The sequence below is a fragment of the Streptomyces albipurpureus genome, from assembly GCF_023701525.1.
Taxonomy (GTDB): domain Bacteria; phylum Actinomycetota; class Actinomycetes; order Streptomycetales; family Streptomycetaceae; genus Streptomyces; species Streptomyces albipurpureus.
The window spans coordinates 195107-250063 of record NZ_JAMQAW010000008.1; the positions used below are offsets into that span (position 1 = coordinate 195107).

General features: G+C 68.9%; 49 protein-coding genes. 17 read left to right on the forward strand and 32 right to left on the reverse strand.

Going from position 1 to position 54957, the window contains the following annotated elements:
- Window positions 1-144 precede the first annotated feature (144 nt).
- A complete protein-coding gene (locus NBG84_RS09935; protein ID WP_250918962.1) occupies window positions 145-789 on the reverse strand; it encodes a dihydrofolate reductase family protein in 645 nt (214 codons plus the stop codon).
- A gap of 175 nt (window positions 790-964) precedes the next feature.
- Window positions 965-1756, reverse strand: coding sequence for a VOC family protein (locus NBG84_RS09940; RefSeq protein WP_250918963.1), 792 nt, complete (start codon window positions 1754-1756; stop codon window positions 965-967).
- A 445-nt stretch (window positions 1757-2201) separates the two neighbouring features.
- Here NBG84_RS09940 and NBG84_RS09945 point away from each other — a divergent pair, with 445 nt between their 5' ends.
- Complete coding sequence (locus NBG84_RS09945) at window positions 2202-2867, forward strand: beta-glucanase (RefSeq protein WP_250919156.1); 666 nt, start codon at window positions 2202-2204, stop codon at window positions 2865-2867.
- A gap of 222 nt (window positions 2868-3089) precedes the next feature.
- Here NBG84_RS09945 and NBG84_RS09950 read toward each other — a convergent pair whose 3' ends face one another.
- Together NBG84_RS09950 and NBG84_RS09955 are read right to left on the reverse strand one after the other, a co-directional pair.
- A complete protein-coding gene (locus tag NBG84_RS09950; RefSeq protein WP_250918964.1) occupies window positions 3090-4571 on the reverse strand; it encodes an acyl-CoA synthetase in 1482 nt (493 codons plus the stop codon).
- 342 nt (window positions 4572-4913) lie between these two features.
- Window positions 4914-5606, reverse strand: a complete 693-nt coding sequence (locus NBG84_RS09955) for a LysE family transporter (protein WP_285366544.1) — start codon at window positions 5604-5606, stop codon at window positions 4914-4916.
- 71 nt (window positions 5607-5677) lie between these two features.
- Between NBG84_RS09955 and NBG84_RS09965 the strand changes: the two genes are divergently transcribed.
- Window positions 5678-6118 carry an Lrp/AsnC family transcriptional regulator gene (locus NBG84_RS09965; protein WP_250919158.1) on the forward strand — a complete coding sequence of 147 codons (441 nt, stop codon included), beginning with the start codon at window positions 5678-5680 and terminating at the stop codon, window positions 6116-6118.
- A gap of 17 nt (window positions 6119-6135) precedes the next feature.
- On the opposite strand, the gene NBG84_RS09970 is transcribed toward NBG84_RS09965, so the two are convergent.
- The 5 genes from NBG84_RS09970 to NBG84_RS09990 form a co-directional block, all read right to left on the reverse strand.
- Window positions 6136-7740 (reverse strand): sensor histidine kinase, encoded by a 1605-nt coding sequence (locus NBG84_RS09970; RefSeq protein ID WP_425608601.1) that lies wholly within the window; start codon window positions 7738-7740, stop codon window positions 6136-6138.
- A 19-nt stretch (window positions 7741-7759) separates the two neighbouring features.
- Window positions 7760-8803, reverse strand: a complete 1044-nt coding sequence (locus NBG84_RS09975) for a rod shape-determining protein (protein ID WP_250918965.1) — start codon at window positions 8801-8803, stop codon at window positions 7760-7762.
- Between the two features lie 167 nt (window positions 8804-8970).
- Window positions 8971-9912: a quinone oxidoreductase family protein gene (locus NBG84_RS09980; RefSeq protein WP_250918966.1), complete on the reverse strand. Its 942-nt coding sequence runs from the start codon at window positions 9910-9912 to the stop codon at window positions 8971-8973.
- A gap of 227 nt (window positions 9913-10139) precedes the next feature.
- Entirely contained in the window at window positions 10140-11504 is a 1365-nt protein-coding gene (locus tag NBG84_RS09985) for an amidohydrolase family protein (protein ID WP_250918967.1), read from the reverse strand.
- Window positions 11505-12097: 593 nt separating this feature from the next.
- The gene (locus NBG84_RS09990) at window positions 12098-12658 is read right to left on the reverse strand and encodes a hypothetical protein (RefSeq protein ID WP_250918968.1); all 561 of its coding nucleotides are present in this window, start codon (window positions 12656-12658) and stop codon (window positions 12098-12100) included.
- Between the two features lie 141 nt (window positions 12659-12799).
- Here NBG84_RS09990 and NBG84_RS09995 point away from each other — a divergent pair, with 141 nt between their 5' ends.
- Window positions 12800-13519 (forward strand): SCO2400 family protein, encoded by a 720-nt coding sequence (locus NBG84_RS09995; RefSeq protein WP_250918969.1) that lies wholly within the window; start codon window positions 12800-12802, stop codon window positions 13517-13519.
- 110 nt (window positions 13520-13629) lie between these two features.
- On the opposite strand, the gene NBG84_RS10000 is transcribed toward NBG84_RS09995, so the two are convergent.
- Window positions 13630-14067 carry a MarR family winged helix-turn-helix transcriptional regulator gene (locus tag NBG84_RS10000; protein ID WP_250918970.1) on the reverse strand — a complete coding sequence of 146 codons (438 nt, stop codon included), beginning with the start codon at window positions 14065-14067 and terminating at the stop codon, window positions 13630-13632.
- 91 nt (window positions 14068-14158) lie between these two features.
- On the opposite strand from NBG84_RS10000, the gene NBG84_RS10005 reads away from it, so the two are divergent.
- Complete coding sequence (locus NBG84_RS10005; protein ID WP_250918971.1) at window positions 14159-15175, forward strand: NADP-dependent oxidoreductase; 1017 nt, start codon at window positions 14159-14161, stop codon at window positions 15173-15175.
- Window positions 15176-15399: 224 nt separating this feature from the next.
- Here NBG84_RS10005 and NBG84_RS10010 read toward each other — a convergent pair whose 3' ends face one another.
- Window positions 15400-17955 carry a M14 family zinc carboxypeptidase gene (locus NBG84_RS10010; protein WP_250918972.1) on the reverse strand — a complete coding sequence of 852 codons (2556 nt, stop codon included), beginning with the start codon at window positions 17953-17955 and terminating at the stop codon, window positions 15400-15402.
- Window positions 17956-18135: 180 nt separating this feature from the next.
- Between NBG84_RS10010 and NBG84_RS10015 the strand changes: the two genes are divergently transcribed.
- On the forward strand, window positions 18136-19005 hold the full coding sequence (locus tag NBG84_RS10015; RefSeq protein ID WP_250918973.1) for an EI24 domain-containing protein: 870 nt from the start codon (window positions 18136-18138) through the stop codon (window positions 19003-19005).
- Window positions 19006-19138: 133 nt separating this feature from the next.
- On the opposite strand, the gene NBG84_RS10020 is transcribed toward NBG84_RS10015, so the two are convergent.
- The 3 genes from NBG84_RS10020 to NBG84_RS10030 all read right to left on the reverse strand — a co-directional run bounded on the left by NBG84_RS10020 (window position 19139) and on the right by NBG84_RS10030 (window position 22522).
- Window positions 19139-20380 carry a pyroglutamyl-peptidase I gene (locus tag NBG84_RS10020; RefSeq protein ID WP_250918974.1) on the reverse strand — a complete coding sequence of 414 codons (1242 nt, stop codon included), beginning with the start codon at window positions 20378-20380 and terminating at the stop codon, window positions 19139-19141.
- Window positions 20381-20857: 477 nt separating this feature from the next.
- Window positions 20858-21088 carry a hypothetical protein gene (locus tag NBG84_RS10025; RefSeq protein ID WP_250918975.1) on the reverse strand — a complete coding sequence of 77 codons (231 nt, stop codon included), beginning with the start codon at window positions 21086-21088 and terminating at the stop codon, window positions 20858-20860.
- Window positions 21089-21589: 501 nt separating this feature from the next.
- A complete protein-coding gene (locus NBG84_RS10030) occupies window positions 21590-22522 on the reverse strand; it encodes an SGNH/GDSL hydrolase family protein (RefSeq protein ID WP_425608612.1) in 933 nt (310 codons plus the stop codon).
- Between the two features lie 301 nt (window positions 22523-22823).
- On the opposite strand from NBG84_RS10030, the gene NBG84_RS10035 reads away from it, so the two are divergent.
- Window positions 22824-23318 carry a DUF3145 domain-containing protein gene (locus tag NBG84_RS10035; protein WP_250918977.1) on the forward strand — a complete coding sequence of 165 codons (495 nt, stop codon included), beginning with the start codon at window positions 22824-22826 and terminating at the stop codon, window positions 23316-23318.
- A gap of 471 nt (window positions 23319-23789) precedes the next feature.
- Here the strand turns inward: NBG84_RS10035 and fabF are convergent, their stop codons facing one another.
- The 5 genes from fabF to NBG84_RS10060 all read right to left on the reverse strand — a co-directional run bounded on the left by fabF (window position 23790) and on the right by NBG84_RS10060 (window position 28733).
- Window positions 23790-25052: a beta-ketoacyl-ACP synthase II gene (gene fabF / locus NBG84_RS10040; protein ID WP_250918978.1), complete on the reverse strand. Its 1263-nt coding sequence runs from the start codon at window positions 25050-25052 to the stop codon at window positions 23790-23792.
- A gap of 113 nt (window positions 25053-25165) precedes the next feature.
- A complete protein-coding gene (locus NBG84_RS10045) occupies window positions 25166-25420 on the reverse strand; it encodes an acyl carrier protein (protein ID WP_250918979.1) in 255 nt (84 codons plus the stop codon).
- A gap of 56 nt (window positions 25421-25476) precedes the next feature.
- Window positions 25477-26478 carry a ketoacyl-ACP synthase III gene (locus NBG84_RS10050; RefSeq protein WP_250918980.1) on the reverse strand — a complete coding sequence of 334 codons (1002 nt, stop codon included), beginning with the start codon at window positions 26476-26478 and terminating at the stop codon, window positions 25477-25479.
- A gap of 36 nt (window positions 26479-26514) precedes the next feature.
- A complete protein-coding gene (locus tag NBG84_RS10055) occupies window positions 26515-27459 on the reverse strand; it encodes an ACP S-malonyltransferase (RefSeq protein WP_250919160.1) in 945 nt (314 codons plus the stop codon).
- 89 nt (window positions 27460-27548) lie between these two features.
- A complete protein-coding gene (locus NBG84_RS10060) occupies window positions 27549-28733 on the reverse strand; it encodes a PucR family transcriptional regulator (RefSeq protein ID WP_250918981.1) in 1185 nt (394 codons plus the stop codon).
- Between the two features lie 103 nt (window positions 28734-28836).
- Here NBG84_RS10060 and NBG84_RS10065 point away from each other — a divergent pair, with 103 nt between their 5' ends.
- Window positions 28837-29493 (forward strand): pirin family protein, encoded by a 657-nt coding sequence (locus NBG84_RS10065; RefSeq protein ID WP_250919161.1) that lies wholly within the window; start codon window positions 28837-28839, stop codon window positions 29491-29493.
- A 25-nt stretch (window positions 29494-29518) separates the two neighbouring features.
- Here NBG84_RS10065 and NBG84_RS10070 read toward each other — a convergent pair whose 3' ends face one another.
- Window positions 29519-30352: a serine hydrolase domain-containing protein gene (locus tag NBG84_RS10070; protein ID WP_250918982.1), complete on the reverse strand. Its 834-nt coding sequence runs from the start codon at window positions 30350-30352 to the stop codon at window positions 29519-29521.
- Window positions 30353-30356: 4 nt separating this feature from the next.
- A complete protein-coding gene (locus NBG84_RS10075; RefSeq protein WP_250918983.1) occupies window positions 30357-30824 on the reverse strand; it encodes a GNAT family N-acetyltransferase in 468 nt (155 codons plus the stop codon).
- Window positions 30825-30910: 86 nt separating this feature from the next.
- Between NBG84_RS10075 and NBG84_RS10080 the strand changes: the two genes are divergently transcribed.
- A complete protein-coding gene (locus tag NBG84_RS10080) occupies window positions 30911-31414 on the forward strand; it encodes a MerR family transcriptional regulator (RefSeq protein ID WP_250918984.1) in 504 nt (167 codons plus the stop codon).
- A 22-nt stretch (window positions 31415-31436) separates the two neighbouring features.
- Window positions 31437-32459: an aldo/keto reductase gene (locus tag NBG84_RS10085; protein ID WP_250918985.1), complete on the forward strand. Its 1023-nt coding sequence runs from the start codon at window positions 31437-31439 to the stop codon at window positions 32457-32459.
- 18 nt (window positions 32460-32477) lie between these two features.
- Here NBG84_RS10085 and NBG84_RS10090 read toward each other — a convergent pair whose 3' ends face one another.
- The 4 genes from NBG84_RS10090 to NBG84_RS10105 all read right to left on the reverse strand — a co-directional run bounded on the left by NBG84_RS10090 (window position 32478) and on the right by NBG84_RS10105 (window position 37893).
- On the reverse strand, window positions 32478-33668 hold the full coding sequence (locus NBG84_RS10090; RefSeq protein WP_250918986.1) for an acyltransferase family protein: 1191 nt from the start codon (window positions 33666-33668) through the stop codon (window positions 32478-32480).
- Between the two features lie 11 nt (window positions 33669-33679).
- Window positions 33680-34738 carry an alpha/beta hydrolase gene (locus NBG84_RS10095; RefSeq protein WP_250918987.1) on the reverse strand — a complete coding sequence of 353 codons (1059 nt, stop codon included), beginning with the start codon at window positions 34736-34738 and terminating at the stop codon, window positions 33680-33682.
- Window positions 34739-35998: 1260 nt separating this feature from the next.
- Complete coding sequence (locus tag NBG84_RS10100; protein WP_250918988.1) at window positions 35999-36646, reverse strand: DUF6518 family protein; 648 nt, start codon at window positions 36644-36646, stop codon at window positions 35999-36001.
- Between the two features lie 272 nt (window positions 36647-36918).
- Window positions 36919-37893 (reverse strand): helix-turn-helix transcriptional regulator, encoded by a 975-nt coding sequence (locus NBG84_RS10105; protein ID WP_250918989.1) that lies wholly within the window; start codon window positions 37891-37893, stop codon window positions 36919-36921.
- A 79-nt stretch (window positions 37894-37972) separates the two neighbouring features.
- On the opposite strand from NBG84_RS10105, the gene NBG84_RS10110 reads away from it, so the two are divergent.
- A complete protein-coding gene (locus NBG84_RS10110; RefSeq protein ID WP_250918990.1) occupies window positions 37973-38707 on the forward strand; it encodes an alpha/beta fold hydrolase in 735 nt (244 codons plus the stop codon).
- A 26-nt stretch (window positions 38708-38733) separates the two neighbouring features.
- Window positions 38734-39810: a winged helix DNA-binding domain-containing protein gene (locus tag NBG84_RS10115; RefSeq protein WP_250918991.1), complete on the forward strand. Its 1077-nt coding sequence runs from the start codon at window positions 38734-38736 to the stop codon at window positions 39808-39810.
- Window positions 39811-39926: 116 nt separating this feature from the next.
- Here the strand turns inward: NBG84_RS10115 and NBG84_RS10120 are convergent, their stop codons facing one another.
- The 3 genes from NBG84_RS10120 to NBG84_RS10130 all read right to left on the reverse strand — a co-directional run bounded on the left by NBG84_RS10120 (window position 39927) and on the right by NBG84_RS10130 (window position 42805).
- Entirely contained in the window at window positions 39927-40568 is a 642-nt protein-coding gene (locus NBG84_RS10120; RefSeq protein WP_250918992.1) for a hypothetical protein, read from the reverse strand.
- A gap of 168 nt (window positions 40569-40736) precedes the next feature.
- Window positions 40737-41414 carry a response regulator gene (locus NBG84_RS10125; protein WP_250918993.1) on the reverse strand — a complete coding sequence of 226 codons (678 nt, stop codon included), beginning with the start codon at window positions 41412-41414 and terminating at the stop codon, window positions 40737-40739.
- Window positions 41411-42805, reverse strand: coding sequence for a sensor histidine kinase (locus NBG84_RS10130; RefSeq protein ID WP_425608602.1), 1395 nt, complete (start codon window positions 42803-42805; stop codon window positions 41411-41413). The genes NBG84_RS10125 and NBG84_RS10130 overlap by 4 nt, the downstream gene beginning before the upstream one ends.
- 372 nt (window positions 42806-43177) lie before the next feature.
- Between NBG84_RS10130 and NBG84_RS10135 the strand changes: the two genes are divergently transcribed.
- Window positions 43178-43786, forward strand: a complete 609-nt coding sequence (locus NBG84_RS10135; RefSeq protein WP_250918995.1) for a GNAT family N-acetyltransferase — start codon at window positions 43178-43180, stop codon at window positions 43784-43786.
- A gap of 230 nt (window positions 43787-44016) precedes the next feature.
- Here the strand turns inward: NBG84_RS10135 and NBG84_RS10140 are convergent, their stop codons facing one another.
- From NBG84_RS10140 to NBG84_RS10150, 3 genes are all read right to left on the reverse strand, one after another.
- The gene (locus NBG84_RS10140; RefSeq protein ID WP_250918996.1) at window positions 44017-44889 is read right to left on the reverse strand and encodes a DUF4429 domain-containing protein; all 873 of its coding nucleotides are present in this window, start codon (window positions 44887-44889) and stop codon (window positions 44017-44019) included.
- Between the two features lie 75 nt (window positions 44890-44964).
- On the reverse strand, window positions 44965-46176 hold the full coding sequence (locus NBG84_RS10145) for an alpha/beta hydrolase (protein ID WP_425608603.1): 1212 nt from the start codon (window positions 46174-46176) through the stop codon (window positions 44965-44967).
- A gap of 319 nt (window positions 46177-46495) precedes the next feature.
- Window positions 46496-47173 carry a TetR family transcriptional regulator gene (locus NBG84_RS10150; protein WP_250918997.1) on the reverse strand — a complete coding sequence of 226 codons (678 nt, stop codon included), beginning with the start codon at window positions 47171-47173 and terminating at the stop codon, window positions 46496-46498.
- Between the two features lie 165 nt (window positions 47174-47338).
- Between NBG84_RS10150 and NBG84_RS10155 the strand changes: the two genes are divergently transcribed.
- A complete protein-coding gene (locus NBG84_RS10155) occupies window positions 47339-48940 on the forward strand; it encodes an MFS transporter (protein ID WP_425608613.1) in 1602 nt (533 codons plus the stop codon).
- A 197-nt stretch (window positions 48941-49137) separates the two neighbouring features.
- Window positions 49138-49503 (forward strand): peptidase inhibitor family I36 protein, encoded by a 366-nt coding sequence (locus NBG84_RS10160; RefSeq protein WP_250918999.1) that lies wholly within the window; start codon window positions 49138-49140, stop codon window positions 49501-49503.
- Between the two features lie 127 nt (window positions 49504-49630).
- On the opposite strand, the gene aceE is transcribed toward NBG84_RS10160, so the two are convergent.
- Window positions 49631-52372 (reverse strand): pyruvate dehydrogenase (acetyl-transferring), homodimeric type, encoded by a 2742-nt coding sequence (gene aceE, locus NBG84_RS10165; protein ID WP_250919000.1) that lies wholly within the window; start codon window positions 52370-52372, stop codon window positions 49631-49633.
- Window positions 52373-52853: 481 nt separating this feature from the next.
- Here aceE and NBG84_RS10170 point away from each other — a divergent pair, with 481 nt between their 5' ends.
- The 3 genes from NBG84_RS10170 to NBG84_RS10180 all read left to right on the forward strand — a co-directional run bounded on the left by NBG84_RS10170 (window position 52854) and on the right by NBG84_RS10180 (window position 54956).
- On the forward strand, window positions 52854-53282 hold the full coding sequence (locus NBG84_RS10170) for a DUF3052 domain-containing protein (protein ID WP_250919001.1): 429 nt from the start codon (window positions 52854-52856) through the stop codon (window positions 53280-53282).
- Between the two features lie 195 nt (window positions 53283-53477).
- Window positions 53478-53936: a peroxiredoxin gene (locus tag NBG84_RS10175; RefSeq protein ID WP_250919002.1), complete on the forward strand. Its 459-nt coding sequence runs from the start codon at window positions 53478-53480 to the stop codon at window positions 53934-53936.
- 444 nt (window positions 53937-54380) lie between these two features.
- The gene (locus tag NBG84_RS10180; RefSeq protein ID WP_250919003.1) at window positions 54381-54956 is read left to right on the forward strand and encodes a TerD family protein; all 576 of its coding nucleotides are present in this window, start codon (window positions 54381-54383) and stop codon (window positions 54954-54956) included.
- Window position 54957 lies beyond the last annotated feature (1 nt).

The following is a 54957-nucleotide window of genomic DNA, read 5'->3' on the forward strand; positions in this document are numbered from 1 at the left end:
CCGCTCGCTCTGCCTCAGGCCGCAGCCGTGGAGGCGCTCCGGCTGGCGACTGGCCGGTACCCGGTGTCAGAAGCAGGCCGGCAGATCGGACGGATCCAGTCGGAACGGGCGACTGCGGAGACCGCGATCGGGTCGCCCCTGAAATCACCTTCGCCAGAACAGATGGTGTATCACTCCGCTCGGACTGGGCACGACCTCCAGATGGAACCGGTCGGCCAGTTCGTCGGGCGACTCCCAGAGCCGTAGGCCGGACCCCAGCTTCACCGGGGAGACGGCCACGTGCAGGGTGTCGACGAGGTCGGCGTCGAGGAACTGCCGGATGGTGGTGACTCCGCCGCCGAGCCGGATGTCCTTACCCCGCGCTGCTTCCCGTGCCTGGTCGAGGACCGTGGCGGGGTCGCCGTCGACGAAGTGGAAGGTGGTGTCGGAGAGCGTGAACGAAGGGCGCTCGTGGTGGGTCATGACGAACACCGGGGTATGGAACGGGGGCTCGTCACCCCACCAGCCCTGCCACTCGTGGTCCTGCCAGGGCCCGCGCTGGGGACCGAACTTGTTGCGGCCCATGATCTCGGCGCCGATATTGCGGGCGAAGTCCCGCGTGAAGTAGTCATCCAGGCCCCGGCTGCCTCCGGAGTCAGTGCGCATGGGCCAGCTCGCCGTGGCTCCGGCCCAGGCGAACAGCCGCTCGGGCGCGACATGGCCGAACGGCCTCTCAAGGGTCTGGTCCTCACCGGCACCGACGCCGTCACTCGAAACGCTGAAGTTCTGGACCCTCAGTAGCTGAGCCACGTGTTCCTCCTGTGCTGTCGACAACGGTGGTAGGACTCGCCGGGCGAACAGAACTCATCGGTTCGTCCGGGTCGGGTCGGGGACTGGGGCGACCGGAGACCTGGCCCGGGGGTTCGGCCGCAGGTGCGCGGGGTGCTCGCCCACGGCCCGTGCCGCGCCGTCAGATGAGGCGGGGCTAGATGAAGCGGGGTGGTTCACCCGTCTGCTTGTCCAGATCGAAGACCGTGAACACCGCGCCCTGTTGGTCCGTCACGGTGGCGAACCGGCCGAACGGGCTGTCCATCGGTCCCCACAGGACCTTCCCACCGAGCTGGGTCGTCTTCGCGGCGGCGGCATCGGCGTCCGGTACGGAGAAGTGCACATTGATGAAGGGCGGGGCATCCGGCGGAAACTCGTTCTCGATCTTCATCCGGCCGGCCACCGGGTCCGCGCCGACACTCCACAGCCGGAAATCGACGCCCTCCTCATCCATGCGCTGGACGTGGAAGGGGAAGACGGCGGGAAAGAAGGCATCGGTCCGTGCCACCTCCCTGGAGCACACGTCCGACCATGCATAGGCGCCGTGCTCGCCGTTCTTCTTCTCAAATCCCTGGTGCTTGCCCGCCTGCCAGGCACCGAAGGAGACACCGGATGGGTCTGCCCCCAGGACCATGGTCCCGAGGTCCCCGACCGCCATCGGCTCCACCGCCACCGTGCCGCCGTTCTGGCGGATCTTCGCGGTGGTGGCGGCGGCGTCCGATGCCGCGAAGTAGAGGGTCCAGGCGGCGGGGGCGTCCATACCGGGCATTCGCTGCACGATCGCACCCACGGCTTTGCCATCGGAGTAGGCCGTGGTGTAGCCGCCGAATTCGTTTGCCGGGTCGCCGAAGGTCCACCCGAGGAGTTCGCCGTAGAAACTCTTCGCCCCCTCGATGTCGGGGAACATCGCATCGACCCAGCACGGAGTGCCATCTGGTTGTACGGCCATGGGGCACCACCCCTCAGTGGAACGTGTTTTCGACTCTTCTTCACGCTAGGGGGCCATGGGGAGTGGCGCGCGTCGAAACCAGATAATCGAACGCTATTCGTACGATGGGCGGTCGGATTTGCCTCGTCGGGCGCCCGCGGGTGTTTTTGGTGGGTCTTGTCCATGCATTCGCCAGGCGCGTTGTGGCGTTTCGGGTTCCTGGGGAGTGGGAGCCGAACCCTCGTTCGTGGCTTTATGTGATAGGTGAATTACTTTCGGTGAGCGTGTCGGCATATGCCGCTCCGCTGCGGGCAGAACCGCTCCAGGGATTCCCTGCACTGGGAGGAGTCACGTGCTCACTGACCTTCTCGCCTGGTTCAAACGACTCTGGGGACGGCTCGGCGGTGCGGCCGCCGATACCGCCGGCGATACGACCGTCGACGCCGACAGCGGTAGGGCCGGGAACATCGACACCCCGGACCCGCCCACCCCGGTCTTCACCGCCGACTTCGCCTCCACCACCCAATGGGTCGCCGGGCATTCCTGGGCGTATCCCAATGGCGGCCCCACCAACCCCGGCGACAACAAACTCGACTACCTGGTAGAGGACCCCTCCTACAGCCGCACCGGTGTCTTCAGGGCCACTCGCCGTCCGGACGGCAAATGGGATGCCGGCCTGCTGACCACCGAAGGCAGCGACGAGGGATTCATGGTCCGCGCGGGCGACGCGCTCGAAGCCCGGGTGCGACTACCGGAGCAGATGGGTGCCTGGCCGGCGATCTGGACCTGGCTCGACGGCGACCAGGAGATCGATGTCTTTGAATACCACCCGGACAACCCAGACCTACTGGAACTGTCCAACCGGGTGAGGGGCAGCCACCGCTACTACCGTGACCCCGCGATCAGACCCGGCGGCTGGGTGGTCCTACGGGTCGACTTCGGCGTTCGCTCGGTCCAGTGGTGGATCAACGGCGTACAGGTCTTCGCAGACCGCCGTGGAGTGGGACGGCGTTGGCGCGCCTATCTCATCGTCAACCTCTCGGTCTGCGCCGGCCGCTACCACCCGGCACCCAGCCTGGACACCACGGAGATGTCCTACGAGGTGGAGTATCTGCACGTCTACCGCCCGTGACCCACCCCGCTACGGGCGCGAGGTCCTGGAGGGCCCATCCCACGGCGGCGTAGCGGGATCGGTCCCGGTCGTGCCCAGGAGGATCCGGTCCCAGCGTTGCCCCCGGAGATCCGGTCGCCGCCGGGTCGGTGACCGGGGGGAAGCGGCGGATATCGAGGTGAGCGGCTGAAGGGCGGCGTTCCGGCCGCGGCAGCCGCTCACCCGAGCGGAGAGGCCCAGGAATCAGGCCGGCGGCCCGGCTCCCAGGGCGCGTTTCATGATCTTTCCCATGTCGTTGCGCGGTAGCGCATCGAGGAACCGAACCGTACGCGGGCGCTTGTGGGGGGCGAGCTGAAGGGCCACATGAGCCATCAGCTCCTCCTCCGGCGGTGGGGCGTGCGGCTCCGCGGCCACGATCCACGCCACCACCCGCTCACCGAGATCCGCGTCCGGCTCCCCGGTCACCGCCACCTCACGGACACCCGGATGATCCAGCAACGCGTTCTCGATCTCGCCCGCGCCGATCTTGTAGCCACCGCTCTTGATCAGGTCGGTGGCCCGCCGCCCCACGATCCTGACCGAACCGTCCGGGTCCAGTACCGCCATGTCGCCGGTACGGAACCACGCGCCGTCGAAGGCGGCCGCGGTGGCCTCCGGGCGGTTGAGGTACTCGGTGAAGAGGCTCTCGCCGCGCACCTGGATCTCGCCGATGCTCTGGCCGTCACGCGCGGTGATCGCCGAGCCGTCATCATCGGTCAGCCGTAGCCGCACCCCCTTGACCGGGATCCCCACCGAACCAGGCCGTGGCTCACCGTCGGCGCGCACACTGGTATTGATCAGCGTCTCGGTCATCCCGTACCGCTCCACCACCCTGCGGCCGGTCGCCGCCTCAATGCGCTCATGGTCATGGAGGGGCAGCGCCGCAGACCCGGACACCAACAGCCGTGCGCCCGCCAGGGCCTTGGCCACCGCCCGGCCCGACTCCTCGCCCTCGACGCCCGGCGCGCCCGTACCGCCGAGTACCTCCGCCAGCCGGTGGTACATCGTGGGCACCCCGAAGAGCATGGTGCCGCCGTCCCCCAACTCCTCGGCGACGCCATCCACCGAGAACCGTCCCAGGTGCCGCACCTCACCGCCTCGGCGCAACGGCCCGAGGATGCCCAGAATCAGACCGTGCACATGGAACAGCGGCAGCCCGTGCACCAGCACATCGTCGGCGGTCCAGTCCCAGGCGTCCGCCAGCGCGTCGAGGTTGGTGGCGATGGCCCGTCGCGGCAGTACGGCGCCCTTCGGCGGACCCGTCGTACCGGAGGTGTAGACGATCAGTGCGGGGGTGAGCGGGTCGGGGTCTTCCGGTAGCGGCCCGACCGTCCCGGCGACGGGGATGTCAACGCGCTCCAGCAGTCCAAGGGCCCCCGGTAGGTTGACCTCGGGTCCCGCCAGTACCGCCGCCGGGGCGCTGTCGGCGACGATATGCGCCAACTCCCGCTCGCCGGTCTTCGGATTCAGCGGAACCACCGGCACCCCGGCGAGAAGCCCGGCCACCACACCCACCGCGGTCTCCAGCGTCGGTGTCGCCCAGAGAGCGAGCCGCGAGGCGCCACCCACCCGAAGGGCCAGCGAGCCCGCCGCGCCGGCCAGTTCGCCATAGGTCAGTCGGCGCTCACCGAACCGGAGCGCGGGCCGGTCCGATCCGGATTCGAGCGCGGGGAAGAGGTCACTCACTCGTCGTTCCTCCATCGTGGGCGGGGTCAAGACGGCACGGCTTGTCCCATTCTCCCCGCCTGCTCCCCGCTCGGGCGAGGCGCTGACCGGCATGGTCGGGAGTTTTTGGCTGCCATCACCTGCCACCTGTCAGCCATGCCGGTCAGATGGAGGCGAATGGCCTCTCGGTTCAGCGGACGCTACGCCGGTGACCGCCACGACGATGTCACCGGTGGACATGGCGTGCATCGGGCTAGCCCTGGCGCCAGGGCCGTACGGGAGCCGAGTCAGGCCAGCGACCGGCCTCCCGGCGAGCGGAACCACCCCGACCGGCGCACCGGAGCCGGTTCGCCCGCAAGGTATTCACAGCGCCGGCAGGGGGAGCGCCACCTTCAGCGCGTACACCGCCACCAGCATGAAACCCAGCCGGAACGTCCACACCCGAGCCGTGTTCGTCAGCCGTGCCCCGGCGTAGGCACTCACCCCCACCAGCGCTTGCTGCCACACCAGCGAGGCCGCGAAGACCGCGGCCACGAACACCACCCCCATTCCGCCCGCGCCGAGCGCGGCCCCCTGAGCGGTGGTCAGCGCTACGAAGTAGAGCGCGGTGGTGGGGTTGATCAAGGTGAGCGCGGCGAACCGTAGGAAGACCCGAGCGGGTGAGCCGCCGCCCCGCTGTGCCGCGGTGTGCCCAGGCGACCGTCCGGGCGCGTCGGTTGCCACAGGTGGTGGGGGAGCGATGGGCGCCTCGTCGGGCTGAGCCGATGCCCGTGCGGCCAGCAGCCCCCGGACCGCGATCACACCCAACACCACCGCGGACACCAGCCGCACCCATGCCTCGATGTCCGCGAGCGCCGACGCCACCAGCGGCCCCAGCGCCGTCGCCGCCCCGGCGTACACCATGTCCACCAGCGCGACCGCCGCCGCGCCCGCCACCGCGCCCCGGTAGTCGCGTAGGGCCTGTTGGACCAGGAGAACCCCGACCGCCCCCATCGGCAGTGCCACTCCCAGACCCGCCACCGCGCCCGCCACCGCTGTCTCCGCTATATCGCCCATGCCACGGCACTATCGGGGGCGGGCCGCCGCTCACGCGGCCGTGTTCCGGTGTGGGCTGCGACAATCGCGGAATGGACCCACTGGACAGCGAAATCCTCGGTGTACTGCGGGAGGATGCGCGGATCTCCTACCGCGATCTGGGCGTACGGGTCGGGCTGAGTGCCAACGCGGCCGCCGACCGGGTCCGCAAAATGGTCCGCGACGGTGTCATCCGGGGCTTCACCACACTGATCGACCCCACCGCCGACTCCCGGGCCGGACTGCTCGTCTTCATCGACATCACCCTGCGGCCCGACACCACCAACGAGGAGTTCGAACGGGTGGCACTGCGGCTGCCCGGTATCACCGAGGTGGTCCACGTAACGGGCGCGCATGACTATCTCGTACGGGCCAGGGCAGCCGACCCCACAGCGTTGAACGCCCTCCTCGGCACCCTGAAACGGGAGGCGGGCGTCGCCCAGTCCCACACCCGCATCGCCCTGCGAGCCGCGATCGACGGCCCTACCCGCTGAGCGGGACGGCCGGGTCCCTACCTGGGCGCCTGCCAACTCACCGTGGTCCCCGCGCCGGTGTCCTCGCCACGGCCGTCATCCCGCACCATCAGTCGAACCCCGGCCGTGCCGTCCGGCAACTGGATCGTCGCGTCCACATCCACCTCGACCACGGAGATGTCCGACCGCTCCCGCACCGCCGTCAGCGCCCCGCGCAGTGCCGTGAGCAACTGCTGATCCGTCGGCTCCCGCACCAGAGCGTCCACCGCGCCACGGAAACGCACCGAGGGCCGGAAGCCCAAGGCGGTCGAGATCGCGGCCGTCTCCCGTAGCACCCGACTGCGCAGACTCGACGGCGTCTCGGTGGGCGGCTGCTGAAGCGCGAAGATCGCGGTCCGCACCTCCTGGATGGTCGAGTCCAACTCGTCGACCGCCCGGGAGAGCAGTTCATCGGCGTTCCCCGCGGTGTCCCTCCGCCGGGTGGACTCCAGCATCATCTCGGTCGCGAACAGCCGCTGCACCACCAGATCGTGCAGATCGCGGGCGATCCGGTCGCGGTCCTCGTACACCGCCAACTGCTCGCGGTTGTGCTGGGCGTCCGCCAGCACCAGGGCCAGCGCGGCCTGCGAGGCGAACTGGGTGGCCAGCAGCCTCTCCACCGCCGTGTACGGGCGCCCGTACCGCTTTCTGGGAAGTGCGAGCGTGCCGATCAACCGGCCACCGCTCTGCAGCGGCAGCATCATCGAAGGGCCGAAGCGGGTGCGGACATGCGTGGTCATCCGGGGGTCCGTCGCCGAGTCCTCGATGAACACCGGCTCCCCGCCGAGGAGTTGGACCAGCACGGGCGATCCGGGCGCGATGGTCGTACCGACGATATCGCCCGGGTCATCCGTCGAGGACGCGGCCACGATCTCCATGCCGCCATCCGCGGTGGGTTGGAGCACCACTCCGGCGGACGCGTCGGCCAGGATGCGGGCCTGTTCGGCGACGGTCATCAACGCGTCCTCGGCGCTCTCCCCGGTCAGCAGCGCGTTGGTGACCGCCGCCGCCCCCTCGATCCAGCGCGCCCGCTGCCGCGCGCTGGCGTAGAGACGGGCATTGCCGATGGCGATACCGGCTTGGGACGCGAGGACCTGGAGCACCGCGAGATCGTCCTCGGTGAAAGGGCCACTGCGTTTCTCGGAGAGGTAGAGATTGCCGAACACCTCGGTGTGGACCCGGATCGGCACCCCGAGGAAGGACCGCATCGCCGGATGGCCCTCCGGGACGCCGGCGGCCCGTGGGTCGGTGGTGACATCGTTGATCAGCAGCGGCTGGGGGTCGCGGATCAGGGTGCCCACCAACCCGGTTTCCCCGGTCGGCAGCGCGCCGATCTGCTCCCGCTCCGCGTCGGTGATGCCCGAGGTGAAGAGCTCCGTGATCTGTTTGCGGTCGGGGTCGACGACGCCGAGCGCCCCGAAGCGCGCTCCGGCCACCTGGGTCGCGGTGTCCACGATGTACTGGAGCGTGGTGGGCAGGTCCAGGTCGATGCCGATACCGAGTACCGCTTCGAGGAGCAAGGGGAGCTTCGGTGCCGCGTCCTCCTCCAGGGGTGGCGCGTGGCGCTCCTGCTGATCCGTTTCTTCACCCTTCGAACCGTTCACGCCTGGTGTGCCTCCGCTGTTACTCGACCTCGGCCAGCGGGTTGAGCACCAACGGCTGGATCTTGCCCTCCAGCATGGCGCCAAGACCCAGGACAGCACAGATGTCCGGCCGTTCCGCGATCTGCACCGGCATTCCGGTCGCGTCCCGCAGCATCTGATCAAAACCCGGCAGCAGTGCGCTGCCTCCCACCATCATGATCCCCCGGTCAGCGAGGTCTGCGACCAGGTCGGGTGGGCAGTCCCGCAGCACCTTGCCGATGCCGTCGAGTACGGAGGTGAGCGGGGTGTGGATGGCGTTGCGGACGGCCGCGGTGTTCACATGCACCGAACGCGCCAGTCCGGTGGCCACGTCCCGACCGTGGATCTCGGTTGACTCCGGGCCCTTGGATGTGAGGCCGTTGCCGTGCAGCGCGATCTGGAGGGGGCGTACCGACTGGCTGGGCAGCATCAGCTCGTGCTGGGTGCGCAGATGCTGGATCACCGCATGGTCGATGGCGTTGCCGCCGACGGGGACCCGCGCGGCCGTGACGATCGAGCCGAGCGAGAGCACCGCGATCTGGGTGGTCGCCGCACCACACACCATGATCATGGTCGCCGTCGGCTGCTCCACCGGAAGACCACAGCCGACCGCCGCCGCGATCAGGGTGTCCACGAGGACGACCCGCCGCGCACCGAGGCCGACGAGCGTCTCCACGGCGGCGCGCTGGGCGAGCGGATCGCTGAGGTGGGGAGTGCAGGCCGCGGCGCGCAGTCTCGGCTTGCGGCGCAGCTGGCGGCGGAGCTTCTCACCGAGGAGATGGCGGAGCATCCGCTGGGCCATGTCGATATCGACGACCGTGCCGCCGGAGACGGGACGGGCGACCTGGATGTAGTCGGGGGTGCGGCCGGTCATCTGCTCGGCGAGCGCGCCCACGGCGACCAGGCAACCGGTGCGGGTGTTCACGGCGGCGACACTCGGCTCATCGACAACGAGACCGACACCCTTGACGAAGACCCTGGTCCGCGCGGCCCCCAGGTCGACGGCGACATGGCAGCGGCGCAACTGTTCCAGACTGACGGTCACGGCGAATCCTCCCGAGTGCGGTACCTGATCGCATCGTCGGGCGGCGGCGGAGCCGGCGCGCGCTGAGTAGGCCGCTCGGGGGAATCCGTGGTCGGGTGAATCCGTCTGCGGTGAGCACATCCGCTCCCTGACCCGGGGGAGCCAGGGAGCCAGGACAGTGCCCGGGGTCAGGGAACCAGGACGAGTTTCCTACCCGCCCCGTGAACCTGGCGTTCCCAGGCCGCTCCGACATCCCGTAGCGGAACCGCCTCGGCGTCCACGGCGATCGTCTGTTCGCCGATCAGCCGCGTCAGTGTCAGATAGGCGTCCTGGCGCACCGGTAGCGGGCACTGGAACAGGGCGTAGCCCCGTAGGTCCACGCCGCGGGAGCGCAGGACGGCCGCGGGGAGTGTCATCTCGGGATCGGCCATGTGCCCGAGTTGGATGTGGCGGCAGCCTTGCGCGGCGGCCTGGAGGGCGGCCAGTGCCGGGGCTCCCCAGAGCGGGTCGATGATGACGTCGGCACCGCCGTCGGTCGCCTCGCGCAGTCGTTGGGCCGGATCGCCGTCGTCGCCATCGATGGCGACGACGGCGTCGGCACCGATGCCGGTGAGGGCGGTGAGTCTCTCCCCGCCCAGATCCGCGGCCACCACCCGTCCGGCGCCCTGTGCCCTGGCCGCCTGTACGGCGATCCGGCCGAGCGCCCCGGCGGCCCCCAGGACGAGGACGGTCTCCCCGGGGACGAGTTTTGCCCGCCAACTGAGCGCGGTCCAGGCCGCCAGCCCGCTGTTGCCCACGGCGGCCGCTGAGATGTCGTCGGCCGCCGGGTCCACCGCCAGCAGGGCATCGCGCGGGACCAGCGCCCGTTCACCCCAGGCTCCGAACGGGGGAACGGTCACATCGAAGAAGACCCGGCTGCCGTTCTCCAGCAGTCCGATCCCGTCACTGCCCGGCACGAAGGGCACCTTCGGAGGGGTGGCGTAGAACTTCCCGGACGACATCAGCACGGTGAAGTGATTGACCCCGGCCGCCGTGATGGTGACCACCGCCTCGTCTTCGGCGGGTTGCGGGTCATCGAAATCACCGTAGTGCGGGGCCTTTCCCAGTTCGGTGATAACAGCTGCCTTCATGACTGCGTCGCCGCCTTTGCCTTGGGTGGCCCGGTCGCTGCCGACTGAGGACCGAATACCGTACGGACACCATCTCTCATGTGCCGGACGGTCGCGGGGTGGCGGACGTCCCTGTGTGCCCCGAGCCGTCCGGCACGGGCCTTCGTTCCCCATCAGGGCCCCTCGCCGGGCGGCACGGGATTCATACGGCGAAGCTCTCTCTTCTCAGGTTGCAGGTGCAGGTCGAGCTACCGGACGCCCGCGTTGGTCTGCTGCCATTCCGGGGTGAGTCCGGCGGCGGTCAGCACGCTGTCGCGGGACTCCTCGGCGAGTGCGCGTAGGCGGGGCATGTCGACGCCGACCAGCCGGCCGTCCCGCTTGCGGATCTCGCCTCGGACGATGACGGTGTCCACGTTCGATGTGTCGGCGCTGGTGGTGACCGTGGCGACGGGGTCCACCAGGGGCATGGTGTTGATGCTGTCGGCGCGGATGAGGACGATATCGGCGTCCTTGCCGATGCTCAGTGAGCCGACCCTGTCCTCAAGGCCGCAGGCGATCGCTCCGTTCAGAGTGGCGAACTGGAGCAGGTCGGCATGGGTGAGCCGGGCCGTGAAGGGGACGTCGGCATCGTCGCCGAAGGACCGTATGCGGTCCTGGGCGAGGGCGGTGCGCATCTGGGTGAACATGTCGCCGGGTGCGGTGCACACGACGTCCACGCTCAGGGTGGGGTTCAGACCCCTGTCCATGGCCCGGCCGGTGGGCGGGTGGCCGAGTCCGAGGACCATCTCCACATACGGCGCGATGGAGATGGTGCCGCCGGTGTCCGCGATGTGCTGGATCTCCTCGTCGGTCGTCGTGGTCGCGTGGACATAGGTGGTGTCCGGTCCCATCAGACCGGCCTTGTGGAGTTCGTTGACGGCCTGGGTGTGGAGTCCGGTGATTCGCATGCCGACATGCACGGTGATCCGGGAGGCGAGTTCGCGTGCGAGGCGCCAGTCGTGCTCGACGATCTCCGGGCGGCAGATTCCCGGACCGCGCAGGGCCATGGCGAAAGTGAGCAGATCGTTGTCGGACGAGAAGTGCTCGGACCGTACCCGGCGGGCGTCCTCGGAGTGGGGCAGCACACTGTCCACCCATGCCTCGGCGCTGGCGGGTGTGCCGTGTGCGTACATGGCGCGGATGCCGGCTTCGCGCAGCCCGGCTATTCCGGCGTCGGTGTGTTCGGGGGTGTTGTTGCAGTGCGACCAGTCGACCAGTGTGGTGATGCCGGCGTTCAGCGCTTCCAGTGACCCGAGCAGATTGCCCGCGTAGATGTCCTGCGGGCGGTAGGCCGGGCCCAGGGTGGCGATCATGGCGCCGAGGTACTGGTCGATGGTGCACGAGGGCAGCAGTCCCCGGGTCGCGGTCTCCCAGGTGTGGCGATGGGTGTCGATGAAGCCGGGGATCACCACGGTGCCCGTGGCGTCCACCACCTCGGCGTCGACGGTGTCGAGGCCCGGTGCGACAGCGACGATCTTGCCGTCCTCGACCAGGATGTCCGTCTCCGGGCGGTTCCCGATCGCGGGGTCCTGCGAGACCACGAAACCGTTTTTGATCAGAAGTCGATTCGCCATTTCTCATGTCCCGTCGTTGGTGGAGCTGACGAAAAACCTTGAGGCACCGCTTCCGGGCTTCGGCCGGAACGGTGTCGCGCCCGGCGCCCACTCATGGCCAGTATCGTAGGTATATAAGCCATAGATTCGAATAGTCAATATCTTTCGAAAGTTTTCCTAAGGTTCGGAAGTTGCTTCTGGGGTGTGACCGCAGGGTCGCTCAGGGTTGCCGACCGCGGTCGTGGGTGAGGGTGAGACGGCGGCTCGCAAGCCCGCCGACGGCCTTCCCGATGGCATCGGACACTCCGGTGGCCCATGCCGCTCACCCCGGGCGGCTGACTCCGGCGGGGCCGCGCCCGGGAGTGTCTACTCGCCGGTGGGTGGCCTCACGCGTCGGCGATCCGGCCTGGCTCCTCGGTCGATCCGGCCTGGTTCCTGGGTTCGGAACGGGCGCGCGCAAGACGTCGGCCGGACGTCAGCCGCCCCCGCGCTCGGCGACCCGCTGGCGGTCCCCGCGACTGCGGGGAAGCGCGCTGGGTGGGTCATGTCTCCGGGGCGGCCCGGACGGGCCGCCCCGATGGGCCCATCGGGGCGGTGGGGCCGCCGTAGCCGCCTCACAGCAGCCGTTGCAGCAGTCCCCAGCAGAACTCCGCGGTACGGATCTCCCCGCCCGGGAGCGTCAGCGACAGCCCCCAGCGGGTGGGGGCCGAGCCCTGGAGGGGAGTGGCGGGCGCGAAGGCCCGCGCCGCCTCGTCGACCGTGCAGGACCAGGGGCGCAGATCGTCCGCGGTGGTCAACTCCGGCCCCGCCGCGCCTCGGGCACGTACCAGCCATTCGTTCCACACCGCCCCGCCCTTGGCCGCGGCCAGCACCTCAAAGCGGAGATCGGGCCAGAGCGGCACCGGCCACAGCAGCGCGTCGCACTCCAGATCGCCGACGCGCTTGCGCTCGACGAGCTCGGGTTCGCCGAGGACCGAGCGGTACCGGCTGAGGGACCCTCGGCCCCCAGGCGAACGCACCATGGCCTGCCAGCGTCGGTTCGCCTCCCGCATGACGGCGGTCGAGGCCCCCAGCTCCCGCCGGGCGTCGTCCACCAGCTCCGGGTGGAAGTCAGCCATCCGCCGCAGTAGGACCAGCTGGAAGTCAAGGGGCCCCAAGGGCGCTGCGGCGGTCATGGGCACCATCCTGCCCCGCCTGACACCCACGCTGACGTCAGAAGCGTGACGTGAATCCACTCGCATGGGTGATGTTCCCTCACTGGATCCTCACACCGTCCCTCACCTCTAACCCCATCAGCCTCATAGCCTTTCTGCCTCATGGACTACTGCCTCCCATGCCGACGACACCTCAATGGAGCGCTCGCCTGCGCCGGCTGCGGTACGCCCGCCGATCAGGTCACCCAGCCGCCCCCCGGCCCGCTGGGTCAGCCCGGACCTCCCGGACCTGGGCGGGGGTTCAACGAGGGCGTCGACGGGGCCGAGGTGATCGAGTGGGACCAGGTGCCCCCGCGGCGGGCGCCTGCTCGGCGTGGTGCCACCGCTCCGCCCAGGACCGCCGCGCGCCGGGCTCGCACCAGACGCGGGCGCAAGGCGCTGATCGGGGGCGTGGGGCTTGCCCTGGCGGCCGGCGCGCTGGGGTTCTTCGAACTCACCGGTGACGACGACGGCGCCGCCACGGCCGTCAAGGAGAGCGCCAGGACCGAGACCGAGCCTGCGCCGGAGCCCTCGACCGAGGGCGAATCCCCGAAGCGGCCGGCTGAGGTGATCGAGCCGCCGGCGACCAGGGGCGCCCCGGTGCCCCAGCGCCCGACGGACCCCACCACCCGTTCCCGGGCGGAACGCGGCGGCGGGCCGTCCCCGACCGGGCCGGCCTCCCGTACGGCTACCTCACCGCCGGCGCCCACCCCGAAGCAGCCATCCGCGACGGCCGGCCCCAGCGGTTCGACCAGGCCGGGGCAGCCTCGTGTCTCGCCGCCTCCGCTGCCCGAGCCGGCGCCGTCCGAGAGCTGTGAGCGGTTCCTGTGGTGGTGCGTCTAGGGGCTGTTCGCCGGGATCGGGGATCGAATCCCCAACAGGTCAGCCATCAGTGCGCAAGTCAGTCATCAGCGGGGCAGCCATCAGCGGGGCAGCCGTCAGTGGGCCAGCCCTCAGCCGGGTCTCTCCGCGCCCAGCACCCGCTTCAGCAGGTCCCGCAGCACCCGGCGCTCATCGTCCGAGAGCTGGGCCAGGGGTTCACCCGCGAACTCCAGCGAGTCCCGCAGCCGGCGGGCCGTGCTCGCGCCCTCCTCGGTGGGTACGGCCAGTTTCACCCTGCGGTCCTGGGGGTCCGACCGACGCTCGACCAGGCCACGGGCCTCCAGCCGATCCACGATCCCGGTGACGTTCGACGGTTCGCAGGTGAGCTTCTCCGCTATCCGGCGCATCGGCAGTGCCTCGGCCGTCAACAGCCCCAATACTTTGGCCTGGGCTCCGGTGAGTGCGTGCTGCGCCGCTGCCTGCTCGTACTCCGAGTTGTATCGGGCCACGATGGTGCCGATGAGGTCGACTACTTCGCGTGTCAGGGGGTCACTTCGCGGTGGGGCCATGACGCACACGGTACTCCGATACTTGACATAGTGAAATATTTAGGTCAATGGTTGTTTCACCTAGTGAACCTTTTCCAGGAGGCTATCCCGCATGTCCGCACTTCCCGCGACCAGTCGTGAATGGCACCTCGTCGCCCGCCCGCACGGCTGGCCCACGGCGGAAGACGTAGCCCTTCGCGAGGTACCCGTGACCGAGCCGGGTGAAGGACGGATTCTGGTGCGCAACCGCTACTTCTCCGTCGATCCCTATATGCGCGGTCGCATGAACGACATGAAGTCGTACGTACCGCCGTTCCAGCTGGGGCAGCCCATGGAGGGGGGCGCGGTCGGCGAGATCATCGCGTCCCGTGCCGAGGGCTTCGCGGTCGGCGACCAGGTGCTCCACAATCTCGGCTGGCGGGAGTACGCAGAGGTGCCCGCGGCCGACGCGACCAAGGTCAGCGCCGAGCTCGCCCCGCTCTCCGCCTATCTCGGTGTGCTCGGCATGACCGGGCTCACCGCCTACGCCGGCCTCTTCGAGGTCGCCTCCTTCCAGGAGGGCGACACGGTCTTCGTCTCCGGTGCCGGTGGCGCGGTGGGCAGCCAGGTCGGCCAGCTGGCCCGGATCAAGGGGGCGGCCCGGGTGATCGGCTCGGCCGGCTCCGCGGAGAAGGTCCGACTGCTCACCGAGGAGTACGGCTTCGACGCGGCCTTCAACTACAAGGAAGGCCCGGTCGCCGAGCAACTGGGCAAGGCGGCTCCCGACGGGATCGACGTCTACTTCGACAATGTCGGCGGAGACCATCTGGAAGCCGCCCTCAACTCCTTCAACGTCCATGGTCGCGCCGCCATCTGCGGAATGATCTCCCTCTACAACAACACCGAGCCCGCCCCCGCCCCGCGCAACCTCGCCTATGTCATCGGCAAGCGGCTGCGCCTTCAGGGGATGCTGGTCAGGGACCATGTGGATCTTCAGCCGCAGTTCGTCCGGGATGTGGCCGGCTGGTTGGCCAGCGGCGAGTTGAAGTACCGAGAGACCACGGTCGACGGCATCGAGAACGGTTTTGACGCGTTCATCGGACTGCTGCGCGGAGAGAACATCGGCAAGATGATCGTTTCGCTTGGCTGAGGCTCCGGATCCCCCCGGTCCTCCGGATCCCCCCGGTCCTCCGGATTCGCCTGGTCCTCCGGATTCGCCTGGTCCTCCGGATTCGCCCGGTCCTCCGGATCCGTCTGAGCCCCCGGAGTACCGGCACGGCCCCAACGGCCGGCTCGCCTCCGGTTGACGACGGCGAGCATGACGAAGGGCGGCATCCCCCGCGCACGGGGGATGCCGCCCTCACCCAACCTGGGTCAGCGGGTCAGCAGCGCCCGTCCGACCTGGGAGAACACACCCTTCGGGTGGTTGCGGAACATCGGCTCCGTACCGAACAGCACCACCGGCGCACCTGCCGCCGTGGTACCGCTGACGATCGACGGCTTGCCCGCCGCGTCGGCCGGTCCACCCGTGCCGCTGGCGGTCGCCCGCCAGTGACCCGAGACCAGCGGGTTGCCGGTGCCGTACGTCTGCTCCGCCCGCACGCCCGAGCCCAGCCCGGTGAAGTACAGCGGTGAGTAGACGAAGGTGTGCGCCGGGGCGCCACCGGTGATCGCACCGCCGGTGTTGGACACCCGCACCACACCGTTGGCGTCGCCGTTGGCCGCGACCGCGGTCACCGGGATCAGCTTGGCCGCGGCGTTGAAGTTGCCACCGCCCGAACCACGGCCGACGACGGCGACACCGCTGGCGGCGAACGCGTCACGAGCGGCGGGCGTCAGACTGGCGTGGCTGAGACCGGTGGACACGAAGAGCACGTCCGTGCCCTTCCAGTCGAAGCCGGCGTTGAGGATGGCGGTCGAGACCGGCACCACGTCGAAGCCCATCTCACGCAGCGCGAACAGCTCGCCCGCGGTCACCGAAGCGGCCACCTTGGTGCGCTTCAGCGGGGCGACCCCGCGGTCCCTGGTCGCGTTGAAGGAGACGCCGAGACGCTTCGCCTGATCGATCGCCGCCTTGCGCGCCGAACTCGGCACGATCGCCGCGCCATCGGCCGTACGCCGTACCGCAACGCCCTGCGCCAGCAGCGAGTTGACCGCGGCGATCTCCTTCGGGTCGTCGAGGCGCAGCTTCATGTCGCCGATCGGGGAGACATAGCCGGTCGGCCCCGCCGAGTGCACATCACGGCTGATCATCCGCAGATCACCGCTGGTGGCCTTGTGGACGGTCGCGCCCCACAGGAGCCCCAGGCTCCAGCCCGAGATGTCGTACATCGCCGTCACGTCGGGGCTGATGTCGCGGCCGTCGGCGAGGATGACATTGGCGATACCGCGCTTGGGCTGACGCATGTCCACGACATACGAACCGGCCGCGTGCACCTTGCCAGCCAGCTTGAACGGCAGCAGGGCCCGCTCGACGCGGATGTCGTTGGCGACCAGGTGGTCCACCAGACGGCCCGCGGCGACCGAACTGCGCTGGTCCCGCCCGACCGGAATGACATACGCCCGCGGGAACGTGGTCGTGTAGACGTCCTCCGGACCGATTCCGGGCACGCCCGGTACGTTCTCCGAGGAGATCGGCCGCTGGGCCTCACCGGCGGCACCGCGACGGAAGGTCTCGATCTGGTCGGCGATCACCGAGGTGCGGTTGGTCTGGGTGTAGTCGAGGGTCGCCCGCATGGACGCGCCCGCGATGGCCGTGTTGATGGTGGTGCGTCGACGCAGCTCCTCCACCGACAGGGATTCGTACGAGGAGTTGTTGACCCGCATCGGGAACTCGATGGTGTGCGAGGCCACCGCGCCCTGGAACGGCATGTACTGCGGGGTGAAGATCGGCGGGAAGTCGTCCCAGCCCTCCGCCTGGTCCCGGAACGGGATCTCGGCGGGCAGCACACCGTCCTTCTCGGCGGTGTAGCCAAGCCCGTTGACGGCCTTCTCCATGCCCAGCGCGTTCGCGTAGGAGTTCTTCAGGAAGAGGTCGTACTCGTAGTTCTCACCGTGCGGGGGAGTCGTCGGCTCGATCAGCGTGCCGTTGACATAGCCGTGCAGATCGAGCATGACCGCGGGCTGCTTGTCGATGGCGATCTGCCGGATCGCCCGCGTCTCGGGCTGGGACGCGGTGATGAAGTCCCGGTTGAGGTCGAAGCCGTTGGAGTTGGGGCGCGTGCCCGCGATGCGACCGTCCGGGTTGGCGGTCACATTGAGGTAGATGCGGTTCTTCGCGAGCAGGCCCGCCGTCTTGGCGTCCTTGGCCTTCGCCAACTCCTCGATGAGCTTCAGGGCCGCGTCCGTGCCCTCCCACTCATTGCCGTGGATGTTGTTGTTGATGAAGATCGGAGTCTTGTACGAGGACTTGATCTTCCGGTCCCGGGCCGCGGACGCCGAGGAGTTCTCGATCTGCTCCCGCATCCGCTCCTGCTCGCGGGCCTCACGGGAGCTCTCGGGCTCGGTGACCGTGACGAGATAGAGCTCATGGCCGGCCGCCGACTTGCCCGCGACCTCCACACTGACCCGGTTGCCCAGCTTCTGGAGGTCGTTCAGCTTCGGCGCGATCGAGTGGTACGGAATCAGGCCCAGCTTGATCGACTTGTCCGCCGGGTTGACGGCCGGCGCCTTGAGGGTGGTGCGCCGCGGATAGCCGTTGGTCTGATTGTGCCGAGCGGTCTGCTGTCCCTGCGCCTCGGCCGATATCCGCCCCTTGGCGAACGGCGCGAGGGGAGAGAGCGTTGAGTCGCTCGCCCCACGATCCCGCAATGGATGACGATCGTCGGACGCCTTGGGCGATCCGGGAGCGGCGGTGGCGGAAACGGGCGCAAGCAGCACTGCGCTGGCGAGTGCGGCCGTGGCGACCAGAACGGGTCTGGAAATGCCCATGCGTGGATGCCTCCGGGAGTAGAGGGTCGAACGACACGACACGTGTCACATCGATCGTTAGGCAGGGGTCTATCGGTTGTAGGCCGCAACAATCAAGACCTGTATTCCACTTTGTTCTCCTGTCGTGAACCGCCGGTTGCCCGGACGGACCGGACGATCAGCCCGGATAGGGTTGTCGGCATGCGTGATTTCGGGGTGGGTTTCGGCTACTTGATGAAGGGCCAGCGCTGGGTAGGCGCACATGGCCGCTGGTTTGGACTCGGCCTGCTGCCAGGGCTGTTGACCCTTCTGCTGTATCTCGGCGCGCTCGTTGGACTCGCCTACGGCGCCGACGACGCGGTGGGTTGGGCGACACCGTTCGCCGATGACTGGTCCTCGCCCTGGCTGGGACTCTTCCGCGGATTTCTGACCGGACTTCTTTTTGTGCTGGGGCTCTTTCTGTCGGTGATCACCTTCACCGCGGTCACCCTGCTGATCGGGCAGCCGTTCTATGAGTCGCTCTCCGAGCAGGTCGACCGGAGCGAGGGTGGCGATGTCCCCGAGTCCGGGCTGCCGCTCTGGCGCGAGCTATGGATCTCAGCCCGGGATTCGCTCCGCGTCCTGCTCCGGGTCGCCTGCTACGGCATCCTGCTCTTCGCCCTCGGATTCATCCCGGTCGTCGGTCAGACCGTCGTTCCGGTCCTCGGGTTCTGCGTCACCGGGTACTTCCTCGCCGAGGAGCTCACCGCCGTCGCCCTCCAACGACGCGGAGTCGAGCTGAAGGAACGGCTCCAACTGCTGCGCGGACACCGCATGATGACCCTGGGCTTCGGGGTACCGCTGGCGCTGGCGTTCATCGTGCCGTTCGTCGCCGTCTTCCTGATGCCCGGCGCGGTGGCGGGGGCGACGCTGATGGTGCGCCACATCAGGCCGTCCGCGGACGATGACGCTCCCGCCGGCGCTCCGGACACCCGGGACGACGCCGGACCCGCGCCGTATGTAGGGGGTTCGGACGCGGCCCAGGGGGCGTACGGCAGTGGCGCCGGCCCGGCCTCGGGACGCAAGGCGTAGCTGTCTCGCCGTTCCCCGGGCGCCGGCTCGGGGAACGGCGATGGACACGGACGCACCCGGGGGCGCCCTTGGATCGGCTAGCCGGAGGCCCGGTCCAGCCCGATCCCGAGGCGGCCCCCGGCACATGGAAGCCCTAGTCCGTCGACTCCGCCGCCACCCGGATGATCGAGCGCACCTGGGCGATGATGTCCAGCCGGTTCTGGACGAACACCGGGTCCGTGACCTCGGTGGTGTTCCCCGCGCCGAACTGGAGCACCGGTGTGTGGACGTGCCCGCCCGCGGTGGTGAGCCCTAGCCGGTCGCGCAGCAGGGTCGCCCGGTAGGCGATCTCGTTCGACAGATAGTCACCACCCCCGCCGGCTCGGGCCGTGGAGCCCGCGGTGGGGCCCTTCGGGGCCTGGACGGGTGTGGTGCCCCCGGCCGGGATCTCCGTCACCGAGGTGTTGTCATAGACCGGGAAGCGCCCGGTGTTGCCGGCGACGACGGCCGCGTACGGAAGCGTCGTGGAAGTCCACTGCGGCTGCGAGGACGGGTCGGAGACCGGCACCGTCTCGGTACGCGAGACATTCAGATTGTCCGGGAACCCGCCCCGCCAGGCGCCGTTGGTCCGCTCGATGTCGAACCGGCCCACCCGACCCTGGCTAACCGTCGTGAAGAGGTCCGCCTTCGGCAGCTGCCCGCGCAGCGTCCGCTCCACCGAGCCGGCCGCGAAGTCCGACCACCGCACCGGGAAGACCGCGGTTTCGATCCGCGCCGGGCCGTCCGCCGTCTGGATCAACGTTCCGTCCAGGGCCAGGGCGGTGGCCCCGGAGGGGTTGCTGATCCGGATGTCACGATCGAGGGTGAAGGGGTCGAAGCCGGTCATCACGATCCGCTTGACACGGTCGCTGGACGGAAGGTCGATCGAGTCCTGGCCCCGTGAGGAACGCTCCAGGTGATCGAGCAGCCGGGCGCGCTGAGCGTCCGTCACGGCGAACCGAGCCTGCCACTGCCGTACCTCCAGCGACATTCCCAGCCGCGCCCAGTACAGCGGCCGATCGTCATCCCGGCTGAGGTCTCCCAGGGCGGGGCCCCGGCCCTGCGCCCGGTCCACCGCCCGCTCCCAGAGCGCTGAACCGTGGTGCTGAACCGCCTTCCGCGCCTGCTCGAAGGTCCGCGCCCGCGCCAGGGCACTGCCCAAGCGGGGTGCCACGGAGTCGAATCCACTGCGCCGCAGGATCTCCTGGGGCACCGCGTGGGCGAGCCTGGCCTCCTCGACGGTGGCAGGGGATGGGGTGGCGGGCGCCGAAGCCGCTGCGGGCAGTGGGACGGCGAGGGTGAGCGCGGCGGCGAGAGCGGTGCCGGCCACGGTCGCGCGGGCGCGTATCGGGGACACTGGGGGCGATCCTTCCGTTGGGGGGTGGCGGAAGTATCGCCTTGGTGCCGAGGCCCTGGCTAGAGAGATCATTCCGGCCATCCGAGTCATCGGATGGAATGCCCCGGTAAGGGATTTCCCCCTGAGCCGAACGGATTCGGCGGACCGGTGGTGAAAGCGCTCATTCCGATCTGGTATCCGATGCTTCCCACCGGAAAGCTCCGACCGGGAGATCCTGGTACGAAGCTCCTGGTACGGAAGCTCCTTGCGAGATACCGGGAACGGTCCATGGGCCGCCGGTGCGTGCGGTCGACTGCTCGTTCCCTGGCTTGCCGCAGCGCGCCGCTCGGGGCCGAGATGTCGAGATGTCGAGATGTCGAGCCCGGGCGTCGGACAGATCGGCGCGCGGCGCTCCCCGCCCTGGTCCTCGCAGTTATCCCGATGACCGTCGGTCAGATGCGGTGGCCCCCCTTCCCCGTAGGTCAGGGGGCGCTCCACTCAACCCCTCGTCACCAGGGGCGCGTCAGGCTTGACCAGGCCCTGAGCGCGCTTGTGCCACCGCAGGGCCTGTGATGCCTTGACGCCGAGCTTCGCCCCCTGGCCAATGCCCACGGCGAAGGCCGCCTGCGCCGTGTGGACCGCGGCAGGCGGGTTGACCACGGCCAGCGGGGCAGCCTTCGCGGCCAGCAGCACGGCGGCGGCACCGCCGGCTATGGCCCCGATCGCCATTCCCACCTGGTCCGAAGTCGTCTCGCACCTGGCCGCCGCCTTTGTTGCTGCCTTTACCGCGCCTCTGGGTTATTGCCCCTCCTGGCTTTCGATGTCCCGAGCCGTTGGATGTGGCTCGCTCGCTGCCGACACCGAGGGGAATGCCGAGGGGAATGGGGAAAACGGACCAGGGCCGCCCCAGGGTTCGTCGAACCGCAGCCGAGGCATGGGCGCACCCACTTCCGTTGCCTGGCCATCCCTCCCCGTTGAATCCGTCAACAGCCCCTGGGACATTGATTCCACGCATTCACGAAGGGGAGCAATCCCAACTCTCTGGGATTGCTCCAGTCGGGTGGCTGGCCCATCGTTGATGGCACCCGCCCGAGACCGGTCACACCGGGGGCACTCGGGCGGGCGCCGTCAGTGCGCCGGGCGGCCTCCGGCGCACTGAGGCACAACCGGAGGCGCTCCGCTGGTGATCAGGTCCTCTCGGGGGTTCGCCCCGGGCGGGTCCGACTGCCCTCAGACGGGTGGCTTGGCCGCCGTGATGTTCCGATAGGCGATCTCCGCGAGCCGTCCCTGCCCGACCTTGCTCGGATGGAACCAGTCCCAGCGGCTCAGGAGATCGCCGTCGAAGCGGTACTCGAACACCGCCCCGCCGTCGTACCGGCAGCGCAGATCCTTGCCGCACACGTCCTTCAACACCGCGTTGTACGCCACGACCCGCTCCTGTACCAGGGCTCGTCGCTGGTCCGCCTTGGCGCTCAGATCCTCCGCGTCGCCCAGCATGGTGGCGCAGATGCCCAGTTTCCAGATCTGCCGGCCCAGCGGATTGCCCTTCCCGGTGGACCACAGCCGCTTGAGGTCCGGCACGCTGGAGACATAGACCTGGGTCTTGGGGGCGGTACGCCGCAGCTCCCGCATCGCATGGGTGAAGGACGCGCGGAAGTCCTCCACCGGAGTCATCAGCGTCGTGGCATCGGCGCAGGCGTCGTTCGCGCCGACCATCACCGTCACCAACTCGGGCTTCTGGGCCGCCGCCCTGGTCATCTGCGCGGGAAGGTCCGCGACCTCGGCGCCCGTCCGGGCGTAGTTCCAGGCGCGCTGGGCGACCGCGGTGGGCTCGCCGATCAGCCGGGTGGCCAGACTGCGCACTTGGACATCCGTCCCGGTTGCCCAGGACGCCTCGGGGCAGTCGGAGAGCACGACACAGGCGTCAAACGCACGGGTGATGGAGTCACCCACGGCGGCGATGGAGTCGGGGCTGCGATCCCAGACAGGGGTGGGAATGATGCGTTTCTTGGCGGGTGCGCCCTTGGTCTGGGTGTCGGATGACGAGTCACATCCGGTGAGGACACCGGCCGTCAGGAGCGCGGCTGTGGTCAGTGCCGCGGTCGTACGGGCGCGGCGGGAGAGTCGCGTGTCACGTGTTGGTCTGGTCCGTCGTGGCTGCATGGTCTTCTGCGGTGTGCGCTCTGCGCGCATCCCGTTCCCCTCCGTGTCGACTGGCTGCCCCCGAGGTCCTGCCGAGTGAAAGCATTGGTGCGTACGGTCCCTGGACCGAGATTACGTCACCCCGCGGTCACCTGCGCAGGGTAGCTTTTCCCCGTCGATCCAGAGGCATCGTGCCCATCGGCTCCGGCGGCTCCGGTAAATTGCATCACGTCACATACTGTCCCTTTTGCGGAGATTCACTCGTGATGCTGTTTACTGAGGCCGTTGGGAAGGCGATCCTCGTCCCACACTGGAGGTCCCGGTGACGACACGCGGCGTTCTGTATGTCCACTCCGCACCGCGCGCGCTGTGTCCGCACGTCGAATGGGCGGTAGCGGGTGTGCTCGGTCTCAGGGTCCAGCTCGACTGGATCCGTCAGCCCGCATCGCCGGGCACCTGGAGAGCCGAGTTCTCCTGGAAGGGCGAAGTCGGTACGGCGTCGAAGTTGGCGTCCGCCCTGCGGGGCTGGCATCTGTTGCGTTTCGAGGTGACCTCCGAGCCGTGCGCCACCGCGGAGGGCGAACGCTACAGCGCCACGCCGGACCTGGGGATCTTTCACGCCGTGACGGGGATGCACGGGGACATCCTGATCCCGGAGGACCGGCTGCGGGCGGCCATGGTCCGCTCCGCGCAGGGTGAGACCGAGCTCTCGGCGGAGATCGAGAAGCTGCTGGGCAAGCCGTGGGACGACGAACTTGAGCCCTTCCGCCACGCGGGTGAGGGCGCCCCGGTCCGCTGGCTCCACCAGGTGGTCTGAGCCGCGGCTACAGCGCTACCGGCCGCACCAGCCTGCCTGTGAACCTCCCTGTGCCCGGCCGGGACCTCCGGCGGTCGCGGCTGGACCCGCGACGGCGGAGAAAAGCCTGTGCCTGCCGCCACGGGCCGCCGGACCGGCCGCGGGCTCCACCAAGTCGTCCAGCGCTCAAGCCGTCCAGCGCCGCACTACGTGGTGCGGATGCCACCCGGGCCCCGCACTCACCGCTGTTCGCCTGTGACGGCCGGGCGGTGACGTTCCCTCCAGCGGTCGGCCGACTGCCCGCCCACCGCGGCGGCCGGGCGCCCCACCAGACCGCCGGCGCGAGGGCGTCAGAGCACCGGGCGGGCCGCGCCGGAGCGCGTTCCACCATGACGCAGGCCCGCGCCCCTGGTTCTCACCCAGGGCGCGGGCCTGCCGCAGCTCTGCCTCCGCCTGACCGGACCGCCGGCCGGGCACGGCCGGTTCGGGCGGTCAGACCGTCCGGAACGCCAGCACCACGTTGTGGCCGCCGAAGCCGAACGAGTTGTTGATCGCCGCGACGGTGCCCGCCGGCAGCGGACGCGGCTTCCCGGTCACGACGTCCGCGTCGATCTCCTCGTCCAGCTCGTCCACGTTGATCGTGGGCGGAGCCACCCGGTGGTACAGCGCCAGCACCGTCGCCACCGTCTCGATACCGCCCGCGCCACCCAGCAGATGACCCGTCATCGACTTCGTCGCGGAGACGGCCACATGGTCGAGCTCGTCGCCGAGCACCTGACGCAGTGCCTTCACCTCCGCCACATCGCCGAGCGGAGTCGAGGTGGCGTGAGCGTTCAGATGGACGATCTCCTGCGGCTTGAGGTCCGAGGAGTCCAGCAGATTGCGCATGGCCGCGGCGATACCGCGACCCTCCGGCTCGGGCTGCGCGATGTGGTGGCTGTCCGCCGACAGACCCTGGCCCAGCATCTCGCAGTACACCCGGGCCCCGCGCTTGGCCGCGTGCTCGGCCGACTCCAGCACGATCACACCCGCGCCCTCGCCGAGGACGAACCCGTCCCGTCCCTTGTCGTAGGGGCGGGAAGCCTTCTGCGGCTCCTCGTTGTTCTTGGACATCGCCATCATGTTGGCGAAAGCGGCCACCGGCAGGGGGTGGATCGCCGCCTCGGTGCCGCCCGTGATGACCACATCGGCACGGCCGTTGCGGATCATCTCCATGGCGTAGCCGATCGCCTCCGCGCCCGACGCACACGCCGACACCAGGGAGTGCACACCCGCCTGGGCGTTCACCTCCAGGCCGACATTGGCCGACGGGCCGTTCGGCATGAGCATGGGCACGGTGTGCGGGGAGACCCGCCGGGCGCCCTTCTCCTTCAGTACGTCGTACTGGTCCAGCAGGGTCGTCACGCCACCGATGCCGGAGGCGACCACAGCGCCGAGCCGGGTCGGCTCGACCTGCTCGTCCTCGCCGGCCGGTCCGGTGAAACCGGCGTCGGCCCATGCTTCCCGGGCCGCGATCAGCGCGAACTGCGCCGAGCGGTCCAGCTTGCGGGCCAGCGGACGCGGCAACACCTCGCTCGGGTCGACCGCCGCCAGCGCGGCGATCTTGACCGGGAGGTCAGCGAAGCGCTCATCGTCGATGAGCCTCGCTCCGGAGCGGCCGGCGAGCAGACCCTCCCAGGTCGATGCGCTGTCGCCACCCAACGGTGTGGTTGCGCCGATACCGGTGACGACCACGGTGCGATTGGTCGAGTTCACAGGAATTCATTCTCCACGTGTAAGGGGTGCTGAATATGTGCGACGCCACCATGGGGTGGCGACAAGCGCGCCTGAGGCTCAGGGCCGAGGGCCAGGGCCTGGGGCCGAACCGATTACTTGGCGACCTGGTGCTTCGCGATGTAGTCCGCGGCGTCACCGACGGTCTTCAGGTTCTTGACGTCGTCGTCCGGGATCTTGACGTCGAAGCGCTCTTCGGCGGCGACGACGACCTCGACCATGGACAGCGAGTCGACATCCAGGTCATCGGTGAAGGACTTGTCCAGCTGGACGTCCTCGACCGGGATACCGGCGATCTCGTTGACGATCTCCGCGAGACCGGAAACGATCTCTTCCTGCGTGGCGGCCATGTGGCGCTCCTTCGGTTTCTCTATTAGCGGTTTGGCGTCCGGAATGGTCCGGTTGCCTAGGGGAGGGTAACGACCGTGGCTGCGTAGACGAGACCCGCCCCGAAGCCGATGACGAGAGCTGTGTCGCCGCTCTTGGCCTGCCCGGTCGCCAACAGCCGCTCCATAGCGAGCGGGATGGAGGCGGCCGAGGTGTTGCCGGTGGTCTCCACGTCACGGGCGACCGTGACGTGTTCCGGCAGTTTCAGGGTCTTCACCATCGAGTCGATGATCCGCATGTTGGCCTGGTGCGGGATGAAGACATCCAGGTCGTGCGCGCTGATCCCGGCTGCGTCCAACGCCTGCTGGGCAACCTTCGCCATCTCGAACACGGCCCAGCGGAAGACCGCCTGGCCCTCCTGCATGATCGCGGGGAAACGCTCCACCGCGCCATCACGGTAGTCGGTCCACGGGACGGTCTGGGTGATCGTGGTGGACTTGTCGCCCTCGGAGCCCCAGACGGTCGGGCCGATCATCGGCTCCTTCGCGGGGCCCACGATGACCGCGCCCGCGCCGTCGCCGAAGAGGAAGGCCGTGGCCCGGTCGGTCAGATCGGTCAGATCGCTGAGCCGCTCCACCCCGATGACCAGCACATGACTGGCCGAGCCGTCGATGACCATGCTCTTGGCGAGGGTCAGTCCGTAGCCGAACCCCGCGCAGCCCGCCGAGATGTCGAAGGCGGCCGGCTTGCCCGTGCCGAGCTTGTCCGCGATCTCGGTGGCGACCGCCGGGGTCTGCTTGAAGTGCGAAACGGTGGCGACGATCACGCCGTCGATGTCCTGGGGGGAGAGACCCGCGTCGGCGATCGCCTTGCCCGAGGCCTCGATGGACATCGCGGTCACGGTCTCCTCGGGGGAGGCCCAGTGGCGCGTGGCGATGCCCGAGCGGGAACGAATCCACTCGTCGGAGGAGTCGATCGTCTCCAGGATCACCTCGTTGGGCACCACCCGGGTAGGCCGGTAGCCGCCGACGCCCATGATCCTTGCGTACGGGGAGCCCTTGCTGGGCTTGATCTTCGCCATCTTTACGGCTCTCCTTGTCAGACTCGGCAGGCTGGGTCAGGTGCCCGAGGGCTCGGTGTCCACGGCCGTCCCGGCGTGCTCGGCGAAGAGCACACGGGCCGCGTCGAGATCGTCAGGGGTCTTGAGGGCCAGGGTCTTGACACCGGGCAGGGCACGCTTGGCGATACCGGTGAGGGTGCCTCCGGGGGAGACCTCCACGATCGCGGTCACACCCAGTTCCTTGAAGGTCTCCATGCACAGATCCCAGCGCACCGGGTTCGCCACCTGCCCGACCAGCCGGGCGATGATCTCCCCACCGGTCGATACGGCCGCGCCGTCCTTGTTCGAGACGTACGGCAGTACGGGGTCGGCGACCGTGAGCTTCCCGGCCGCGTCCTGCAAAGCCGTCACCGCGGGGGCCATGTGCTCGGTGTGGAAGGCGCCGGCCACCTTGAGCGCGATGACCCGAGCCTTCTCCGGCTTGTCCGCGGCCAGTGCGGCCAACTGCTCTTCCGTGCCCGCCGCGACGATCTGTCCCGCGCCGTTCACATTGGCCGCGGTCAGGCCGAGCCCTTCGAGATGGGCCACGACCCGCTCCGGGTCACCGCCGAGCACAGCGGCCATTCCGGTCCTGGTCACGGCCGCCGCCTCGGCCATCGCCTGGCCCCGGGTCCGTACGAAGCCCAGCGCGTCGCGCTCGTCGATGACCCGCGCGAACACGGCCGCCGTGATCTCACCGACGCTATGGCCCGCCACAGCGTCGGGTCGGGCGTCCGAGCCGAGCGCGGCGGCGGACAGCAGTCCCGCCGCGACCAGCAGGGGCTGGGCGACGGCGGTGTCCCGGATCTCATCCGCGTCGGCCTTGGTGCCGTAGTGGACGAGGTCCAGTCCGATGGTGTCGGACCACTCCCCGATGCGGCTGGAGAGCCCGGGGAGGTCGAGCCAGGGTGTCAGGAAGCCGGGCGTCTGAGCGCCTTGGCCGGGAGCGACGAGTACGAGCACTCTCACACTCTCTCTTGTGTACGCCCCAGTACGCCCGTGGGGACAGGGACGAAGAACCGTCGGGGGAATTGTTGAGGTCTGACAAAAGTCTAGGACTGTGGATCAGCGTCGGCCAAGCGTCCGAGGATGAGAGCGATTCGCAGGGTGAACGCAGAGCGAACATCAGAGGGTGACCAGCCGGTGACATCAGTCACACGTCGAAGCCGGTAGCGCACGGTGTTGGGGTGAACGAACAGCATTCGCGCCGCGCCTTCGAGACTGCTCGCCTGTTCCAGATAGACACTGAGCGTTTCCAGCAGTGCGGAACCCGCCTCTTCCAGCGGTCTGTAGATCTCCTCCACCAGTTGCTCACGGGCCGCCGGGTCCGACGCGATGGCGCGTTCCGGTAGGAGATCGTCCGCGAGAACGGGGCGCGGGGCGTCCTGCCAGGCCAAGCACGCCTTGAGTCCGGCAGCCGCCGCCTGCGCCGATTTGGTCGCGGCCAGCAGGTCCGGCACCACGGGCCCCGCGACGACGGGACCCGCCGCATAAGGCCCGATCAGGGCCTTGGCGACATGGATCGGGTTGTCGCTGCCACCCGCGATGACGACCAGCCGATCGCCCAGCACTCCGGTGAGCACCTGGAGCTTGGCGTGTCGCGCCGCGCGCCGGATGGCCTCGACGGTCAGTTCGCTGTCCCCGTCCGGAGCGGTGCCGAGGATGACCGAGACATGCTCGGGCGAATTCCAGCCGAGAGCCGCCGCCCGGGAGACGGCACCCTCGTCCGCCTCACCGGAGAGGACGGCGTTGACCACCAGGGACTCCAGCCGGGCGTCCCAGGCTCCACGGGCCTCGGCGGCCTGTGCGTACACCTGTGCGGTCGCGAAGGCGATCTCCCGGGCGTAGACGAGCAGCGCCTCACGCAGCACCGACTCATCGCCCGGCGCGGCGACCTCCTCGATCGCCGTCTCCATCACCTCGATCGTCGTACGGACCATCTCCACCGTCTGACGCAGGGTGATGGCCCGGGTCAGCTCGCGCGGAGCGGTCCCGAAGACATCGGTCGAGATGGCTTGCGGGGTATCGGGGCGCCGGAACCACTCGGTGAACGCCGCGATACCGGCCTGGGCGACCAGACCGATCCACGAGCGGTTCTCCGGTGGCATCGCCCGGTACCAGGGCAGCGACTCGTCCATGCGCGCGATGGCGTTCGCGGCGAGCCGGCCGGATGACTGCTCCAGGCGGCGCAGGGTCGCGGAATGCGGGTGGGCGGCGTTCGATGCAGGTTCGGGCACGGGACAAGAGTGCCTTATCGGGGCGCCGTAGCTAAGTGGCGGGGTTCGCTGCTCCGGGTGACTTTCCGGCGGTGGACGGGGCGGGGGCTACGGTTGGCGAGTGATGGATGTACGGCGTTCGGATGAGCGTTACAGCGGCGGAGACCCGGCGGAGGGCATCACCACCCGGCACGCCTTCTCCTTTGGTTCGCACTATGACCCCGACAATGTTCGCTTCGGCGCGCTGATCGCCTGCAACGAGGAGCGTTTGGCGCCGGGCGCGGGGTTCGCCGAACACCCCCACAGCCATACCGAGATCGTCACCTGGGTCGTCGAAGGCGAACTGACCCACCGCGACTCCACAGGCCACGCCACCGTCGTACGCCCCGGAGACGTCCAGCGGCTGAGCGCGGCGAGCGGGGTGCGCCACGAGGAGCGCAATGAGGGCGAGGCACCATTGGTGTTCGTCCAGATGTGGCTCGCCCCGCTGGTGCCCGGTGGTGAGCCGTCCTACGAGGTGGTGCGCGCCGCCCCGGACACGACGCCCTACACCCTCCCATCGGCGGGTGCCCGGCTGCACATCCGCCGTCTGGGCCCCGGGGATCGGACCAGGACTCCCGCCGCTCCCGCCGTGTACGTCCAGGTCGTACGCGGTGAACTCCGCCTCGGTGCGTATGGGCTGGCCCCGGGGGACGCGGTGCGGATCACCGACGGGGAGCGCGCGGAGTTGATCGCGACCGACCGCCCGGGCGAGGCGCTGATCTGGGAGATGCACGGCTGAGCCCCGGCCGCCGGGGCGCCCTCGATCAGGCGGTTGCCGTACGCCGCAGTTCGGCGAGTACCGCGTCCGTGAAGGGCGGCCAGGCCTCGATCGCCCAGGGCCCGAAGGCCCGGTCCGTGAGGGCCACACATGCCGCGCCGGCCTCCGGATCGACCCAGAGGAAGGTCCCCGACTGGCCGAAGTGCCCGAAAGTGTGCGCCGATGACGAAGAACCCGTCCAGTGCGGCGACTTGCCGTCCCTGATCTCAAAGCCGAGGCCCCAGTCGTTCGGCCGCTGCCGGCCGTACCCGGGCAGCAGCCCCTCAAGCCCGGGGTAGGCGACCGTCATCGCCGACAGGACGGTATGCGGGTCGAGGAGCCGGGGCGACTGCACCTCGGCCGCGAACCGCACCAGATCCTCCGCGGTGGAGATGCCGTCCTTGGCCGCGGAGCCCTCCAGCGAGGTCGCCGTCATCCCCAGCGGCTCCAGCACCGCCTGGTGCAGATACTCGGCGAAGGGGATCTCGGTCGCCTTGGTGACATGGTCCGCCAGCACCTCGAACCCCGCGTTGGAGTAGATGCGACGGGTCCCCGGCTCGGCGCTGACCCTGTGCTCGTCAAAGGCCAGCCCCGAGGTGTGGGCGAGCAGATGGCGCACGGTGGAGCCCTCGGGCCCGGCGGGCCCGTCCAGCTCGATCGCGCCCTCCTCGTGGGCCACGAGCACCGCGTAGGCGGCGAGCGGCTTGGTCACGGAGGCAAGCGGAAAACGCCGGGTGAGGGGGCCGCGGGAACCGGCCACCGTGCCGTCCGCTCGGACGACGGCTGCCGCCGCACTGTCCACGGGCCAGTTGTCGATCATCGCCAGGCTCTGCATGAACATGAGCCTAAAGGGTCAGCCTCATGGCGGGGTCGGGGGTCTGGACAAAGCCGAGCGAGGCATACAGCGGCGCACCCTCCACCGAGGCCCGCAGATCGACCCTGCCCACCTCCCGCTCCCTGAACCAGCCCAGCAGCGCCCGCATACAGGCCCGGGACAGTCCCCGGCGGCGCATATCGGGGTCGGTGGCGACACTGAAGACATGGCCGGTGGTGCCGAGTGGATTGCCGGGGCTGCCCAACCGGTACTCGATGATCCCCACCGCGCAGGCCGCGAGTCCGCTGCTCTCCGTCCGGTCCACCACAAAAGCCGCCCAGGCGGAGTCCGGCGAGGAGAGGCGCCCGCGCAGGGTGGCGATCGCGGACGGCATCCACGTCACATCCGTACTGGGACCCACATATGAGTCAATCATCACCTTGCGTAGTCGAATGACTTCTTCGGCGTCCTGGGGGACGGCACGGCGCGGCTGCTTCATGGATCGCAGGCTAGAACGGAACGTGGAGCTATCTCCAGGGGATTGCCCTTGCTTGGAGTGCACTCCAAGGTTTTAGCGTGGAGGACATGACGCTGACCGAGAGCAGCACACCCATCCAGGAGAACCACTGTCTGGCCGTGCCCGGTGCGCTGCCCCGCCCCGATGGTCGTGATCGCTACACGATCAGCGAGGTCGCGGACTTCACCGGCCTCACCGCGCACACCCTGCGCTGGTACGAGAGGATCGGCCTCATGGCCCATGTGGATCGTTCCCACACCGGGCAGCGGCGCTTCTCCAACCAGGATCTGGAGTGGCTCGCCCTGGTCGGCAAGTTGCGGCTGACCGGGATGTCGGTCGCGGACATGGTGCGGTACGCCGAGTTGGTGCGGGCGGGAGATCGGACCCTCGAAGAGCGCCGGGAGTTGCTGGCGCGCACCCGTCGTGACGTGCTCACCCGGATCGCGGAGCTCCAGGGGACGCTCGCCGTACTGGACTACAAGATCGAGCACTACACGGATCTACCGACGCCCGCTGACGTCGGCCTCTGCTCCGAGGCCGGCGTGCGTCCCTCGACCGAATTCAAGGACTGACTCTGCTGAGGACTGACTTCCGATGGTGAACAGCAGCATCGCCCAGGTACGACTCGGCACCGATGGTCCGCTGGTGGGGGTGCAGGGCCTCGGCTGCATGGGCATCAGCGAGTTCTACGGGGAGACGGACGACTCCGTCGCCCGCAAGACGCTTGAGGCCGCTCTGGACGCGGGCGTCACCCTCTTCGACACGGCGGACGCCTACGGCCGGGGAGCGAACGAGGAATTCCTCTCCCCGTTCTTCCGGGCGCATCGTGACCGGATCACGGTCGCCACCAAGTTCGCCCTCGTCCGCAGGGACGACGACCCCGCCTACCGGGGCATCAGCAATGATCCCGCGTACATCCGGCAGGCCGTGGACGCCAGCCTCGGCCGGCTGGGCATCGAGGTGATCGACCTCTACTACATGCACCGCCGGGACCCTGGGGTGCCGCTCGCCGAGTCGGTGGGCGCCATGGCCGAGTCGGTCACGGCGGGCAAGGTCCGCCAGCTCGGGCTGAGCGAGGTCACCGGCGCCGAACTGCGGGAGGCGCACGCGGTGCACCCGATCGCCGTGCTCCAGTCGGAGTGGTCGCTGTTCAGCCGCGATGTGGAGCACAGCGCCGTGGGCGCGGCAGCCGAACTGGGCGTCGCCTTCGTGCCGTACTCACCCCTGGGCCGCGGGTTTCTGACCGGCGGGTTCCAGGACGCGGCCAAGGACCTGGCGTCCGATGACTTCCGCTCCGGGCAGCCGCGTTTCACCGGCGACAACGCGCGGACGAACGCCGCCCTGCTGGAGCCCGTACGGTCGATCGCCGCCACCCATGGGGCCACGCCCGCACAGATCGCGCTGGCCTGGGTGCAGCAGCGCGCCACCGTACACGGGCTGCCGGTGGTGCCGATCCCGGGCACTCGCAGTCCCCAGCGGGTACGGGAGAACACGGCGGCCACCCGGCTCACCCTGAACGACGACGAGCTGGCACGGTTGGAACCGATCGCGGGCCGGGTGGCGGGGGATCGATACCCGGACATGTCCTTCACCGCCGTGGCCCGCGAACGGTCCTGAGACGGTTCCGCGAGGCCGCTAGGCCAGTCCGAGGGCGAAGACGGCGAACCCGGCCGCCAGCAGCCCCGCCAGCGCCCGCCGGGCCGAGGCCGTCCCACCGGTCCGCCAGGGGGACTCGAACGCCCGCGCGTACCGGCCGATCACCACCAGCAGTACCGCGAACAGCGGGAGCCAGGTGATTCGGGCGAGTACCCAGCCCAGGGTGTCCGGGGCGGTGGTCAGCCCGGGCACGGCCCCGGCGAAGGACGCCGGGACCGCCGCCGCCAGCATCGCCGTCTGGTGCCAGCACAGGATCGTCATCGCGGACAGGTTGATGACGACAACGGGAGCCCAGAGCGCGGGCCGTGCCAGCAGCCGCGAGATCCGATCCCGCAGCAGTATCGCGGCACCGCTCTGGGCCATGGCCAGCGCCAGTACCAGGAGCGAGGGCGGATGGGAGTTGGTACGCGCCTCGCCCGGCACACCGACCATCGAGGCCGGGTAGTGGAAGAGGGCGAGCAGCAGGGCGAAGAGCGCGGCACCGCCGACGAGCAGCCCACGGGCGTGCCGCTTGCTGATCCGTCCCTCGCCCCAGCTCACGCCCAGCTGATAGGCGAACAACCAGCCGGGCAGGATGTTCAGCATGCTCAGCCAGGACGGCATGGCATCCGCGTACGGTCCGTACCGCAGTACGTCGACGATGGCGACGCTGAGCAGCAGGGGAGCCGCGGCCCAGGCTCCCAGCCTGCGGGCGGCGCGGATGCAGAAGGGGGTCAGCGCGGTGACCACGGTGTAGACGCCCACGAACCACAGCGGCTGAATGACCAGGGTGGAGCCGGTCCGCAGCGTGGTGAGGGGTACCCCGACCGCATGCAGCACCGGGATCAGAACGGCCCAGACGGCGGTGACACCGAGGACGGGCCGACCGAGGCGGGCGATGCGCTGGCGCAGCCACTGGGCGGTGGTGCTGGTGCGTCGGCGGTAGGAGAGCACGGAGGCGTAGCCCCCGACGAGGAAGAAGATCCCCAGCATCTGGAGCACCCAACTGGCGGGGGCGAAGAAGCCGAAGGTGCTGAGCGGGCTGGCGTTGCGGATCGCTCCGTCGTCGCCGAGGGTGAGACCGCCGAGCAGCCAGTGCCCGAGGGGTACGGCGAGCAGGGCGAGTGCCCGTAGCCCGTCGATGGCGCGATCGCGGTGCCCGGGTGTGCGGGCCTCTATCTTCGCGGCCATGGCGGTGAGCCTCATCGGACACCACCGGTGGCCGCTGCTACCGGGCGTGCCTTGGCGATGGCGGCGAAGGCGTGGAGTGAGTCGGTGCCGGGGGCGAAGTAGCCGGAGTGGCCCCGGGCCTGGTGCGCCGGGAGGCGGTGTGCGCCAAAGCTCGGGGCGGTGGGGTCACTGCCGTGTCCGAGCCCGAGGAAGTGGACATTGGGCACCTTGGAGATCCAGTCGGACGCACTCTTGGCGGCCCATACCCGGGTGTTCAACTCCTTGGCCGAAGAGGCCCGTACACCGGGCGAGCCGAGGACCACCACATCGGATGCCGTGAGCTCGCCGGTAGCGGCGGCGAGACCGCAGACGACGGAGCCATAGCTGTGGCAGAACAGCTTCGCGGCCGGAGTGCCGACGGCGTCGAGCCCCTGGGTGAACCGCGTCAGCCGTACCGCCCCGGCCTCGGCGAGCTCCCCGGTGGCGGCTCCGAGGCCAACCCCCAGGGGTGTCGTGTAGCCGGTCCAGGCGATGACGGCGGAGCCTTTCCCCGCCGCCGTACGCAGGGACTTGGCCATCCCGGCCGGGGTGCCGTAGGGATTGTCCTCACGGTCGAAGGTCCCGGCGTCGATGTCCGCCCCGGGCACGATCACGGAGACGGTACTCGCGCCCTCCAGATCCCCGTACACCTCGGCGACCTGTCCGCGCCCCCGCGGATCAAAGGCCAGAATCTGCCGTCCGGACGCGGCGAGCCGCTCAAAGGCCGTACCGCGTACGGCGTGGGAGTTGGCCCGGTAGCGCAGCGAGACGGGGACACCGTCGAGATTGCCGACGACCAGCGGATGCCGCTGGGCGAGCCCCTCCCGCTGCCCCGCGCTCAGGCCGCCGAAGAAGGCGGCCACCTGCCGGGGGTCCGCGGTCGCGGGATGCGGCAACTCCCGTCCCAGGGATCGGTCCTCCACCCAAGCCCCCGTCCCGGGCGGTGGCCCGGTGACCGCGCGCTGGGCACTCCCCGACGCCCACCCCGCGGTCCCGGTGACGACGGTGGTAGCGAGCGCGACGGCCAGCAAGGTCCTCTTGTAGCGGCGCATGGGCCCCGCCCCTCCCTTTCCCGGTGGGTATGACGGGAGGAAGGTAGGCAGGGGGTGGGTGGAGGAGCGTCACCCTGGGGAGCCAAGTCGGGGATGCTACTGGGGTAGGGGGTGTAGGGGGTGCTGGGCTGTGTCGATGGCCGCGATCGCCTCGATTGCCTCGGCTGGGGGAGTTCGCTCTGTAGGCCCGCGAAATCGCGTGATTCATGGCAGAGCGCTAGAGGATGTGCCACCGCGTTCTGAAGTCCTCTGTACGCAGCCCGGAAATCCTGCGTTCGATCCCGGGAAGGCTCTCGGGTGCGTGGTGGGCTTTTCGGGCGTTCGCCGTGATCATTTGCAGTTCTCGAAGATCGCGGAGTGTTGGGTAACCAGGCAATGTGGTGACATCGTGCCCATAGACGGCTGCGAACTCCGCATAGTGCCCGGAGCTGTATCCAAAACGTCGGCAGTGAGTCTCGATGGAAGGCGAGGTCCCACTCCGGCTGGCCGATGGTGACCGTGTCCCCATCACAGAGGACGGCTCCCCTTCCGTCGTGGAGAGCGTTTCGATGCTGGGGGTCTCCCTGGAGTATCCCCTCAGGCAGAGCGAACTCGACCTGGGAGAGCTCTCTTTCCAGTGTATCGATGCGCTCCAAGAGAAATTCAAGGGTGGACCCAGGCAGCGCGGTAGTGCCCTTGACAGAGGCGCGAACCGCGCCGACGGTGTCGTGCCTGGGGATCGCGAGCGGCGGCGTTGGCAAGGTATGCAACATCAACAACGGCTTGGCGACAAGGGAGGCAGCGACGGGTTCATCGGACTGCGGAAAGTAGCTCCAGAACGTGGCAGCGTGCCCACCAACGATGAGGGGCTGTCCGGGGATCTGATGCAGGGGGACTGTGGGAGAGCCCTGTTCCATGTCGGCGTCTCGCGTGGCTCGACCCCGACACGTGGCTGCCCCGTGCTCGCGCCTGGGCCACCGTGCTGATCTCACCCGCGTGGTGGCGTCCGCCGGACAATGACCGAGAGGCCCACCGCTCCGGCGTCGAACTCGCTTCCTGACCACCCGCCAGGTCCGCCGCAGCGGTCTGTGCACGTTGTACCGGATGCGCGAGAGCGAGCCCGACATCCTCTTCCGCGGCGGTGGCCGGTGCCGCGACTCCACCCGGCTTCTCCAGCTGTTCGCGCGACCACGTCCGCGGCCGTACAGCCGAAGCGCGCCCGAAGCCACCTCGTGACGGCTTCGGGCGCCCGCGCTGCCACTCCCCGTCGCCCATGCACTCTCAGTCGAGGAGTGTCGTCAGGATCAGTTGGTAGAAGACGAGGTAGGCCAGTAGTGAGAAGGGAATGGCGGTCAGGAGGGTCAGTGCGCGTTCTCTGTGGGTGCGCCCCATCAGCAGCGGCACGAGAACCAGAACGGCGAGGCAGGTCCATGCCTGGGAGGCGTAGTGCAGAACCCAGGCGTAGTGGATGGCTTCCGTGCCGAAAACGCCCGCCAGGGCGGCAAGGCCGATGACGCGCTGGCGCGGGCTGATGCCTCGCCACGCAAAGCCCGCCACCCCGAAGAGAGGGCCGGCGATGAACGCCATGCCGAGCCAGACGAGGGGAGCGAACAGAGAGCCCATGCCGTCGCGCGCGACCTCCGCGTAGCCGTAGTAGCCGACGACGAGACCGGACTCGGCGAACAGGCCCGCAACGGCGGCCACGGGCAAGCCGACCCGCCGGGCCAGCAGCGCGCCTGCGGCGAACGCGGCGATGGACCAGACCGCACCGGAGTTGGCGATCTGGTTCCACGCGCCCGGAAGCCAGCCCTGGGCCAGATTGGTCAGGACGCCGAGAAGGAGTCCTCCGGCGAATGCCGACGCCGTTGCGTTGGCCCAGGCTCTTCCGCGCGCATCGGGCACTGGGGCGGTGACAGGGGACGCGCTCATGGTGGTGCTCACTTTTCTGTCGAGGGCTGCGTGGCTCACACCTCTTGGTGCATTTGTAGAGATGTGTGGTGCCAACGGCGCGTTCCCGTGACCTGCGCTACCCCGGCCTGTGGGGATGCCGTCAACGAGCGGCGAACCAAGTGGCAAGTTGCCCTCTGTAGTCGACATGACCGGCAGCGGATAGCGGTAGCAGTCATTCCGCTCCGGGGCCGGCTTGTCGGACTTCCGCGCTCTGACGCTCCGGCAGGGTATTGCCGCAGTAGATCCGGCGTTTACTGCGGTAGTTCTTCCGGTTTCCGCTGGGCGGCTGCGGTGAGCCGGGCGGCCAGATCCTTGAGCGCCTGCCGCAGTTCGTCGGGATGGTGGATGGTGAAGGGCCACTCCAGGGAGGCGAGCATGTGGGCCGTGCCGTCCAGCCGTTCTGCCCGTGCGTGCATGAGAACACCGGTGGGCTGGGCGGTGAGGGTCACCGCTGAGCGAGGCAGCCGGCGGGCGATCTCATCGAGGGGGCCATGGATCGTCACCTCGACCTGCCAACGGTAGGGCCCCTGGGCGAGGGTCGAGGTCAGGTGGGCGACGGGGTCGAAGCCGGCGGGTGCGGTGAAGCTGTCGGCTCGGGAGGTGACGGAGGTGATGCGGTCGATACGGAAGGTGCGCAGGCTGTCACGGAGGTGGTCGTGGCCGACGACGTACCAGCGGCCGGTGTGGAAGACCACACCGTAGGGGTCGATGTCGCGTTCGGTGTGTTCCTGGCGCCAGGACTGGTGGCTGATGGCGACGGTCGTGTGGGCGCGGGAGGCCTGGGCCAGGGCCAGCAGGACGCCGGTTCCGGGTGCCTGTCCGATGACGGCGTTGGCGGTGAACGACAGGGTCTCCCGCGTGGCGGCGAGCGGTTCGCGCAGGGCGTGCGGGAGCACCCGCTCGATCTTGGCCAGGGCACCGGCACTGGCCGGCGCGGCGGTGCCCATGCCCAGACGTTCTGCCGCGAGCAGGCCAAGGACGACGGCGAGAGCCTCGTCATTGGTGAGGACCAGGGGTGGCATCCGGTAGCCGCGGGCCAGTCGGTAGCCGCCGTAGCGGCCGCGTTCGGCCTCCACGGGGATGCCCAGCTCCCGCAGGTGCGCGGTGTACCGGCGCACTGTGCGCACGTCGGTGTCCAGCCGGTCGGCCAGCTCCGTCCCGGTGAGCCGGGCGTTGGACTGGAGGAGTTCCAGCAGGGTCAGCACACGGGTCAGGGGATGCGACATGGATCACTCGGCATTTCAGGGCGGATTCTGTCCTGTATCGACTTTACGCTCCCCGCAGCACCTACTTCTGGGAGATCACATGGCCACCTTCGTACTCGTTCCCGGCGCCTGGCTCGGGGCGTGGGCCTGGGAAGACACCGCCCGAGCTCTGCAGGAGCGCGGCCACACCGCGCTGCCGCTGACCCTGACCGGCCTGGCCGAACACGCCGACCAGGCCGGACCCCGGGCAGACCTGGACACGCACATCGCGGACATCACCGGCTTCATTGAGCGCAACGGTCTGCGCGACGTCACGCTGGTCGCCCACAGCTACGCGGCTGCCCCGGTAACCGGGGCAGCCGGACGTCTCGGCGACCGCCTGGAGCGCGTGATCTATGTGGACAGCGCCCCGTTCGCCGCAGGCATGTGCATGCTCGACCTCATGCCACCGCAGGCAGCGGACCAGCTGCGCCAGCAGGTCGACGCTTCCGGCGACGGATGGCGGCTACCGATGCCGCCCTTTGAGGTCCTGGGCTTGTCCAGCAGCCTCGATGGGCTCGATGAGGGCCAGCGGAACGCTCTGCGCACGCGTGCCACCCCTCAGCCGTTCGGCACTTTCACCCAGCGTCTCGCCGGCCCGGCCGAGCCCGGTCCCGGTGTGGACCGTGTCCTGATCGCCTGCCGTGACTTCACGGGGCTGCTGGAAGCCGGGGTGCCGATGCTGGCCTACCTGAACCAGCCGCCGTGGCGGCGCTTCGACCTGCCCACCGGGCACTGGCCGATGCTGTCCGCGCCCGCCGAACTCGCCCGTGTCCTCGACAAGGCCGTCTCCTGACCGCGCTGGCCGAGAGGCACAGCCCGATGCCTGACCACGAGAGCGTCCGCAGGCTGCGGGCCTGTGCGCAGGCCCTGGCCGGCGGAGCATGCGAGGCCTCTGCCGTGACGGTCCTCCGACGGGTCTTCGCCATCCAGGCCCAGGACGCCACGGCCGCCGACCTGGGCATCCGGGTACGCGGCCGGGACATCACCGCCCAGGCCATCCGCACGGCCTACGAAAAGGAGCGGAGTATCGTCCGCAACTGGTACATGCGCGGCACCCTGCACACCATCCCCAGCGACGATGCCCGCTGGGTGTCGCAGTTGCTGTCCCCGCGGATCCTTGCCGCGACCAGCCGCCGCTACCAGCAGCTGGGCCTGGGCGATGATCTGCGCCAGCGCGCCGACCATCTCATCCGGCGTGCTCTCGCCGCGCACGGCCCACTCACCCGGGCCGAGCTGACCGAGCGCCTTACCACCCTCGGTATTCCGCCGGACGGGCAGGCGCCGTTCTACCTGATCCGCCACGCGGCACTCACCGGCATCCTCTGCCATGGTCCGCAGCGCGCAGGTGAGGCCACATATGTGCTGCTCGACGACTGGCTGCCCGCCACCGGGCGCCTCCGGTGGGAAGGCGGCGATGCTCTCGCCGAGCTGGCCCGCCGGTACCTGGCCGCGCACGCCCCCGCCACCTTGGAGGACTTCGCCGCCTGGTCCGGACTGCCGATCACCTGGGCCCGCAGGGCCTGGAAAATGCTGGCGGAATCCGGCGTGATCACCGAGTACGGTGCATTGACCATGCTCGCCGGGCGGGTGAAACGACTCCCACGCTCGTCTGACACCCCGGACGTTCGCATGCTGCCCGCCTACGACAACTACCTGATCGGCTACCGCACCCGCGAGGCGTCCGTCCCCGCTCTCCACCAGGCCCGCGTCTGGCCAGGAGGCGGCCTCATCCGCCCCACCGTCATCGCCGACGGCCTGGCCATCGCCACCTGGACCCGTGGCCCCGGCTCGCGCTCCATCCAGGTGGCTGCGTTCGAACCTGTCCCGCCTCAGATCGAGCAGGGTATCGACATGGAAAAGGAGGCCGTCGTCGGCTTTCTGCGGCCCACCGCATAGCCGACCCGCATCCCGATCCAACAAGGGCGGCCGCATAGGCGAGAACGTTGGGTCGAGCGGCCTGACCGAGGCCGGCGGCGATCAGTCCCTGCTCACGGAGCGGGGTGAAGTCGACGTCAAGCTTCGGGTCGTACGCTTCCGGCTGGATGCCGACTTCGTGGGTGCTGTACTCGCCGAACCGGTTGATGTGTTCGGTAGGGAATGCCCGTCTCCGGATCGATGACCAGGCCGTCGTTCTCCGGGTACCCGGCGTCCGCCGCGGCGGCGCCTCGCAGCTTGTCCTCCAGCTGCCGGCGGAAGAACCTCGCGTCGAACTCGGCGCTCTCGCCCGGCTCGGCGAGTCCGACCTCCACCAGGTGGGACCCCAGCGTCTCCTGGACGACCTCCCAGGCCAGCGGCTGCTCGGACCAGTCGGCGTACTCCTCCGAGCCGACCACCGCGACGTCGCCGGTGCGCAGTTCCTCGGCGAGGGCGGTGAAGACCATCGCCTCGAAGTGCTTGCGCACGAACTGCCCGGTCCGGGTCTTGTCGACCACCGCCTTGCGCCAGTTCCGGGTGGCGAAGGAGATGTCGACCTCCTTGCCCTCCTCGTTGAAGGCGGTGATGTACTCGCCGCGGGCCGCCTGGTGCCGCTGGGCGTGTGCGAGGGCGTCCAGCACCCGGCTGTCCTCGCTGGTCGCGGTGAACTCCAGCTTGCCGTTGACGGCCAGGTCGAACATCACCGCCCGGTCCCGGCCGATCTGCCCGTACAGCAGCACTTCCCGCGGCGACTCCGTCCACCCACACGTCGGTGTCGCCGAGCTGGTCCAGCCATTCCAGACGCTTGGTCAGGTTCTTGACGTGTGACCAGGTCGGGCCCTTGGCGGGCTTCTTCAGCGGGTTGAACAGCGTCGTCCCGACACAGCCGTCGTCGAGATCCAGGGCGGCTAGGACGACCCCGGGCGTACCAACCCCGACTCATACGCGAAGATCACCGCCTGTGCCCGATCCCGCAGCGCCAGCTTGCCCAGCACCCGGCCGATATGGGTCTTCACCGTCTGTTCGGCCAGCACCAGTCGCTCGGCGATCTCCTGGTTCGACAGCCCCCGGGCGATCAGCTCCAGTACCTCCGTCTCCCTCGGGGTCAGTCCCTTCAGCCGTAGTGAAGGGTCCTTCCGCTGGGCCGGGCGCTGGGAGGCGAAGTCGGCGATCAGACGGCGGGTCACCGAGGGGGCCAGCAGGGCCTCGCCGGCCGCCACCACGCGTACGGCGGCGATCAGGTCAGCCGGGGGAGCGTCCTTGAGGAGGAAGCCCGAGGCCCCCGCGCGCAGCGCCTCGTACACGTAGTCATCGACATCGAAGGTCGTGAGCATCAGCACCCTGGGCACATGCACCACCCCCGGTGGTGGGGACAGGATCGCCCTGGCGGCCGCCAACCCGTCCATCTCCGGCATTCGCACGTCCATCAGCACCACATCGGGGTGGGTGGAGCGGGAGACCTCCACGCCCTTCCTGCCGTCCGCGGCCTCGCCCACCACATCGATGTCCGACTGGGCCGACAGCAGCGCGGCGAACCCCGCCCGCACCATGGCCTGGTCGTCGACGATGATCACGCGGATGGTCACAAAGCGTCCTCCGAGCTGAGGGGCGTGGTCAGGGGAAGGGCGGCGGCCACCCGGAAACCGCCGTCGGGCAGCGGGCCGGTGTCCAGCGTGCCCCCGGTCAACCGTACGCGTTCACGCATTCCCACCAGCCCATGACCCGTTCCGGCATGGGGTTCCACGGGGGTACCCGGCCCCGTGGGAGGGCCGTTGACGATCAGCACCATCAGCTGCGCGCCGTCGGAGGCGATGGACACCCGGGTGGGTGCGCCCGGTGCGTGCCGCACCACATTCGACAGGGCCTCCTGGACGATCCGGTACGCCGAGAGATCCACCGCCTGCGGCAGCTCGCCCACGGGTGCGCTGAGCGCCAGTTCCGCGGGCACCCCCGCCCGTACCGCCGCCTCCACCAGCTGCTGTACCCGGTCCAGGCCCGGCTGGGGGGTCAGCTCGCCCTCCGTGCCCTCGCTGCGCAGCACCGTCAGCAGCCGCCGCATCTCGGTGAGCGATTCCCGGGCCGCGGCGGCGATCGCCGTGAACTCCTCCTGCGCAGCGGGCGGTAGGCCCTCGATCCGGTAGGGCGCCGAGTCGGCCTGGACGGTGATCACGGACATATGGTGGGCGACGACATCGTGGAGTTCGCGGGCGATCCTGGTCCGCTCCTCCAACAGGGTGCGCTGGGCGCGCTCGGCTTCGCTGATGGTCTCCTGCGCCATCAGTTTGCGCTGGGCGTCACCACGCTCTCGCAGGGCGCCCGTGACCACCAGTACGACCCCGGTCAGCACGAACAGCAGTACATGAACGCCATCGCTGAGCGTCTGCGAGACCAGCTCGAAGACCAGCCCCGCCGCGCCGGTCGCCAACCAGATGGCGACGAGGGTCCGGCGCGGTTCGCGCAGACCGACACAGACCATCAGCAGCAGGTATCCGACCACGACCATCGGCGTCCAGGGCCAGGACTGCCCCTGGGTGGCGTCCGGACCCATCAGGGCCGCCGCGCCCGCGACATCGGCGCTGAAGATGATCCACCATGCCCTGAGCGGATGGGTCACAGCGAGCAGCAGGGGCGCGGTCTGCGCGGTGGCCAGCGCGCCCGCGAGCGCCCCGTGGAGTTCGTACTGGGTGGTCAGCACATTGATGGTGACCGGCAGCAGGGCGGCGACGGCCGCGAAGGCCAGGACGTACGGGAGGTACCGCAACCACTGGCGCTCGGCGGTGTTGAGCAGCGGGGCCGTTGACGGGGATGGGGTGCGGAGGTCGGCGGTGAGGAAGCGCAGCCCGCGGTGTGCGGTGTGGAGCGTGCGACTGCGCAGCGAGGAGGTCGGCGAGGAAGGCGGTCTGTCAGACATGGCCTGGCCAGCGTAGGCACAAGGCGGGGCCGTGACGTCATACCCAGGAGCCGGTGGGGGTGTCATACCCCGGTATGACACCCCCACCCAGTCTGCTGGTGGAGCCTGCGAGCCGTCTTGAGGAGTTCAGCGCGTTCAGGGAGTTCAGGGTGTTCGGGGTGTTCAGGGAGATCGTCTTCGGAGGTCGGCTGTGGGACGGTCGTCGCTGCCACCGTCGGACGGGACGGGGGCGAGCGGGCGTCCAGGCCCGTCGAGGACGCGATGGGCCGCGGCGCTCAGCCGCGATGGAAGCGGTCGGGGCCGCGATGGATCGGCGTCGCGAGCGAAGGGGGCTTCGGCCCGCCAGGGGAACGGTCGAGGGGCGCGATGGATCGGCGTCGCGAGCGAAGAGGGGGACCTCGGCCCGGCGTCGGAAACCACCCCGTGCACAATGAACGCATGTCGATATCGAATACCCCGAAGACGGCAATGATTGGCGATGCGCCGCTGGTCAGCCGCGTTCTGGCCCGTGCCTTCGACGACGATCCGATGATGCGCGGGTTCTTCCCCGATGACGCGTCGCGCGAGGCGGAAATGGGCCGCTACTTCACAACGATCTTCACCGGACAGTATGTTCACCACGCTCTGTGCGAGCGCACCGAGAAGGCCGTCGCCTTCTGGGTGCCACCGGAGGCGCAGGCCAAGGCTGTCCCCGACGCGGAGACCATTCAGCAGCTGCTGGACATCCTCGGCGACCGGGCTCCGCTCTTTCGGGAGACCATCGAGACGGTCGGCAAGCACACCCCCCAGGAACCGCACTGGTATCTGGCGCTGATCGGCGCGGACCCGGCGGCACAGGGCCAGGGGCACGGAGCCGCCCTGCTGCGCTCGGGTCTTGCCAAGGCTGACGCGGCGGGCCTCCCCGCGTATCTGGAGTCCTCCAAACCGGCCAACCTCCCCTTCTACGAGCACTTCGGCTTCACCGTGCGCGAAGAGTTGCGGCTGCCGGGGGACGGGCCGGTGCTGTGGGCGATGTGGCGTGAACCGCGCCCCCTGACCGACGCATAACCCGGGGATCGGCTTCAGCGGTCGGAGTCGGGGCGGGATGGGCGGCGATGGTGACGCCGGCCCGGTAGGACCACCGTGGCCCGCTGTTTCTCGCGTACCGGATCGCTGAACTCCACCACCGAGCGAGTAGCCGGGTCACATGGTCATGACCCGGCTACCTCGGAAGTGGGCACGCGAGCCCCATGGTTCCAGCAGGCCCCAGAGGTCGCACTCTCTCCAGGGCGAGCCTGCTAGAGCTCGGCCAGCAACTCCGCCTTCTTGGTGCTGAACTCGTCGTCCGTCACCAGGCCCGCCTGGTGGAGGTCGCCCAGATGCCGAATCCGGTCGGCGATGTCGGCCGGATCGCGGCGGCCCGTGTGCAGGGCAAGCGCCGGTGCCGCGCTCGCCCGCTGGACCGACTCCAGCACCGCGGCGGCGAAGGGCAGCGACTCATGGACCGGTCCGCTCCGGGGCCCGAACACCACCGCGGCCGGATCTCTGTCCACCCGTGCGGGCTCGGCGGATTCCTCGCCGAGCAGGACATCCGCCCGTCGCAGCAGCCGCAGATAGCCGTCGTGTGCCTCCGGAGTGCGCCATTCCACCCCGCTGAGCTCATTCACCGCGAAACTCTGGTCGCCAGCCTTCCACTTGGTCGATGACGCACCCGTCCTGGACCAGCGGAACTCGACGTGCCGCCCGTCGAAGGACGCTCTGCCGTCATACGCCTTGAAGTTCAGCGGCGCCTCGGGAGCGGCCACGGCGTACCACTCGGTGGGTCGGTCCGCGTCAACGGGCAGTACCGCTCTCAGCTCCTCCGCATGGAACTCAGCCAGATCCTTCCCGTCGGCCGGTATCACCAGCCGGTAGGGATCGCACTCTTCCTTCAGCTGCCCGGCCGCCGCCTCCATCAGCGGGTCCGCACCGGGTCTCGGCGCCGCGTGCAGCACCACCGTCCCCCGCCTGCCCGGGGAGAGAGTCACCGATGCCAACGCCTCGTGGGGGATGCGGCGTTCGCGGAGCGCCTGAAAGAGCTTTGGCGTGCGGTGTCCCCGTTCATAGCGGATGAGCACGGAGTCGGACTCGAACTCCCATGTGGCTTGAATTCCAGCCAATACATCACCCATACACATCATCGTAGGCGGCTTGCGCTTCTACGTCGCCCCTTCGTCGCTTCTCCCCTACGAGAAGTTCTACGCGCGTCAGGCCGCTGTTTCCTCGAAAATATCGCTGCTGCACCGGGTGTCCTCAGAAGCGCAGACCACCTCGGAGTAGGAACCGACGCCTATCTCCGCCAGATTGGCCACGCTCTCCGTACCCGGCTCGAAATAGCCGCTATGCCCCATCGCGCCAGCCGCGGACATCACCCGCGCCCCGAACTCCGGGGCCACCGGGTCCTCGCCGTGTCCCAGCCCACCGACCTGCAGATGCGGTACGTCCTCCACCCAGTCGCCCCGGTCCCGCATGGCCCACACCCGGGCGTGCGCCCGCAACTCGGTAACGTTCCCGGCGCGCATGCCCGGACTGCCCGCTACCGCGATATCGGTCACCCGGCTGGGCAGAGCGCGGGCCGCGACCCCGCAGACGACGGAGCCGTAACTGTGGCAGAACAGGGCGATGTTGGATGTTCCCGGTAGCGCGTCGATCAGCCGGGTCAGCCGCACGGCGCCGTTCTTCGCGAGCCGACCTATGACCGAGTCCATTCCGATTCCGGCGGGTGCGGTGTAGTCAGCCCAGGCGATGACCGCGGTACGGGTGTGAGGGGAGGCGGCGCGCTCGGCCGCGTAGAGCGACTGGGCCATGCCCACGGGGGCGCTGTACTTGCGGGCGCTGCGCTGGAAGGTGAGCAGATTGGTGTCGACACCGGGCACGATCACCGAGACCCGCTCGGCTCGTTCCACATCGCCGAACACCTCGGCGGCCCGGCCGGAACCGGATGGATCGAAGGCGAGGATCTGGCGCTCGGGCCGCATCAGCGCCTGGAAGCGGTGGATGCGGCGCATGCTCTGGTGGCGGCCGTCCCGGGTGAGCCGCGCGGTCTTCGCGCGCTGTACCTCCGACTCCAGCGAGCGGGCGATGGCGGTGCGGTTGGCGCGGTAGCGCAGCGAGACCGGAGCGCCGTTGAGATTGCCGACCAGCAGGGGGAAGCGGTCTGCGACGCCCAGGCTGCGCGTGCTGTCGAGCGAGGCGAAGAAGGCGGCGAGTCGCATCGGCGGGGAGTCGGTGTCCGGGAGCGCACGGCCGCTGACCTTGGCCTTGCGCCAGGCTGCCAACTCGGCGTCAAGGAAGTCGCGGGGGCCGCCGGGGTGGCGTACCGCAGTCCAGCCGGTCGTGGTCAGCATGGTGAACACGAGTGCGAGTGCGAGCAGAACGCGCCAGCCGGTCAGGGCGGGGGAGGGGCGAGAAGGAGTCACTGCGGAACACCCTAGGAGACCCATGCACCCTCCCGCTGGGAGCGTGAGGCAAGTCACGCGTTCATCAGGGATAAGGAGGGTGAAGGGGGGAATGGCCGCGACCTGTCACACAACGGGTCGTTAGCGCGTTTCCGTGCATTTCCCAGTGAAGCGTGATTCGCCGGGCTGGAGGCATCGGGGCGGTATCTCCCCACAAGGGGGCTGGAAATCACTCAGGACGCGGTTGCACATCGGCCGGAAAGCGACGCTGGATACCCGATGGATCGCGGCGCCGGATGTGGGCGGCGAGCGGAGTCCGAGCTTGTCTCCCGCCGCGCCGTCAGATGGTCTGGGTTCTCCGGGCGCGCCAGTCCTGCGTCAGCGCCGGGCCCAGTTGGGACAGGTGCTCCGCCGTGAGGTCCCGCAGTGCGTCCTTGCTCAGGTCATCGCCCCAACTCCACACCTTGCCGGCCACCCGCATCACCGCGGAGAAGGCTCCGACCAGAATGCGGGGGCGGGGGTCGGCGTTCAGATCGAGGCCTTCGCGCTCGGCGATGATCCCGGCGACCAGCTCCTCCATCTCGGTGGAGCGGCGCAGATGGGCGGCGAGGAGTGCGGGCGTCGACTCGATCATGAGGCAGCTGCGCATATGGGTCTCGACCGGCGCGATCTCACCGAGCGCCTCCTCGATGTGGTCCCACCCCAGGAGGACGGCGTTCCGCATGGCGTCGAACGGGCCCTCGTGTGCGGGGCGTTCCCGCAGTGACGCGGTGAAGCGCTGGGTGACGAGGTCCTGTAGGGCGAAGGCGACCTCTTCCTTGCTGACGAAGTAGCGGAAGAAGGTGCGCTGTGAGACATCGACGGCGTCCGTGATCTCATCCACGGTGGTCTGCTCGTACCCCTGCGCGATGAACAGTTCCAGTGAGACCCGCACCAGCGCGTCACGGGTGATCTGCTTCTTCCGCTCGCGCAGCCCGGTCGGCTCCGGTTGGAACTCAACCGTCACCCGGCCGGTCACTTGGCCCTCAATTTATGGTCCTCTTTCACCGCTCATCCACTGCGCGTTGACTTCAACGGCCACTTCAGCGTACCTGTGAGCGAGATGACAGTCACCGACGAGTGAAATAGTTTGTCAACTGTCAGAGGCTGTCACTAGTCTCTTCTCATGACTAGTCAGACCACCATCGACAAGACGCCGCAGGATGACCCCCTGGGGCCACGCGACGCAGGAACGGCTCCGGCCAAGGGACTTCGCGGACACCCTTGGCTGACGCTCTTCGCAGTGGCCATCGGCGTGATGATGGTCGCACTGGACGGCACGATCGTAGCGATCGCCAATCCCGCGATCGCCACCGACCTCAAGGCCACCATGGCCGACGTCCAGTGGATCAGCCATGGTTACTTCCTCGCGCTCGCCGTCACCCTGATCACGGCCGGCAAGCTGGGTGACCGCTTCGGCCATCGCCAGACGTTCCTGATCGGCATCGTCGGCTTCGCCGCGTCATCGGCCGCCATCGGCCTCTCCGACAGCATCGCCATGGTCATCACCTTCCGAGTGGCCCAGGGCCTCTTCGGCGCCCTGCTGATGCCCGCCGCGCTCGGTCTGCTGCGCGCCACCTTCCCCGCCGAGAAGCTCAATATGGCGATCGGTATCTGGGGCATGGTGATCGGCGCCTCGACCGCGGGCGGCCCGATCGTCGGCGGTCTGCTGGTCGAGCACGTCAGCTGGCAGTCCGTGTTCTTCATCAACGTCCCCGTCGGCATCATCGCCCTGGTGCTGGGGCTGGTGATCCTCAAGGACCATCGAGCGGAGAACGCGCCGAGGTCCTTCGACATCCCCGGCATCCTGCTGCTCTCCGGCGGGATGTTCTGCCTTGTCTGGGCGCTGATCAAGGCCGCCGAATGGGGCTGGGGAGACGGCAAGACCTGGGGCTTCCTCGGCGCGGCGATCGTTGCCTTCGTGCTCTTCGCCATCTGGGAGAACAAGGTCGCCGAGCCGCTGATCCCGCTGAAGCTCTTCCGCTCGGTGCCGCTGTCGGCCGGTGTGGTGCTGATGGTCCTGATGGCCATCGGCTTCATGGGCGGCCTCTTCTTCGTCACCTTCTACCTTCAGAACGTCCATGGCATGAGCCCGGTCGACAGCGGACTGCATCTGCTGCCGCTGACCGGAATGATGATCGTCGGCTCCCCGCTGGCCGGCGCCGTGATCACCAAGGTCGGTCCGCGGATTCCGCTCGCGGCCGGTATGGCCTTCACCGCGGTGGCGCTGTTCGGCATGTCCACCCTGACCCCCGACACCAGCAGCCTGACGATGTCGATCTGGTTCGCCCTCCTCGGCCTCGGTCTCGCGCCGGTCATGGTGGGTGCCACCGAGGTCATCGTGGGCAACGCGCCGATGGAGCTCTCCGGCGTCGCCGGCGGTCTTCAGCAGGCCGCCATGCAGATCGGCGGCAGCCTCGGTACGGCGGTGCTCGGCGCCGTCATGGCCTCCAAGGTCGACAGCGACCTCGCCGGCAACTGGGCCGACGCCAAGCTTCCGCCGATGCCCGCCGAGCAGCTGGACCAGGCCGCCAAGGCCGTTGAGGTCGGTATGGCCCCGGTGGGCAAGGAGACCCCGCCCGAGCTGATCGCCAAGATCACCGAGGTTGCCCATGACACCTTCGTGTCGGGCATGGGCCTCGCCTGCCTCGTCGCGGCCGCGATATCGGCACTGGCCATCGGTGTCGCCCTGCTCACCAAGCGCGGTGAGAACGCCGAGGCGGGCGCCGGCGCCGCCCATATCTAGACCGGTCGCCCTCCCCCCGGGGAGACGTACCCCAGCGGGGTTCCCGGGCGTCAACCTCATAGCAGTGACAGCCCCGTCGGTCCGCCCGATGGGGCTATCGCCTATCCGGGTGATCCGCCCGAATACCCCTTTCGCCGTCGATCGACGGTCGGTCAGGGTGCGGTCGACCGATTCATATGATCATGGGGGTTCATCGCATGCGACACAGCACCATCGCCCTGGCCGCTCTGACCATCGCGGCGGCGGCCCTCCTGCCCCAACCCGCCCTGGCCGCGACTCGGCTGGGGGAGTGCCCCACCGGCGCGCTCTGCCTCTGGGAGAGGGGCGGCTTCACCGGAGCCCGGCAGGTGTACGAGCTCTCCGGTACGGACATCGAGAGCTGTATCCCGCTGCCCGCCGGGACCACGGCCCAGTCCCTGGCCAATCGAACGGGGCGGCCCGTCACCACCTACCAGTCCGGTGAGTGCCAGGAGACCGGCGAGTTCGAGACCTACCCGGGCTCGGGCACCTGGTCGCCCCAGTCGCCCTACCGGGTAAGGGCGTTCAAGATCTGGGAGAGCTGAGCGCAGTCCGCTCCCCACCCACCGACCGTTGCCGCGGGAGAGGCGCCCTTCGCGTCCGCGGCAGCGGAAAGGGCGGCGAAACCCCGAAGGGTTCCGCCGCCCTCGATGTCCTACTCCCCAGCGACCGTCAGGCGTCGCCGCCGGCCGGGCCGGGGTCAGCCGCCGCCACATCGAGCAGCTGATAGCGGTCCACCGCCTGCTTCAGCACCGAGCGGTCCACCTTGCCGTCGCGCGCCAGCTCGGTCAGCACTCCCAGCACGATGGACTGCGCGTCGATGTGGAAGTAACGACGAGCGGCACCGCGGGTGTCCGCGAAGCCGAAGCCGTCCGCGCCCAGTGACGCATACGTCCCCGGCACCCAGCGGGCGATCTGGTCCGGCACCGAACGCATCCAGTCCGAGACGGCCACGAACGGGCCGTCGGAGCCGGAGAGCTTGCGGGTGACATACGGGACGCGCTGCTCCTCCTCCGGGTGCAGAAGGTTGTACTCCTCCACCGCGACGGCCTCGCGGCGCAGCTCGTTCCACGAGGTCGCCGACCAGACATCGGCGCGTACGTTCCACTCTTCGGCGAGGATGCGCTGGGCCTCGATCGCCCAGGGGACGGACACACCGGACGCCAGGATCTGCGCCGGGATCTGGCCCTGCTCGCCGGTCTTGTAGCGGTAGACACCCTTGAGGATGCCGTCCACGTCCACGTCCGAGGGCTCGGCCGGGTGCTGGATCGGCTCGTTGTAGACGGTCAGGTAGTAGAAGATGTCCTCGTTCTCTTCGGGCGTCCCGCCGTACATCCTGCGCAGACCGTCCTTGACGATATGCGCGATCTCAAAGCCGAACGCCGGGTCGTACGCCACGCAGCCCGGGTTGGTGGACGCCAGCAGCTGGGAGTGGCCATCAGCGTGCTGGAGGCCCTCACCCGTCAATGTCGTACGGCCTGCGGTCGCACCCAGCACAAAGCCGCGCGCGAGCTGGTCCGCCATCTGCCAGAACTGGTCACCAGTGCGCTGGAAACCGAACATCGAGTAGAAGACGTACACCGGGATCAGCGGCTCGCCATGGGTGGCGTACGCCGAACCCGCGGCGATCAGCGACGCCGTGCAGCCGGCCTCGGAGATGCCGTCGTGCAGCATCTGCCCGGTCGGCGACTCCTTGTAGGCGAGGAGCAGCTCACGGTCCACGGACTCGTACTGCTGGCCCAGCGGGTTGTAGATCTTCGCGCTCGGGAAGAAGGAGTCCATACCGAAGGTGCGGTACTCATCGGGAGCGATCAAGACGAATCGCTTGCCGATCTCCTTGTCCCGCATCAGGTCCTTCAGCAGTCGCACAAAGGCCATGGTGGTGGCGATCGACTGCTGACCCGAACCCTTGCGCACGGCCGCGTAGGTCTTCTCCTCGGGCAGCACCAGCGGCTTCGCCCGCACGACTCGGGTCGGCACATAGCCGCCGAGCGCCTTGCGGCGGTCGTGCATGTACTGGATCTCCTCCGAGTCACGACCCGGGTGGTAGTACGGCGGGAGGCCGCCTTCCAGCTGGGTGTCCGTGATCGGGAGGTGCAGCCGGTCCCGGAAGCCCTTGAGGTCGTCGACCGTGAGCTTCTTCATCTGATGGGTGGCGTTGCGGCCCTCGAAGTTCGGCCCGAGGGTCCAGCCCTTGACGGTCTGGGCGAGGATCACGGTCGGCTGGCCCTTGTGGGCCTTGGCGGCGGCGAACGCCGCGAAGACCTTGCGGTGGTCATGGCCACCGCGGCCGAGGTGCAGGATCTGCTCGTCGGTCATGTTCTCGACCATGGCGCGCAGCCGCTGGTCACCGCCGAAGAAGTGCTCCCGGATGTACGAGCCGGTCTCCGTCGCATAGGTCTGGAACTGGCCGTCAGGGGTGGTGTTCAGCTTGTTCACCAGCAGGCCGTCGCGGTCCTGGGCGAGCAGCGGGTCCCAGGAGCGGTCCCACACCAGCTTGATCACATTCCAGCCGGCGCCGCGGAACTGCGACTCCAGCTCCTGGATGATCTTGCCGTTGCCGCGTACCGGACCGTCGAGACGCTGGAGGTTGCAGTTCACGACGAAGGTGAGGTTGTCCAGGCCCTCACGGGAGGCGATGGAGAGCTGCCCGAGCGACTCGGGCTCATCCATCTCGCCGTCGCCGAGGAACGCCCACACATGCGACTTCGAGGTGTCAGCGACACCCCGGGCCTGCATATAGCGGTTCATCCGCGCCTGGTAGATCGCACCGAGCGGGCCGAGGCCCATCGATACGGTGGGGAACTCCCAGAAGTCCGGCATCAGCCGCGGGTGCGGATAGCTGGAGAGACCGTTGGGGTACTTCGACTTCTCCTGGCGGAACGCGTCGAGCTGGGTCTCGCTCAGCCGGTCGAGCAGAAAGGCCCGGGCGTAGATGCCGGGGGACGCGTGCCCCTGGAAGAAGATCTGGTCGCCGCCGTCGCCCTCGTCCTTGCCGCGGAAGAAGTGGTTGAAGCCCACGTCGTAGAGGGAGGCGGAGGACGCGAAGGTGGCGATGTGCCCGCCGACGCCGATCCCCGGGCGCTGGGCGCGGGAGACCATCACCGCGGCGTTCCAGCGGGTGGCGTTCAGGACCTTGCGCTCGACCTCCTCGTTACCGGGGAAGAACGGCTCGTCCTTGGTGGCGATGGTGTTCACATAGTCCGTGCTGCGCATCTCGGGCACGGCCACACGCTTCTCGCGCGCGCGTTCGATGAGCCTGAGCATCAGGTAGCGGGCTCGTTCCCGGCCTCGCTCGTCGACGGCGGCGTCGAGTGAGTCCAACCACTCCTGGGTCTCTTCGGGGTCGAAGTCCGGGACCTGGCTGGGAAGGCCGCCAATGATGATCGGGTTGCGATCTGATCCGGAAGCCACGCTGTTCCTTCGCTGTTCGGAGTGGTGAGCCAAGAATTTCTGGCAGAGTTTGCAGTGTCCTGGAACGCTGCCGTACCGCCTCCATCGTGTACCGCGGGCCGGCAAACGTCATCTCTACCGAGAGGTAACCCATGCTCTCGCTGACATCCCGCCCGGCCCCCAGTGCTGCTGACCAGGTGGGCTAGGTGGGTCAAATCGCAACCTTACGCCCAACCCGGTAGTGCGTTCCGTTTGGGTGTTCGGTTCCGATGGGGGTGCCGGGTAGACGTAAAGTGGCAAACGCGGCCGAAGCGTGTCGTGTGCGGTACCGGCCCTGGTGGAACATGTGGGGACTTGCGTCGAGACGGACGCAAACGTCACCGTTTCGGCGGTCTGAACGGCCGGGTACTTGCGCGATCCGCCGTGCGCGTGTGGACTACGGCCAACGCCACGCGTACGCGCGAGGCCGCAGCATCTACCGAACATGATCAGGAGGCAAGCCGTGAGCGCGACCGCGGACCACGCGGAGGAGCGGACCAACCCAGCACTAAGGCTGGGGTTCGAGCCCGGACAGGTGGTCCAGGAGATCGGCTACGACGAGGACGCCGACCAGGATCTCCGTGAAGGCATCGAGTCCGTGATCGGCCAGGACCTTGTGGACGAGGAGTACGACGACGTCGCTGACGCCGTTGTCCTCTGGTTCCGCGATGAGGACGGCGACCTGACGGACACGCTGGTGGACTCCATTGGCCTGCTCGACGAAGGCGGCCTGATCTGGCTGCTGACGCCGAAGACGGGCCGGGAAGGCTACGTGGAGCCCAGCGATATCAGCGATGCCGCACAGACTGCCGGTCTTTCTCAGACCAAGAGCATCAGTGTGGCCAAGGAATGGTCTGGCAGTCGACTGGTGGCCCCCAAGTCGAAGCGCTGAGGAGCCTCGACGCAAGGCCTTGAAGTAAGCCCGGTGCAGGCGCCGGGCAAGACCCTGAGTGCATTCGCACCAACTGCCGCTAGGCCCCCTCCGACCCAGGTCGGAGGGGGCCTAGCGGCGCTTTAGAGGGGGTTTTGCCGTGCGCATAGAGTGGACCCGTCACCCGAACGGGCTCAGCGAAGGGAAGCACACACCATGGCGATCGAGGTCGGCACCAAGGCACCCGAATTCGAGCTGAAGGACAACCACGGGCGCACGGTGAGTCTCACTGACTTCCGGGGCGAGAAGAACGTGGTCCTCCTCTTCTACCCGTTCGCGTTCACCGGTGTGTGCACGGGTGAGCTGTGCGCGCTCCGCGATGAACTGCCGAAGTTCGTCAACGACGACACCCAGCTGCTCGCCGTCTCCAACGACTCGATCCACACCCTGCGCGTCTTCGCCGAGCAGGAGGGGCTGGAGTACCCGCTGCTCTCCGACTTCTGGCCGCACGGCGAGGTCTCCCGGGCCTACGGCGTCTTCGACGAGGAGAAGGGCTGCGCCGTGCGCGGCACCTTCATCATCGACAAGGAGGGCGTGGTCCGCTGGAGCGTCATCAACGGCCTGCCGGACGCCCGTGACCTGAACGAGTACACCAAGGCCCTGGAAGCCATCTGAGGCGTCGGGCCCACGGGGCCGGCCCCTGGCAGGCGCTGCCGAGCCTCCTGGCCGGCGCGGTGGCGGTGGAGCCGCCCCGGGTGGCCGCTCCACCGGTCTTGTCGTGACCGGCTAGCGGGCCGGCGGCGTCCCAGTGGCCCCTGCGCCCCCGGTGGCCCCTGCTGGCCCGTGGCTGGCGGTAACTGGCCCGCCCTCGCCCGGGTGCCGGTCCGATGCGCCGACGGCTCCAGCGGCCCTCCAGGGGTGCCCCTGGGGGCGCCGACATCTTTAGGACAGCCCCGTCCGCCCTGCGCGTCGGGTCAACCAGTACCCAACCGGGACGGAACGGGCGACCTCCCGTGCCAAAGCCTGTTTTGCGCGGGAACCGGTCACTAGGATCGATCCCGTTGATCCGACACGAACGCACGACGGGGGCGCTGCCCCTGAAAACCAATGGAGGGACTCGTGGGAGTCAGCCTCAGCAAGGGCGGCAACGTCTCGCTGACCAAGGCCGCGCCCGGCCTGACCGCCGTCACCGTAGGTCTGGGCTGGGACATCCGTACCACCACCGGCACGGACTTCGACCTGGATGCCAGCGCCCTGCTGACGAACGCAGAGGGCAAGGTCACCAGCGACGGGAACTTTGTCTTCTTCAACAACCTCAAGAGCGTCGATGGCTCCGTTGAGCACACCGGCGACAACCTCACGGGTGAGGGCGAGGGCGACGACGAGCAGATCAAGGTCAACCTCGCAGGGGTCCCGGCCGAGGTCGACAAGATCGTCTTCCCGGTCTCGATCTATGAGGCGGAGAGCCGTCAGCAGTCGTTCGGACAGGTGCGCAACGCCTTCATCCGCGTGGTCAACCAGGCGGACAACAACGAACTGGCACGCTATGACCTGAGTGAGGACGCTTCGACCGAGACCGCCATGGTCTTCGGTGAGCTCTACCGCAATGGCGCGGAGTGGAAGTTCCGTGCCATCGGCCAGGGTTACGCCTCGGGACTGCGCGGTATCGCGCAGGACTTCGGCGTCAACGTCTAAG

Excerpts from the sequence above, each read along its gene's own strand:
- NBG84_RS09965 (WP_250919158.1), top strand. The coding sequence starts at position 5,678 with ATGGACCCACTGGACAGCGAAATCCTCGGTGTACTGCGGGAGGATGCG.
- NBG84_RS10090 (WP_250918986.1), bottom strand. The coding sequence starts at position 33,668 with ATGGCCGCGAAGATAGAGGCCCGCACACCCGGGCACCGCGATCGCGCC.
- NBG84_RS10075 (WP_250918983.1), bottom strand. The coding sequence starts at position 30,824 with ATGAAGCAGCCGCGCCGTGCCGTCCCCCAGGACGCCGAAGAAGTCATT.
- NBG84_RS10105 (WP_250918989.1), bottom strand. The coding sequence starts at position 37,893 with ATGTCGCATCCCCTGACCCGTGTGCTGACCCTGCTGGAACTCCTCCAG.
- NBG84_RS09980 (WP_250918966.1), bottom strand. The coding sequence starts at position 9,912 with ATGAAGGCAGCTGTTATCACCGAACTGGGAAAGGCCCCGCACTACGGT.
- NBG84_RS10160 (WP_250918999.1), top strand. The coding sequence starts at position 49,138 with ATGCGACACAGCACCATCGCCCTGGCCGCTCTGACCATCGCGGCGGCG.
- NBG84_RS10095 (WP_250918987.1), bottom strand. The coding sequence starts at position 34,738 with ATGCGCCGCTACAAGAGGACCTTGCTGGCCGTCGCGCTCGCTACCACC.
- NBG84_RS10085 (WP_250918985.1), top strand. The coding sequence starts at position 31,437 with ATGGTGAACAGCAGCATCGCCCAGGTACGACTCGGCACCGATGGTCCG.
- NBG84_RS10135 (WP_250918995.1), top strand. The coding sequence starts at position 43,178 with ATGTCGATATCGAATACCCCGAAGACGGCAATGATTGGCGATGCGCCG.
- NBG84_RS10070 (WP_250918982.1), bottom strand. The coding sequence starts at position 30,352 with ATGTTCATGCAGAGCCTGGCGATGATCGACAACTGGCCCGTGGACAGT.
- NBG84_RS10175 (WP_250919002.1), top strand. The coding sequence starts at position 53,478 with ATGGCGATCGAGGTCGGCACCAAGGCACCCGAATTCGAGCTGAAGGAC.
- NBG84_RS10015 (WP_250918973.1), top strand. The coding sequence starts at position 18,136 with ATGCGTGATTTCGGGGTGGGTTTCGGCTACTTGATGAAGGGCCAGCGC.
- NBG84_RS10110 (WP_250918990.1), top strand. The coding sequence starts at position 37,973 with ATGGCCACCTTCGTACTCGTTCCCGGCGCCTGGCTCGGGGCGTGGGCC.
- NBG84_RS10065 (WP_250919161.1), top strand. The coding sequence starts at position 28,837 with ATGGATGTACGGCGTTCGGATGAGCGTTACAGCGGCGGAGACCCGGCG.
- NBG84_RS10100 (WP_250918988.1), bottom strand. The coding sequence starts at position 36,646 with ATGAGCGCGTCCCCTGTCACCGCCCCAGTGCCCGATGCGCGCGGAAGA.
- NBG84_RS10140 (WP_250918996.1), bottom strand. The coding sequence starts at position 44,889 with ATGGGTGATGTATTGGCTGGAATTCAAGCCACATGGGAGTTCGAGTCC.
- NBG84_RS09955 (WP_285366544.1), bottom strand. The coding sequence starts at position 5,606 with ATGGGCGATATAGCGGAGACAGCGGTGGCGGGCGCGGTGGCGGGTCTG.
- NBG84_RS09990 (WP_250918968.1), bottom strand. The coding sequence starts at position 12,658 with ATGACCGCCGCAGCGCCCTTGGGGCCCCTTGACTTCCAGCTGGTCCTA.
- NBG84_RS09995 (WP_250918969.1), top strand. The coding sequence starts at position 12,800 with ATGGACTACTGCCTCCCATGCCGACGACACCTCAATGGAGCGCTCGCC.
- NBG84_RS10050 (WP_250918980.1), bottom strand. The coding sequence starts at position 26,478 with ATGGCGAAGATCAAGCCCAGCAAGGGCTCCCCGTACGCAAGGATCATG.
- NBG84_RS10025 (WP_250918975.1), bottom strand. The coding sequence starts at position 21,088 with ATGGCGATCGGGGCCATAGCCGGCGGTGCCGCCGCCGTGCTGCTGGCC.
- NBG84_RS10115 (WP_250918991.1), top strand. The coding sequence starts at position 38,734 with ATGCCTGACCACGAGAGCGTCCGCAGGCTGCGGGCCTGTGCGCAGGCC.
- NBG84_RS10000 (WP_250918970.1), bottom strand. The coding sequence starts at position 14,067 with ATGGCCCCACCGCGAAGTGACCCCCTGACACGCGAAGTAGTCGACCTC.
- NBG84_RS10030 (WP_425608612.1), bottom strand. The coding sequence starts at position 22,522 with ATGCAGCCACGACGGACCAGACCAACACGTGACACGCGACTCTCCCGC.
- NBG84_RS10080 (WP_250918984.1), top strand. The coding sequence starts at position 30,911 with ATGACGCTGACCGAGAGCAGCACACCCATCCAGGAGAACCACTGTCTG.
- NBG84_RS10045 (WP_250918979.1), bottom strand. The coding sequence starts at position 25,420 with ATGGCCGCCACGCAGGAAGAGATCGTTTCCGGTCTCGCGGAGATCGTC.
- NBG84_RS10130 (WP_425608602.1), bottom strand. The coding sequence starts at position 42,805 with ATGACACCCCCACCGGCTCCTGGGTATGACGTCACGGCCCCGCCTTGT.
- NBG84_RS10010 (WP_250918972.1), bottom strand. The coding sequence starts at position 17,955 with ATGGGCATTTCCAGACCCGTTCTGGTCGCCACGGCCGCACTCGCCAGC.
- NBG84_RS10005 (WP_250918971.1), top strand. The coding sequence starts at position 14,159 with ATGTCCGCACTTCCCGCGACCAGTCGTGAATGGCACCTCGTCGCCCGC.
- NBG84_RS09940 (WP_250918963.1), bottom strand. The coding sequence starts at position 1,756 with ATGGCCGTACAACCAGATGGCACTCCGTGCTGGGTCGATGCGATGTTC.
- NBG84_RS09985 (WP_250918967.1), bottom strand. The coding sequence starts at position 11,504 with ATGGCGAATCGACTTCTGATCAAAAACGGTTTCGTGGTCTCGCAGGAC.